The organism is Roseomonas genomospecies 6, assembly GCF_008365375.1.
Taxonomy (GTDB): Bacteria; Pseudomonadota; Alphaproteobacteria; order Azospirillales; family Azospirillaceae; genus Azospirillum.
On the sequence record NZ_QOKW01000007.1, the window covers coordinates 1 to 56,079 of the forward strand.

Annotated in this window: 49 protein-coding genes (1 of these 49 only partly in view); 11 read left to right on the forward strand and 38 right to left on the reverse strand. The window is 67.2% G+C overall.

Translation table 11 applies throughout. From position 1 onward, the window contains the following. Window positions 1-277: 277 nt before the first annotated feature. From DS843_RS10980 to DS843_RS10990, 3 genes are all read right to left on the reverse strand, one after another. On the reverse strand, window positions 278-5,173 hold the full coding sequence (locus tag DS843_RS10980) for a hypothetical protein (RefSeq protein ID WP_149468931.1): 4,896 nt from the start codon (window positions 5,171-5,173) through the stop codon (window positions 278-280). Window positions 5,174-5,461: 288 nt separating this feature from the next. Next, window positions 5,462-7,420: a methyl-accepting chemotaxis protein gene (locus DS843_RS10985; RefSeq protein WP_286192049.1), complete on the reverse strand. Its 1,959-nt coding sequence runs from the start codon at window positions 7,418-7,420 to the stop codon at window positions 5,462-5,464. Window positions 7,421-7,908: 488 nt separating this feature from the next. Then, on the reverse strand, window positions 7,909-10,083 hold the full coding sequence (locus DS843_RS10990; protein ID WP_149468932.1) for a malate synthase G: 2,175 nt from the start codon (window positions 10,081-10,083) through the stop codon (window positions 7,909-7,911). A 280-nt stretch (window positions 10,084-10,363) separates the two neighbouring features. On the opposite strand from DS843_RS10990, the gene recD2 reads away from it, so the two are divergent. Both recD2 and DS843_RS11000 read left to right on the forward strand, forming a co-directional pair. Beyond that, window positions 10,364-12,520: an SF1B family DNA helicase RecD2 gene (gene recD2 / locus DS843_RS10995; protein ID WP_408902073.1), complete on the forward strand. Its 2,157-nt coding sequence runs from the start codon at window positions 10,364-10,366 to the stop codon at window positions 12,518-12,520. Window positions 12,521-12,871: 351 nt separating this feature from the next. Then, window positions 12,872-13,486 (forward strand): cold-shock protein, encoded by a 615-nt coding sequence (locus tag DS843_RS11000; RefSeq protein WP_149468933.1) that lies wholly within the window; start codon window positions 12,872-12,874, stop codon window positions 13,484-13,486. 84 nt (window positions 13,487-13,570) lie between these two features. On the opposite strand, the gene hcp is transcribed toward DS843_RS11000, so the two are convergent. Then, window positions 13,571-15,202 (reverse strand): hydroxylamine reductase, encoded by a 1,632-nt coding sequence (gene hcp / locus DS843_RS11005; RefSeq protein ID WP_149468934.1) that lies wholly within the window; start codon window positions 15,200-15,202, stop codon window positions 13,571-13,573. A 199-nt stretch (window positions 15,203-15,401) separates the two neighbouring features. On the opposite strand from hcp, the gene DS843_RS11010 reads away from it, so the two are divergent. Together DS843_RS11010 and DS843_RS11015 are read left to right on the forward strand one after the other, a co-directional pair. Beyond that, entirely contained in the window at window positions 15,402-16,112 is a 711-nt protein-coding gene (locus tag DS843_RS11010) for a Crp/Fnr family transcriptional regulator (RefSeq protein WP_149468935.1), read from the forward strand. Between the two features lie 215 nt (window positions 16,113-16,327). Next, window positions 16,328-19,318: a DUF3369 domain-containing protein gene (locus DS843_RS11015; RefSeq protein WP_149468936.1), complete on the forward strand. Its 2,991-nt coding sequence runs from the start codon at window positions 16,328-16,330 to the stop codon at window positions 19,316-19,318. Window positions 19,319-19,345: 27 nt separating this feature from the next. Here DS843_RS11015 and DS843_RS11020 read toward each other — a convergent pair whose 3' ends face one another. From DS843_RS11020 to DS843_RS11045, 6 genes are all read right to left on the reverse strand, one after another. Continuing rightward, window positions 19,346-21,337: a methyl-accepting chemotaxis protein gene (locus tag DS843_RS11020; protein WP_149468937.1), complete on the reverse strand. Its 1,992-nt coding sequence runs from the start codon at window positions 21,335-21,337 to the stop codon at window positions 19,346-19,348. Between the two features lie 211 nt (window positions 21,338-21,548). Beyond that, on the reverse strand, window positions 21,549-21,848 hold the full coding sequence (locus tag DS843_RS11025) for a hypothetical protein (RefSeq protein ID WP_149468938.1): 300 nt from the start codon (window positions 21,846-21,848) through the stop codon (window positions 21,549-21,551). Window positions 21,849-22,073: 225 nt separating this feature from the next. Continuing rightward, on the reverse strand, window positions 22,074-22,367 hold the full coding sequence (locus DS843_RS11030) for a ferredoxin family protein (RefSeq protein WP_149468939.1): 294 nt from the start codon (window positions 22,365-22,367) through the stop codon (window positions 22,074-22,076). Further along, complete coding sequence (locus tag DS843_RS11035; protein ID WP_149468940.1) at window positions 22,364-23,665, reverse strand: FAD-dependent oxidoreductase; 1,302 nt, start codon at window positions 23,663-23,665, stop codon at window positions 22,364-22,366. Before DS843_RS11035 ends, DS843_RS11030 begins: the two co-directional genes overlap by 4 nt. A gap of 29 nt (window positions 23,666-23,694) precedes the next feature. Then, window positions 23,695-24,774: an electron transfer flavoprotein subunit alpha/FixB family protein gene (locus DS843_RS11040; protein WP_149468941.1), complete on the reverse strand. Its 1,080-nt coding sequence runs from the start codon at window positions 24,772-24,774 to the stop codon at window positions 23,695-23,697. Between the two features lie 53 nt (window positions 24,775-24,827). After that, the gene (locus DS843_RS11045) at window positions 24,828-25,676 is read right to left on the reverse strand and encodes an electron transfer flavoprotein subunit beta/FixA family protein (protein WP_149468942.1); all 849 of its coding nucleotides are present in this window, start codon (window positions 25,674-25,676) and stop codon (window positions 24,828-24,830) included. A 231-nt stretch (window positions 25,677-25,907) separates the two neighbouring features. Between DS843_RS11045 and DS843_RS11050 the strand changes: the two genes are divergently transcribed. Further along, window positions 25,908-27,629, forward strand: coding sequence for a tetratricopeptide repeat protein (locus tag DS843_RS11050; RefSeq protein WP_149468943.1), 1,722 nt, complete (start codon window positions 25,908-25,910; stop codon window positions 27,627-27,629). Between the two features lie 22 nt (window positions 27,630-27,651). Here the strand turns inward: DS843_RS11050 and nifW are convergent, their stop codons facing one another. The 6 genes from nifW to DS843_RS11085 all read right to left on the reverse strand — a co-directional run bounded on the left by nifW (window position 27,652) and on the right by DS843_RS11085 (window position 32,859). Then, the gene (gene nifW / locus DS843_RS11055) at window positions 27,652-27,975 is read right to left on the reverse strand and encodes a nitrogenase-stabilizing/protective protein NifW (protein WP_149468944.1); all 324 of its coding nucleotides are present in this window, start codon (window positions 27,973-27,975) and stop codon (window positions 27,652-27,654) included. A 34-nt stretch (window positions 27,976-28,009) separates the two neighbouring features. Then, window positions 28,010-28,891: a serine O-acetyltransferase gene (gene cysE / locus DS843_RS11060; RefSeq protein WP_149468945.1), complete on the reverse strand. Its 882-nt coding sequence runs from the start codon at window positions 28,889-28,891 to the stop codon at window positions 28,010-28,012. 13 nt (window positions 28,892-28,904) lie between these two features. After that, window positions 28,905-30,044 carry a homocitrate synthase gene (gene nifV / locus DS843_RS11065; protein ID WP_167525266.1) on the reverse strand — a complete coding sequence of 380 codons (1,140 nt, stop codon included), beginning with the start codon at window positions 30,042-30,044 and terminating at the stop codon, window positions 28,905-28,907. A gap of 252 nt (window positions 30,045-30,296) precedes the next feature. Beyond that, a complete protein-coding gene (nifS, locus tag DS843_RS11075; protein WP_149468948.1) occupies window positions 30,297-31,502 on the reverse strand; it encodes a cysteine desulfurase NifS in 1,206 nt (401 codons plus the stop codon). Window positions 31,503-31,505: 3 nt separating this feature from the next. Beyond that, on the reverse strand, window positions 31,506-32,429 hold the full coding sequence (nifU, locus tag DS843_RS11080; protein WP_149468949.1) for a Fe-S cluster assembly protein NifU: 924 nt from the start codon (window positions 32,427-32,429) through the stop codon (window positions 31,506-31,508). A gap of 49 nt (window positions 32,430-32,478) precedes the next feature. Beyond that, complete coding sequence (locus DS843_RS11085) at window positions 32,479-32,859, reverse strand: HesB/IscA family protein (protein ID WP_149468950.1); 381 nt, start codon at window positions 32,857-32,859, stop codon at window positions 32,479-32,481. Between the two features lie 293 nt (window positions 32,860-33,152). Here DS843_RS11085 and DS843_RS11090 point away from each other — a divergent pair, with 293 nt between their 5' ends. Then, on the forward strand, window positions 33,153-33,650 hold the full coding sequence (locus tag DS843_RS11090; protein ID WP_149468951.1) for a hypothetical protein: 498 nt from the start codon (window positions 33,153-33,155) through the stop codon (window positions 33,648-33,650). A gap of 7 nt (window positions 33,651-33,657) precedes the next feature. Here DS843_RS11090 and DS843_RS11095 read toward each other — a convergent pair whose 3' ends face one another. The 11 genes from DS843_RS11095 to DS843_RS11145 all read right to left on the reverse strand — a co-directional run bounded on the left by DS843_RS11095 (window position 33,658) and on the right by DS843_RS11145 (window position 44,498). Continuing rightward, window positions 33,658-34,248 (reverse strand): nitrogen fixation protein NifQ, encoded by a 591-nt coding sequence (locus DS843_RS11095; RefSeq protein ID WP_149468952.1) that lies wholly within the window; start codon window positions 34,246-34,248, stop codon window positions 33,658-33,660. A 57-nt stretch (window positions 34,249-34,305) separates the two neighbouring features. Further along, window positions 34,306-34,599 carry a ferredoxin III, nif-specific gene (fdxB, locus tag DS843_RS11100; RefSeq protein WP_149468953.1) on the reverse strand — a complete coding sequence of 98 codons (294 nt, stop codon included), beginning with the start codon at window positions 34,597-34,599 and terminating at the stop codon, window positions 34,306-34,308. 60 nt (window positions 34,600-34,659) lie between these two features. After that, entirely contained in the window at window positions 34,660-34,866 is a 207-nt protein-coding gene (locus tag DS843_RS11105; RefSeq protein ID WP_149468954.1) for a CCE_0567 family metalloprotein, read from the reverse strand. A 10-nt stretch (window positions 34,867-34,876) separates the two neighbouring features. Next, the gene (locus tag DS843_RS11110; protein ID WP_149468955.1) at window positions 34,877-35,341 is read right to left on the reverse strand and encodes a NifX-associated nitrogen fixation protein; all 465 of its coding nucleotides are present in this window, start codon (window positions 35,339-35,341) and stop codon (window positions 34,877-34,879) included. Between the two features lie 4 nt (window positions 35,342-35,345). Further along, window positions 35,346-35,762: a nitrogen fixation protein NifX gene (nifX, locus tag DS843_RS11115; protein ID WP_149468956.1), complete on the reverse strand. Its 417-nt coding sequence runs from the start codon at window positions 35,760-35,762 to the stop codon at window positions 35,346-35,348. A gap of 47 nt (window positions 35,763-35,809) precedes the next feature. Further along, a complete protein-coding gene (gene nifN / locus DS843_RS11120) occupies window positions 35,810-37,204 on the reverse strand; it encodes a nitrogenase iron-molybdenum cofactor biosynthesis protein NifN (RefSeq protein ID WP_149468957.1) in 1,395 nt (464 codons plus the stop codon). Between the two features lie 2 nt (window positions 37,205-37,206). Beyond that, window positions 37,207-38,610: a nitrogenase iron-molybdenum cofactor biosynthesis protein NifE gene (gene nifE, locus DS843_RS11125; RefSeq protein WP_149468958.1), complete on the reverse strand. Its 1,404-nt coding sequence runs from the start codon at window positions 38,608-38,610 to the stop codon at window positions 37,207-37,209. Between the two features lie 307 nt (window positions 38,611-38,917). Beyond that, the gene (gene nifK / locus DS843_RS11130; protein WP_149468959.1) at window positions 38,918-40,477 is read right to left on the reverse strand and encodes a nitrogenase molybdenum-iron protein subunit beta; all 1,560 of its coding nucleotides are present in this window, start codon (window positions 40,475-40,477) and stop codon (window positions 38,918-38,920) included. 30 nt (window positions 40,478-40,507) lie between these two features. Continuing rightward, window positions 40,508-41,947, reverse strand: a complete 1,440-nt coding sequence (gene nifD / locus DS843_RS11135; protein ID WP_149468960.1) for a nitrogenase molybdenum-iron protein alpha chain — start codon at window positions 41,945-41,947, stop codon at window positions 40,508-40,510. A 141-nt stretch (window positions 41,948-42,088) separates the two neighbouring features. After that, on the reverse strand, window positions 42,089-42,970 hold the full coding sequence (nifH, locus tag DS843_RS11140; protein WP_149468961.1) for a nitrogenase iron protein: 882 nt from the start codon (window positions 42,968-42,970) through the stop codon (window positions 42,089-42,091). 259 nt (window positions 42,971-43,229) lie between these two features. Beyond that, entirely contained in the window at window positions 43,230-44,498 is a 1,269-nt protein-coding gene (locus DS843_RS11145; protein ID WP_286192050.1) for a hypothetical protein, read from the reverse strand. Window positions 44,499-44,835: 337 nt separating this feature from the next. On the opposite strand from DS843_RS11145, the gene DS843_RS11150 reads away from it, so the two are divergent. The 5 genes from DS843_RS11150 (at window position 44,836) to DS843_RS11170 (ending at window position 48,692) form a co-directional block, all read left to right on the forward strand. Beyond that, window positions 44,836-45,723, forward strand: coding sequence for an NAD(+)--dinitrogen-reductase ADP-D-ribosyltransferase (locus tag DS843_RS11150; protein WP_149468963.1), 888 nt, complete (start codon window positions 44,836-44,838; stop codon window positions 45,721-45,723). A gap of 28 nt (window positions 45,724-45,751) precedes the next feature. Then, a complete protein-coding gene (gene draG / locus DS843_RS11155) occupies window positions 45,752-46,645 on the forward strand; it encodes an ADP-ribosyl-[dinitrogen reductase] hydrolase (RefSeq protein WP_149468964.1) in 894 nt (297 codons plus the stop codon). Window positions 46,646-46,653: 8 nt separating this feature from the next. Continuing rightward, a complete protein-coding gene (locus DS843_RS11160) occupies window positions 46,654-47,097 on the forward strand; it encodes an ArsC/Spx/MgsR family protein (RefSeq protein WP_149468965.1) in 444 nt (147 codons plus the stop codon). Between the two features lie 51 nt (window positions 47,098-47,148). Next, the gene (locus tag DS843_RS11165; RefSeq protein WP_149468966.1) at window positions 47,149-47,916 is read left to right on the forward strand and encodes a class II glutamine amidotransferase; all 768 of its coding nucleotides are present in this window, start codon (window positions 47,149-47,151) and stop codon (window positions 47,914-47,916) included. Window positions 47,917-48,065: 149 nt separating this feature from the next. Next, a complete protein-coding gene (locus DS843_RS11170) occupies window positions 48,066-48,692 on the forward strand; it encodes an FMN-dependent NADH-azoreductase (protein WP_149468967.1) in 627 nt (208 codons plus the stop codon). Window positions 48,693-48,854: 162 nt separating this feature from the next. Here the strand turns inward: DS843_RS11170 and DS843_RS11175 are convergent, their stop codons facing one another. From DS843_RS11175 to nifB, 11 genes are all read right to left on the reverse strand, one after another. Continuing rightward, window positions 48,855-49,742 carry an SIR2 family protein gene (locus tag DS843_RS11175; protein WP_149468968.1) on the reverse strand — a complete coding sequence of 296 codons (888 nt, stop codon included), beginning with the start codon at window positions 49,740-49,742 and terminating at the stop codon, window positions 48,855-48,857. Between the two features lie 159 nt (window positions 49,743-49,901). Next, window positions 49,902-51,083, reverse strand: a complete 1,182-nt coding sequence (locus DS843_RS11180) for a DegT/DnrJ/EryC1/StrS family aminotransferase (protein WP_149468969.1) — start codon at window positions 51,081-51,083, stop codon at window positions 49,902-49,904. Window positions 51,084-51,097: 14 nt separating this feature from the next. Further along, window positions 51,098-51,382, reverse strand: a complete 285-nt coding sequence (locus DS843_RS11185; protein WP_149468970.1) for a hypothetical protein — start codon at window positions 51,380-51,382, stop codon at window positions 51,098-51,100. Window positions 51,383-51,387: 5 nt separating this feature from the next. After that, window positions 51,388-51,597 (reverse strand): putative nitrogen fixation protein NifT, encoded by a 210-nt coding sequence (gene nifT, locus DS843_RS11190; protein WP_094307453.1) that lies wholly within the window; start codon window positions 51,595-51,597, stop codon window positions 51,388-51,390. A gap of 58 nt (window positions 51,598-51,655) precedes the next feature. Beyond that, a complete protein-coding gene (locus tag DS843_RS11195) occupies window positions 51,656-52,807 on the reverse strand; it encodes a cysteine desulfurase family protein (RefSeq protein ID WP_149468971.1) in 1,152 nt (383 codons plus the stop codon). A gap of 39 nt (window positions 52,808-52,846) precedes the next feature. After that, a complete protein-coding gene (locus DS843_RS11200) occupies window positions 52,847-53,158 on the reverse strand; it encodes a nitrogen fixation protein NifZ (RefSeq protein ID WP_149468972.1) in 312 nt (103 codons plus the stop codon). 25 nt (window positions 53,159-53,183) lie between these two features. Further along, window positions 53,184-53,480, reverse strand: a complete 297-nt coding sequence (locus DS843_RS11205; RefSeq protein WP_149468973.1) for a nitrogen fixation protein NifZ — start codon at window positions 53,478-53,480, stop codon at window positions 53,184-53,186. Window positions 53,481-53,515: 35 nt separating this feature from the next. Beyond that, complete coding sequence (locus DS843_RS11210) at window positions 53,516-54,289, reverse strand: 4Fe4S-binding leucine-rich repeat protein (protein WP_149468974.1); 774 nt, start codon at window positions 54,287-54,289, stop codon at window positions 53,516-53,518. Next, window positions 54,286-54,834, reverse strand: coding sequence for a hypothetical protein (locus tag DS843_RS11215; protein ID WP_149468975.1), 549 nt, complete (start codon window positions 54,832-54,834; stop codon window positions 54,286-54,288). Before DS843_RS11215 ends, DS843_RS11210 begins: the two co-directional genes overlap by 4 nt. A 44-nt stretch (window positions 54,835-54,878) precedes the next feature. Then, window positions 54,879-55,151 carry a 4Fe-4S dicluster domain-containing protein gene (locus DS843_RS11220; protein WP_149468976.1) on the reverse strand — a complete coding sequence of 91 codons (273 nt, stop codon included), beginning with the start codon at window positions 55,149-55,151 and terminating at the stop codon, window positions 54,879-54,881. A 13-nt stretch (window positions 55,152-55,164) separates the two neighbouring features. Further along, window positions 55,165-56,079, reverse strand: the 3' portion of a protein-coding gene (gene nifB / locus DS843_RS11225; RefSeq protein ID WP_149468977.1) for a nitrogenase cofactor biosynthesis protein NifB. Its footprint extends 642 nt past the window's final position; 915 of the gene's 1,557 nt are visible here — the last part of the coding sequence; its start codon lies beyond the right edge, outside the window; the stop codon is at window positions 55,165-55,167.

Genomic DNA, 56,079 nt, shown 5'->3' on the forward strand with positions numbered 1-56,079 from the left:
GCTGCCGCCGCTTGGTGCGCCATTACGAACTATACCTCCGCACCTCCGTCGCCTTCATCCGCCTCGCCATGATCCGTCTCATGCTCCGCCGCCTCGCTCGGAAATAATCTTTCTGGACAGACTCTTAGAAGAATACGCCATACCTCTGGCCACGATGTGACGGTTTGGTGCGTGGGTGGCCAGATGCTGGATCTTTTGTATCCAAGAGCTTCAATTAAGCCAATCATTTCACTGACCGCCAGGACATCATCATCAAAAATAAAGAATTTAGTCGACATTACGTCCTCTCCTCAAGGCTGATAAACTCTACTGGCAGCACCAGGTGGCATACAAAGAGATTCTCATTGATTTCCTGCGTGAAACTTCCGCCTGCAGCGTCGACAAGTCGGTTGATCTGGCTGTGGCCGGCACCGTTGCCCGGCACGCTTGGCTCTTTTGCCAGATTCTTCAATGTTAAGCTAACCTTCTGACCTTCGCCCAATTCGAGGAGTCGCACGGTGATGCTGCAAGGAAAATTGTGGTCTCCATGGTTCGAGATATTTCCTGCCATCAGCCGAAAGACTCTGCGTAATAGATTGATTTGCTTGTCCCATACCAGTGGCAGTCGATCCGCCTCCATCCAAATCTCACGGATCAGCATTCCTACGGAAACTGCCACAGACGATGAGACGAGGCGCAGTCGGTTGCTCCTCTTCAATCTTGGGTCGAGGTCAAGCTCAAGCTGGAACCGCTCTCCCAGTTCGGAAGTCAGTGTATGAAGCAGAAGGCCAACCGGTTCCTGCACTACTTCTGGCAACATCCGATCGATTATGCCCCCCTGTTCGGTGGCTTCGTTATCGCCGATGATCTTGCCGCGGTTGCTCGCAAACAACCATTCTACAGAACGGTTCATCGTGTTGCTCAGAACCTTTCCCCATTCGGCTACTCGTGCGGCATCGGTGGTTGCGATCCGAGCATAATGGAAGGCGTCCCTTGCTGCGCTCATGGCGGCGTGGGGTTCCTCGCGCCGGCTCGGGCCGCTCAGGATATGAATGGCTTCAAGGGCCTGAATGATGCTGCTTTCAAGAAAGTCCTGGGCCTTCCTCCAATCCGTGCTGGTAAAGGCCGGGAGTGGCGAGGCAACGGAAGGTAGTTGATTGAAGGCTCTGGTAAATCTGTTCCACACCGGAAAGCCGACTTCGTCGTGACGAGTGCGTGCCTCTCTCAGGAATGTCCGGATGCAGTGCTGAGCCTGTTGGTAATCCTGTGGCATCCTGCCGCTGATGCCCTCGTTCCATAAAGCGAGGAGATTGCCGCACCGGCTCAACATGCGCCGAACGTCATCCTGCGAGCCCTCATGCGCCATATAGAGGTCCGTTACTGCATCTTTGGCAGTCTTGGATAAAGCACCGCGACCCTTCGGATAGGTTTGGATCAGCGACAGCCACTGGCCGCGCAGATGTTCGTTGAGCACGCAGCGTTTGGCGATCCTGTCCTGCTGGTTCTCGAAGGGCTCCTCAAGCAGACGGAGCACCCAGAGGGCGCAACTGTGAAGAGGAGAGGAACGACGCGAGGCGGGGAGGTCGAGGGCACTCATCGCCAGATTGGCAATGTCGTCCCGGAACGAACCGCGCAGGATATCGTCTTTCAGCAGGTCCGGTTCGAGAGCCAGCACGACCAGAAGGGAATGGTCTTTTTCGACGATGGTGCATTTGCGAAGAAGGCTGACCAGCGGGCTGATCACAGCAATGCCTTCCTGATGCAAGCTCAGCAACTGCCGAATGAGCAGCGTGTCCTCTGTTACCCTGGTTTCGCGTTCGGGCGCATCGTCGTAAAGATCGACGTAAAGAGGGTAGGATTCGACTTGGGTGATGCGTTCCACCAGGGAGTCCAGATTTCCTTGAACGCCTGATTTCCATCGCCGCATGTCAGAATGCCACGTCTCGTCGATCCGGACGAGGAGGTCCTTGATTCGAAGCAGGCCGGGGACAAGGTCCGCATTCGCATACACAGGGGTCCTCAGTTGGAGGAGGGCTGCGAAATGCAGGGAAACTTCCGGCTGTTCGCTGGTTTCATCGGGATGCAGGTCGCCCCAACCGGTGCTCAGGCGGCGGGTGCGCAGCAGAATCTTCTCTTCCATGGCGGGAAGCCGGCTGACCAGGGGGCAAACGACCAGCTTGCTCGGACGAGGCTGTAGTTCTATGTCGACCATGGGCAGCAAGAAGTCGCGGATGGTGCGGCCGCTGGCGCACGCACTGTCGACGAACAAGGCCACATAGTTGTCGGCTACCTGGCGCTGCCGGAGTGCGAGTTCGGTCTGATCGCCCTTCGGAAGGGCTACGGCTTCCGCTTCCAGCGTCCGGGTTGCCGGATGGTGGCTGAGAATGGGGCGTGCCCCCTTGCGGGTGGCGGCCAGCGGCGCAAGCCACAGGATGCTCTTGAGTGGTTGGCCGATTTCCTCCAAAAGTTCCAGGGCTCTTTCCGCCAGGCTGCGCCGGCTTCGGAAAACGCCGCATTCGTCCCGGCAGAACAACACCACATCGTGTTCTTGCGCGGGGGCGATGGAGCCGATCACGGCGGCGAGCCAGCGCGCCACCTGCTCCCGGAAAACCGGGTCATTCAGGGCATGATCGTCCTGAAATCGGGCGACGTTCAGGCGTTCGTCCACATGCTGGAGTCCATAGGGAAGCAGATCGATCCGGTATCCGATCTGCTCCGGAGCGACCTGCAACCGGGTTAGCAGATCGGGCTTGGGAAAGGGAACGCATGGATTGCGCCAAGCGAAATCGCGATAATAGACATGCGATGATTTTTTTCCGTAATCCCCCCCGGCCGGCAGCATTTCATGGGTCAACGCGTCGATCGTGACCATGGTGTAGCCAGCGGTCTCCGTCTCGTCGGATTTCAGCGGCGGCAACAGGGGCCAGCGGATGACGGAGATCAGCGTAGGGAGTTCCGCGGGCCAAGCCGCCTCCGGTTTCCGCAAGTCCAGGCAGGCGAAGACGGAATGGGTTTCCAGACCCTCTTGGCTTTGCTTCTCGAGGCGGTTGCGGATGCGTTCCGACGTGTGGATCGCGTCGGTAAAGGCCAGAATGATATCGTTCGGCTTCGTGGAATGGTTAAGCTGATCGACGTGGATGACCTCCACACGCTGGCGTGCGTTCAGGCGAGACCGGAGTCGCTTGGCCAGGATGTAGGAGGATTCGCTGGTGTCATCCGGAACCATGATGACGCGGCCATCCTTTCCGGCCCGCATCTCGTCGATGTGGGCTTCCAGCATGGTGATCATGGTCATCTCGACGATGGGTTCGTTGAGGCACAGGGCGAAGGCCGTGACATAATGCTTCACGATCTTGCCGCTGCGCGTTTTTACCAGGGTTTTTTCGTCCTTGCCGGCCTCCCAGTACCAGGGCGCGCTGCGCGTAGGTGTTTCGGCCAATCGGCGCACCATTGTGCCCAGGACTTCGCTTTGAAAGGCTGCAGTCACGCGGTCGGGCAAGTTCAAGCGCAGCCGGAAGCCGCTGGCGGTCCGGTCGACCGACACCACGTTCCGGTAGGTCGCTTCAAGCATCCTTCCCCAATCGTCAGCCTTCTCGCCCTGGAACTCGCGCGTTAACGATAGCCTCAGCGATGCCCTCTCCTGGTCGGGAATGAATATGAACCAGTACAAGTGGCCGTCGCGAGGCGACTGCAACCCGCAAATAACTGGCATATCGAACGATTTTTGAGTGCAGACGCTCCAGAACGTTTCCTGGGCAAGCCTCAGGTCGTCTTGCGGGACATCGAAGAAGAAATGGACTGGAATGAAATTCGGATGCGTGTTCTCGGCCATCATGATGACCATTGCATTCCAACGTTCACGCTCATCGGTTCCTGGTGTGCATATCAGGCGAGGGCCAGGGTGGATGAGAGCGGTAAGGCGTGGACCTTGACCGGTGGGCTCCTTGAAGGTGCCGGCGGTCTCGCGACTGACGAAGTCTTCCTTTATGCCTAAGTTGAATTGGCGGACATAATCATCGACCGTCCGGCTGGATTGTTGCCAGAGCATGGGGTGAGCGGTGATGTGGGAGGCATCGTACTCGACCGTTCGGGTTCCCGATGCCTGCCGCGGCGGGTGGGCGCGCAAGGGCAGGGGAAGCGCGACGCACATGCTGAGGGTCGTTCCGGGCAGGGCGCTTGTGGGGTTGTAAGCCACTCTTCTTGGTCCGGTCGCACGCAGGTCGGTGGCGCGGATGGCAAAAGAGTCGGACTCAGCAAAGCCGTAGCCGTAGAGACCCAGGCCCGAACGGAGCAGAGTCTGCCCCGACAATGCCTGTGTGTGATGAAGAATACGATACAGGCCCCGGTACCCTTGCCGGAGGGTCTCGCTCGCATGGTCCTCATGGCTTTTGCGGGTGCCGAAAGGGCTCAGAGCGAATTCCAGAATGGTGTCGTGGAACTCTGTCGTATGCTCGTTCTTCCGGAATGCATCGCCCAGCATCTCAGGCACCCCGGCGCCGCTGTCCGCGATGGCCAACTCAAGAACCGACGTGGCGCCGGACGCGCATTGGCCGTGCCACCAATTCCAGCAGGAATCAGCAGGGTTCTCAGCAGGCCGGAGGGATGCCGCGACCCAGACTCTTCCCCCGCTCTCGGACAGGGCAAACCCATGTTCGTAAGCATTGAGAAGGCCTTCCTGAAGGAACTCAAGCGCCGTTTTGTGAAACAGGGAGTCCCCAACTTCCGGCAGAGTGCTTGCTACGTTATTTGCCAGTCTCCTCGCAATCTTCATCAAGCGATTACGGTGTTCCCAGCCAACGTCTGAGGTCGCAGGATGGAAATGGGGAATGTCAATGCGCTTGGGGATCAGAGGGAAGGCTGTAAGGGAGGTCGTCAGCGGCTTGAGTTGCTGATCCAGGCCCACATGGGAAAGACGCGGCGCTCGTTTAAGGGTGATAGGCAAGCTGCCGTTGACCTTCAGCCAGTCGAGCAAGCTCATCAGCTCGCAAACGCCGGTTGCGGTCCCCCGCTGTACCTTGTCGCAATCGACGACGATGCGTGTAAAGTGTGTCGGCGGGCTGAAGGAGAAGCCGAAATGCCGACTCTTGTTGCTATTGCTAAGGGATAAGAATGGCCGGACATCATAGCGCAACTGTTCGGGCGTCAGGTCTTCCGGAAGGGAAAGGATCAGGTCGGTTCTTGAGCGTGCGACCATAGGTGCCGGCTTCGTCCGTTGATTACGACCGCTCGGTTGTATGACGAACCGTCACCATGTCGCAAGAGAAGTGTACCGAAACGGGAAGACTCCATTTTGGACACGGACGAAGGGACGTCCTATGAAGGGTCTCCGGCCGACCGTCAGGCTCCACCCCGCCGTTCGGCGTGGGTGGGCTAACCTGGGCCTTGACCGGGGCCGGGCTGTGCGATTCGCATGAAAGACTTCCCCTCGCGACGGTGGGGCGAAGGGGAAGCAAAGGCCGTGGCCAGTCGAACCCTCCGCGCCTCAGGCCGCGCTGCGGTCCGGCCTCATGCCGCGCGTCAGGATCGCCAGATCGCGGTCCAACGCCGGCTGGTCGGCCTCCGGCAGGGTGAACCTGACGTGCAGTTGGCCATGCTCGCAGGACTTCACCGTGAAGGGCACGGGGCGGGACAGGCCGGGCGCGCGCAGCGTGCCGGGGGCGCCCGCGCTCATCGCCGGCGCGTTCCGGATCATCGCCCCGCCGGTCGACAGGTTGACGATCCGCGCCTCGCTTTCCGTTCCGGTTCCGGCGCCGTCGATGGTGCAGGGCAGGTCGACATGGAAACGCGGCTTGCGGCGGCGGTCCACGTCGCTGGTCGCGGTGCGGACGACGCGGACCAGGATGCTCTGCAGCTCGTCGATGCTCTGCGCCACCTCCCCGGCGGCGGCACGCATGCCGCCGGCCCGCCCGCCGGCCTGGTTGGCTTCTTCGGACACCAGGGCGATGCGGCTGGAGACCTCCTGCGCGGCGTGGCTGGTCTCGTTGACGGTGCGGGCGATCTCCTGGGTGGCGGCGTCCTGCTCCTCGACCGCGGCGGCGATGGAGGCGGAGATGTCGGAGACCTGATGGATGGTCGAGGCGACTTCACCCACCCGGTCCACGGCCTGTCTGGTGACCGACTGAACGTCGGTGATCAGCCCGGCGATCTCCTCGGTGGAGCGGGCGGTCTGGTTGGCGAGGCTCTTCACTTCCTGCGCCACCACGGCGAAGCCCTTCCCGGCTTCGCCCGCGCGCGCCGCCTCGATGGTCGCGTTCAGAGCCAGCAGGTTGGTCTGGCTGGCGATGTCGCCGATCAGGCGCGCGACGGCGCCGATGCGCTCCACCGCTTCGGAAAGGTGACCGATGATCGTGCTGGCGGAGCCGGCCTTCTCCACGGCCTGCCCGGTCACTGACACCGAAGCGGACACCTGGCGCCCGATCTCCCGGATCGAGGAGGACAGCTCGTTGGCCGCGGCGGCGACGGTCTGGGCGTTCGCCAGCGCCTGGCTGGCCGCGGCGGCGACGTTCTGCGAGTTGTCGCTGACCGTGCCGGCGGAGGCGGCCATCGTCTCGGCGTTGCCGGTCATCTGCTCGGCGTGCCGGGCCACCCGCTCCACGGCGGCGCGGGTTTCCCTCTCCACGGTGTCGGCCATGGCGGCCAAAGCCTGGCGCCGTTCCTCCTCGCCGGCCTCGCGGGCGCGTTCCTGCTCGGCGCGCAGGCGCTCGTTCTCCAGCCCGGCTTCGCGGAACACGCGCACGGCATCGGCCATCTGGCCGATCTCGTCCCCGCGCCCCTCGAACCCGACCTCCACCCGCAGGTTGCCGGCGGCCATGCTGTTCATGGTGAGGCGCATGCGGTCGATCGGCCCGATCACCGCCAGCCGCAGAAAGACGATGGAGGAGGCGATGAGCAGCAGCGTCACCGCCGCCGTCGCGATCAGCAACCGCTCCAGAGTGGTGGAGGAGACCTCGATGTCGCTCACCGCCGCGTCGAGGCCGTTCAGGCGCTGCTCGCGGACCTGCTCCATGACGGAGAGCAGCCGCTCCATCTCCTTGTCCATGCTTTCGGCCACGGCGTCGAACTGCCCCATCATGGCGTTGCCCGTCGCCGGGCCGCCCTCGACATAGGCGCGGGCCATGCGCTGGCCCAGCTCGTAGAAGGGCGGGAAGGCGGAGCGGGTGGCGTCGATCGCCTTCACCATGTCCGTCAGACCCAGCGAACGCGCGATGGCATCGGCTTCGGCGGCCTGCTTCCCGAACGCCGTCGCGTACTCGGCGGCCTTTTCCGGTCCGTCGTTCAGCCCGTCCAGCCCGCGGGTGGCGGATATGTCCGTCAGCCACTGCTGCACCTGCGCCACGTCGTACCGCATGTCGGCGATCAGGCCGCTCAGCGGCACCACCTTCCGGCTCACCTCGTCGGCGGTTTGGCGAACGTTGCCCAGGTTGGCTTTCTGCAGCGACATTTCTTTCCCAATGAAGAAAGTTGCTGTCGCCATGACGATGAAAACGAACAAAGCAGTCATCTTCGCTTTTCGTTTGATGGTCATGGCGTGCAGAAGATTCATAGCAGTGCTCCGTGTGACATATTGCCGCGGACTGTGCGCGGTCGTAAAGCGCTTCGCTCGGACAATTCCTTCAATCATCCGCTGGCGCAAGTTTATCATTGATCCTATTACGAAGTATTAATGAGCGTTCACTTGGCGACAGAGAGCTATCTCTGATTCAAGCTTGCTGCATATGAATTTCGGATTTCTGATTCTGGCGTTTCCGTTGGAGAAAGTTGCGTGAAGTATGGGTTGGTTTTGTCCTTCGTTGCTCGAGTGCATTCATTCGCAGGACAAGACGTCCGTTTCTTGGTGGCGGACATCTTCATGCTGCGGCGCAAAGAAAAAGGCCCTTCCCCGCGGACGGGGAAGGGCCTTCGATGGAAGCCGGGTGGGGCCGGGCTGGTTTAGCCCGCGGCCTTCGCCTTGGCCTCGATGCGGCGGCGGTGGAGCACCGGCTCGGTGTAGCCGTTCGGCTGCTCGCGGCCCTTGAAGACGAGGTCACAGGCGGCCTGGAAGGCGACGCTGCCGTCGAAGTCGGCGGCCATCGGGCGGTAGAGCGGGTCGCCGGCGTTCTGCTTGTCCACGACGGCGGCCATGCGCTTCATCGTCTCCATGACCTGCGCCTCGGTGGTGATGCCGTGGTGCAGCCAGTTGGCGATGTGCTGGCTGGAGATGCGGAGCGTGGCGCGGTCCTCCATCAGCCCGACGTTGTTGATGTCCGGCACCTTGGAGCAGCCGACGCCCTGGTCGATCCAGCGCACGACGTAGCCAAGGATGCCCTGGGCGTTGTTGTCCAGCTCCTGCTGGATCTCCTCCTCCGACCAGTTGGGGCGGTCGGCCATGGGGATGGTCAGGATGGCGTCCAGGCTGGCGCGCTCGCGCCGGGCCAGCTCCTCCTGCCGGGCGGCGACGTTGACCTGATGGTAGTGCAGGGCGTGCAGCGTGGCCGCGGTGGGCGAGGGCACCCAGGCGGTGTTGGCGCCGGCCTGCGGGTGGGCGATCTTGGCGGCCAGCATGTCGGCCATGCGGTCCGGCATCGCCCACATGCCCTTGCCGATCTGGGCGTGGCCCTTCAGCCCGCAGAGCAGGCCGGTGTCCACGTTCCAGTCCTCATAGGCCTTGATCCAGGCGGACGACTTCATGTCGTTCTTGCGGATCATCGGGCCGGCTTCCATGGCGGTGTGCATCTCGTCGCCGGTGCGGTCGAGGAAGCCGGTGTTGATGAACACCACGCGCGCCGCCGCGGCCCGGATGCACTCCTTGAGGTTCACCGTGGTGCGGCGCTCCTCGTCCATGATGCCCATCTTCAGCGTGTTGCGCGCCATGCCCAGCGCGTCCTCGACGCGGGCGAACAGCTCGTCCGCGAAGGCGACCTCCTCCGGCCCGTGCATCTTCGGCTTCACGATGTAGACGGACCCGGCGCGGCTGTTGAGGCGGGCGCCGTTGATGTCGTGCAGCGCGATCAGCGAGGTGATCATACCGTCGAGGATGCCTTCCGGCGCCTCGCTGCCGTCCTTCAGCAGAACGGCGCTGTTGGTCATCAGGTGGCCGACGTTGCGGACCAGCATCAGGCTGCGGCCCGGCAGGGTGATCGTCTCGCCGTTCCGGCTGGTGTAGCTGCGGTCGGGGTTCAGCCGGCGCTCCACCGTGCCGCTGCCCTTGGGGAAGCTGGCAGTCAGGGTGCCGGTCATCAGGCCCAGCCAGTTGCGGTAGGCCAGCACCTTGTCCTCCGCGTCCACGGCGGCGACGGAGTCCTCGCAGTCCTGGATGGTGGTCAGGGCGGATTCGAGCAGGAGGTCGGCGACGCCCGCCGCGTCGGTCTTGCCGATCGGGTGGCTGCGGTCGATTCGGATTTCCAGATGCAGGCCGTTGTTGACCAGCAGGATGCCCGTGGGGGCGGACGCCTCCCCGGCATAGCCGACCAGACGCTCCGGCTCGGCGAGGCCCGTGCTGCGGCCGTCCTTCAGCGCGACGACCAGACGGCCGTTGTCCACCGTGTAGCCGGCGGCGTCGGCGTGCGACCCGTCGGACAGCGGGGCGGCGCGGTCCAGAACGTCGCGGGCGAAGGCGATGACCTTCCCGCCGCGCTTCGGGTTGTAGCCGGCGCTGCGCTCCGCCCCGTCCGCGTCGGGGATCGCGTCGGTTCCGTAGAGCGCGTCGTACAGGCTGCCCCAGCGGGCGTTGGCGGCGTTCAGCGCGTAGCGGGCGTTCATCACCGGCACGACGAGCTGCGGGCCGGCGGTGGTGGAGATCTCCGGATCGACGTTCTCCGTCGTCACGGCGAAATCCGGGCCTTCCGGCAGGAGATAGCCGATCTCCTTGAGGAATTCGGTGTGGGCCGCGCGGTCCAGCGGCTGGCCGCGGCTGCTGCGGTACCACGCGTCGATCTGGGCCTGAAGCTCGTCCCGCTTGGCCAGCAGCGCGCGGTTGCGCGGCGCCAGATCGTGGAGGATCGCGTCAAGGCCCGACCAGAATTGCTCCGGCGTCACGCCGGTGCCCGGCAGGGCTTCGTTCTCGATGAAGCGGTGAAGCTCCGTGGCAACCTGCAAGCCGCCAACCTGAATGCGTTCCGTCACCATTGCTGCTCTTTCCTTCCGAAGTCGTAGTCACCGCGGTTTTTCGGTTTGTTGGTCGTTGGCTGACGTTTTGTTCACCGCTCGCCCGCTTGCGGGGCCGTCCGTTCGGTCCGGTCCCCGGCGCGGGCTTTGGGCGACAAGGTACACATTCGCGGCGCCGCGGTCTTCCTCCGAATTGATGCGATGCGGCGGTTGCTCGGGGAACTCCCCCAAAGGCCCGGCACTGCCTATGTTGGGTGGCATGAACATATCCGGTCATGCATCCCCCGCCGCGGGCGCGGCCATGCGGGAACCGTTGTCGGGGCTGGTGGAGCGGGTGACCTTCCACAGCCCGGAGACGGGATTCTGCGTGCTGCGGCTGAAGGTGCGCGGGCAGCGCGACCTCGTCACGCTGGTCGGCCACGCCGCCACGATCGGCGCGGGCGAATTCGTGCAGGCCCAGGGCGCCTGGGTGAACGACCGCAACCACGGGCTCCAGTTCAAGGCCGATTTCCTGAGGGCCACCCCGCCGACCACGGTGGAGGGGATCGAGAAGTATCTCGGTTCCGGCCTGATCCGGGGAATCGGGCCGGTCTACGCGAAGAAGATGGTCAAGGCGTTCGGCGAAGCCGTGTTCGACGTGATCGAGCAGGAACCGGACAAGCTGCGGCAGGTCACCGGCATCGGGCCGAAGCGGGCGCAGCGCATCATCGCCGGCTGGGCCGACCAGAAGGTGATCCGCGAGATCATGATCTTCCTGCACAGCCACGGGGTCGGCACGTCGCGCGCGGTGCGCATCTTCAAGACCTACGGGCCGGACGCCATCCGCCTCATCACCGAGAATCCCTACCGGCTGGCCCGCGACATCCGGGGCATCGGCTTCAAGACGGCGGACGCGGTGGCGGCAAGGCTGGGCATCGAGAAGACCGCGATGATCCGGGCGCGGGCCGGCATCGGCTATGCCCTGGCGGAGGCGACGGACCAGGGCCATTGCGGGGTGCCGGTGGCGGAGCTGATCCCCATGGCCGTGAAGCTGCTGGAGATCGACGCGTCCATCCTGGAGGATGCGGCGGAGCTGGAGCGGCAGGACGGCGCGGTGATCGCCGACAGTCTGGGCGGGGAGCCCTGCCTGTTCCTGGCCGGACTCCACCGGGCGGAGCTGGCCATCGCCGAGCGGCTGCGCCGGCTGGCCGGCGGCCCCGTGCCCTGGCCGGAGATCGACGCGGAGAAGGCCATCCCCTGGGTGGAGGCGAAGGCCGGAATCACCCTCGCCGAAGGGCAGCGGGAGGCGCTGCGCCGCGCGGTCGCGGCGAAGCTGCTGGTCATCACCGGCGGCCCCGGCGTGGGCAAGACGACCCTGGTGAACAGCATCCTGACCGTGCTGAAGGCCAAGGGCGTGTCCATCGCGCTGGCCGCCCCCACGGGCCGCGCGGCCAAGCGGCTGAGCGAGAGCACCGGCATGGAGGCGCGGACCATCCACCGGCTGCTGGAGACCGACCCGCAGGCCGGCGGCTTCAAGCGCGACGAGACCAACCCGCTGGATTGCGACCTGCTGGTGGTGGACGAGACCAGCATGGTGGACGTGCCGCTGATGAACGCCCTGCTGCGCGCCGTGCCGGGGCGGGCGGCGCTTCTGCTGGTCGGCGACGTGGACCAGTTGCCGTCGGTCGGGCCTGGGCAGGTGCTGGGCGACGTGATCGGGTCCGGCGCGGTGCCGGTGGTGCGGCTGACCGAGATCTTCCGGCAGGCGGCGACCAGCCGGATCATCGTCAACGCCCACCGGATCAACGCCGGCCAGATGCCCGAAACGCCGAAGGCCGGGGAGGACAGCGACTTCTACTTCGTCGAGGCGGCGACTCCGGAGGCCGGGGTGGGCAAGCTGATCGAGATGGTGCGGGACCGCATTCCCCGCCGATTCGGCGCCGACCCGGTGCGCGACGTGCAGATCCTCTGCCCGATGAACCGCGGCGGCCTGGGCGCGCGGTCTCTGAACATCGAATTGCAGAAGGTGCTGAACCCGCCGGGCGAGTCCCGAGTCGAGCGATTCGGCTGGACCTTCGGCCCCGGCGACAAGGTCATGCAGGTGGAGAACAACTACGACAAGGAGGTCTACAACGGCGACCTCGGCATCGTATCCGCCGTCGATATGGAAGAAGGGACGCTGACCGCGACCTTCGACGGACGCCCGGTGATCTATGATTTCGGAGAATTGGACGAGATCGTCCTGGCCTACGCCACGACGATCCACAAGAGCCAGGGGTCCGAATACCCGGTGGTCGTCATTCCCGTGGTGATGCAGCATTACACGATGCTCCAGCGGAATTTGATCTATACGGGCGTGACGCGGGGGAAGTCGCTCGTGGTGATGCTCGGCCAGCGCCGCGCGCTCGCCATGGCGGTGCGTGGGACGCAGGGGCGGCGGCGCTGGACGAAGCTGGGCGAATGGCTGTCGTCCGGGTGAGCCTTCGGTGTGGACAACCATGTCGGGTTTTTGTCACAGACGTATGCGCGCGGCGTTTGCGGCTCCTGCCCCGGTATGCGGTGAGAGTCCCGGGGCAGACGGTTCGATTGTCCCTAAGTCCTTGAAACCATTCCTGTGATGCCTTTCCTTCCGCAATCCGGAGAGGGGAGGGGACCGGTGCCCGGACGATGGCGGCACCGGGCGTCACCGGGGCCGGCACCTCTTCCGAACGGACGGTCCTCCCCTTGGCCGAATGTCGCAGGAAGGGGCGTCTGGCCTTTGGCGTGCTTGACGGACGGCCTCTACCCTGTGACAAAGATAATTCGGCACCCTTTATGAGCTTGAAGACACATGTTCGACCGCCCGCCCCGCCAGGGCTACCGCGCTCCCGAGATCACCAAGGCCAACGTCACCGCCACTGTGAAGTGGTTCAACCCCACCAAGGGGTTCGGCTTCGTGTCCCCCGAGGACGGTTCGCCCGACGCCTTCCTGCACGTTTCCGCGGTTCAGGCCGCCGGCTATGACGCGCTCGACGAAGGCACCACCATCGTTTGCGACCTCGCCCGTGGCCCGAAGGGTCCGCAGGTCGCTTCCATTCAATCCGTGGACACCTCCACAGCGTCCCGCGCGCCGGCCCGTCCGGCCCGCACGGGCGGCGGCGGCTTCGGCGGCGGCGGCTATGACCGTGGCGGCTACGGCGGCGGCGGTGGCGGCGGCGGTTACGACCGCGGCGGCTGGGGCAACGACGCCGGTGGCGGCGAAGAGGTCGACGGCACCGTCAAGTGGTTCAACGCCGACAAGGGCTTCGGCTTCATCACGCCGAGCACCGGTGGCAAGGACGTCTTCGTCCATGTGAACGTGCTGCGCCGCTCCGGCATGCAGACGCTCCAGGAAGGCGATCAGGTGCGCGTGACCGTCCGCCAGGGCCAGAAGGGCCCCGAGGCCGGCAAGGTCGAGTACCGCTAAGCCTTCTTCGGCATCTGAAGAAGACGGCCGGGGCGCTTCCGCGAGGAGGCGCCCCGGTTCGTTTTCCGGGGTACGGGGTGTTGGCTACGCGGCCAGACCCATGGCCTTCAAATCGTCCTCCACCGTGCCGATCGGCATGATGTTGTAAGCGTCCACCAGCACCTTCAGAACCGCGGGCGTGACGAAGGCCGGCAGCTTCGGGCCGAGGCGGATGTTCTTCACGCCCAGATGCAGAAGCGCCAGCAGGACGGCCACGGCCTTCTGCTCGTACCAGGAAATCACCAGCGACAGCGGCAGGTCGTTGACGCCCACGCCGAAGGCGTCGGCCAGCGCGAGCGCGACCTTCACGGCGGAATAGGCGTCGTTGCACTGGCCCATGTCGAGCAGGCGCGGCAATCCGGCGACGGTGCCCAGATCCTGGTCGATCACCCGGAACTTCCCGCAGCCCAAGGTCAGCACCACCGAATCGCGGGGCAGGGCCGCGGCCATGTCGGTGTAGTAGCTGCGCGCGCTCTCCGCCCCGTCGCAGCCGCCGATCAGGGTGAAGTGGCGGATGGCGCCGCTCTTCACCGCCTCGACCACCGGACCGGCGACCCCCAGCACGGCGTCGTGGTGGAAGCCCACGGTGTGGCGGCGGTCCGGCGACTCGTCGGTGAAGCCTTCGGCCTCGAGCGCCGCCGCGATGACGGGCGCGTAGTCGTGGCCGGCGATGTGGGTGACGCCCGGCCAGGCGACGAGGCCGGAGGTGAAGATGCGGTCGGCGTAGCCCGGCGCCGGCTGCTGGATGCAGTTGGTGGTCATCAGGATGGCGCCGGGGAAGGCGTCGAACTCGCCGCGCTGGCGCTGCCACGCGCCGCCGTAATGGCCCACCAGATGCGGGTATTTCCTCAGGGCCGGATAGCCGTGGGCGGGCAGCATCTCGCCGTGGGTGTAGACGTTGATGCCGGTGCCCTCGGTCTGCTTCAGCAGCTCTTCCAGATCCTTCAGGTCATGGCCGGACACCAGGATGGCCTTGCCCTTCACATGGCCCATCAGCACCGGGGTCGGCACCGGATGCCCATAGGCCCCCGTGTTGGCGCCGTCCAGCAGAGCCAGCACCGACACGCTCATGGCGCCGGTGCGCAGCGACAGCTCCAGCAGCCCCTCGACGGTCGGCGTGTCCTCGGCCAGCGCGGCCAGCGCCTCCTCCGTGAAGGCGTAGACCCCCTCGTCCTCCCGGCCCAGCAGGCGCGCGTGGCAGGCGTAGGCTGCGGCCCCCTTCAGCCCGTACATCACCAGCTCCTGCAACCCGGCAAGGTCGGCGCCGAGCGCGGCGATCCGGCGGTCGATGCTCACCGCGCGGCCCTGGGCGATCAGCCCGTCCAGATCCGCGGCGGGCACCCAGGCGGCGGGGCCGGTCAACGCCTCGGGACAGCGCTCCGCGAGGAGGGCGCGCAGATCGTCGCGCAGGGTCGCGGCGGTGCGCAGCAGGGTTTCCAGCCGGGCCGGGTCGAAATTGACGTTGGTGACCGTGGTGAACAGGGCGTCCAGCACGAAGACGTCCGCATCGTTACGGCGAATCCCCATCTTGCCCAAACGATGTGCATACTGCGAAATTGCCTGGGCGGCATGGACCAGCAGGTCCTGAAGAGCGGCGGTGTCGGGGGGCTTGCCGCAGGCCCCCTGGACGGTGCAGGCGGTGCCTCTCGTGGTCTGTTCGCACTGGTAGCAAAACATGGGGCTGTCTCCCGCTGGATGCGTGTTCCGTTTCGTTCCGCATCCTTGGGGCGTCGAAACGAAGGAGGGCTTGACCAAGGTCAAGCCGGACGGCACGGAACGGCAATCGCTGGTGCGGCGGAATGTCCCGTCCACGGGGCGTCCGCGCCGGGATTGTGGGGCCGGGCCTGTTGGGGGAGGTGAAGAGGTGAGGGAAGGGATGAAGAACGATCCGCCGGGTTTCCGGCCCCAGGACGCCGCGACGCTGCGGTCCAACGCGCTGTTCGGGCGCCTGCCCGACCGGTCGCTGGAGCTTCTGGTCAGCACCGCGCAGGTGCGCACGGTGCCGCGCGGCACCACCCTGTTCGTGCAGGACGAGGACGCCGACCGCTTCTTCGCGCTGCTCGACGGCTGGGTGAAGCTCTACCGCCTGACCCGCGACGGGGCGGAGGCGGTGGTGACCATCGTCGCCCCCGGCGAGACCTTCGCCGAGGCGGCCATGTTCGCCAGCGGCAAGTTCCCGGTCTGCGCCGAGGCGGTGGCCGATTCGCGCGTCATGACCCTGACGGCGGAGGGCTTCGCCCGCTGCCTGCGCGAGGACGACCAGATCGCCTTCGCCATGCTGGGGTCCCTGTCGGTGCGGCTGCGCCACCTCGTCCAGCAGATCGAGCAGTTGCAGGTCCAGCCGACGGCGCAGCGGGTCGGCAGCTTCCTGCTGCGCTTCTGCCCGGAAGGGTCGGGGGCGGCCAGCTTCGCCTTGCCCTTCGACAAGGCGCTGATCGCGCGGCGCCTCGGCATGCAGCCGGAAACCTTCTCCCGCGCGCTGGCGAAGCTGCGCGGCATGGGGGTGGAGACGCAGGGCGGAACGGTGTCCGTCGCCGACCTGGACGGGCTGCGCCGCTTCTGCAACGCCGACCTCGGCAAGGGCTGAGGGGCAAGGGCTGAGGGGCAAGGGCTGAGGGGCAAGGGCTGAGAGGACCGGCGCCGGGCGCGGCGGAACCAGGATGGGATGCATTCCGAGGTTGTCGTCGCTTCCGGCCGCTTGCCGATGAAGGGTTGTGCCGGGTCGCAGGAGCATGTTCACGCGCGGCGGCGCTGTGATATCGTCCCGCGACCGGAAGCTGCGGACGGCGCGGAGGGAGTTCGATGAGCGACGAGTTTCTTTTCGCCGACGACGAGCCGGGAGTGGAGTCCGAGCCGGCGAAGGAAGCGGCGCCGGAGCCTGCGGACCCCTGGATCATCCTGATCGTGGACGACGACCCGGCCATCCACGCCACCACCAAGATGGTGCTGCGCGGCTTCACCTTCGAAGGCCGCCCGGCGCAGTTCCTGTCCGCCGGCACCGCGGCGGAGGCGCGCAGCCTGCTGGAGCAGAACCCGGCCATCGCCGTGGTGCTTCTGGACGTGGTCATGGAATCGGACGACGCCGGCCTGCGGCTGGTGCGCATGATCCGCAACGAGCTGAACAACCGCCGTGTGCGCATCATCCTGCGCACCGGCCAGCCGGGGCAGGCGCCGGAACGCGACGTCATCCTGAGCTACGACATCAACGACTACAAATCGAAGACGGAGCTGACGGCGCAGAAGCTGTTCACCTCCGTCGTCGCCGCGCTGCGCGGCTATCAGGACATCACCGCCATCGAGGACCACCGCCGGGGGCTGGAGCGCATCCTGGACGCCTCCTCCGCCCTGCTGGACAAGCGGACCATGGCGGAGTTCGTCTGCGGCGCGGTGTCGAAGATCGCGGAGATCTGCCCGCCCTGCGACGGCATCGCCCTGTGCAGCCGCTGGACGGAGGAGGAGACCGGCACCGTCGCGCGCGAACCGCTGGTGCTGGGCGCCGGCGGCATCCACGCGGCGGCGGAAGGCAAGCCGGTGCGGGCCGCCCTGCCGGCGGAAGCGGCGGAGGCGGTGGCCCAGGCGCTGGCCGACGGGCGCAACCGCTACGAGCGGGAGCGCAGCCTTCTGGTCTTCCGTTCCACCTCGCGGCACCACGACACGGTGTTCCACATCAGCCACCGGCGCCCCCTGACGGAGGACGAGCGGAGGCTGCTGGAGGTCTTCTGCTCCAAGGTCGCGGTCGGCTTCGACAACGTGCATTTGTACGAGGAGCTGACCGCGCTGAACCGCAACCTGGAAAGCCAGGTGATCGACCGGACCCGCGAACTGGTCGCCGCGACCGAGGCGGCGGAGGCCGCGCGGTCCGAGGCGGAGGCCGCCAACCAGGCCAAGTCGCTGTTCCTGGCGACCATGAGCCACGAGATCCGCACCCCCATGAACGGCGTCCAGGGCATGCTGGAATTGCTGGAATACACGCCGCTGACCCCCGAACAGCGGGAGCTGGTCTCGGTCGTGCGCGATTCGGCGGGGGCGCTGCTGACCATCATCAACGACATCCTGGATTTCTCGAAGATCGAGGCCGGGCGGCTGGACCTGGAGCGCGCCCCGGTGTCGCTGTCCGCGGTGGTGGAGGGCGTGGCCGAGACGCTGGCCCCGGCGGCGCGGCAGAAGGATCTGGCGCTCGTCACCTACGTCGATCCCGACCTGCCGCCGCTGGTCATGGGCGATTCGGTGCGCATCCGGCAGGTGCTGTTCAACATCGCCGGCAACGCCGTGAAGTTCACCCCCTCCGGCTCGGTCCGCATCCGGGCGGAACTGGCGCGGTTCGAGGACGGGCGGGCGACCATCCGGATCGCCGTCACCGACACCGGCATCGGCATTACCAAGGAGGCGCAGGCCCACCTGTTCCGCCCCTTCACCCAGGCGGAGGCCTCGACCACCCGGCGCTTCGGCGGGACCGGCCTGGGGCTGTCGATCTGCCGCCGTCTGGCGGAGCTGATGGGCGGCGCGGTCGGCGTGACGAGCGAGCCGGGCCGCGGCTCCACCTTCTGGTTCACCTTCAACGCCGATCTCGCCCCGGACGGCGACGCGGGGGCCGTCGCCGCCCCGCCGCTGGCCGGCCTGTCGGTGCTGCTTCTGGCCGCCGACGCGGAGGAGCGCCAGTTCCTCGCCCGCTACCTGAACACCGACGGCGCCCTGCTGATGGACGCGCCGGACGCCGCGGCGGCGATGCGGGCTCTGCCGCCCGGCACGCCCTGCGACGTCGTGCTCACCACCGCGGAGGAGGATTTGCGGGCGCTGGACGCCGCGGCTCCGAGGCTGGGGCGCGGGCGGGTGCTGCTCGGCGGGAGCGGCGGCGCGGCGGACGCGGTCGCCATGGCCCGCCCGGTGCGCCGCGGTCATCTGGTGCGCGCCGTGCTGGCCGCCGCGGGCCGTGGGCCGGGGGTGGAGGCCGAGGCGGTCCACCCCTCACCCGCACCGGCCACGCCCTCCGCGCCGGAGGGGACGGCGACCCCGCCGCGCATTCTGGTGGCCGAGGACCATCCGACCAACCGGCAGGTGATCCAGCGGCAGCTCGCCCTGCTGGGGCAGACGGCGGACATGGCGGAAGACGGCGCCCAGGCGCTCGCCCTCTGGCGCAAGAGGGATTACGCGCTGCTGCTGAGCGATTGCCAGATGCCGGAGATGGACGGGTTCGAGCTGACCCGCCGCATCCGCGCGGAGGAGGAGTCCGGCGGACGCCCCCGCCTGCGGATCGTCGCGATCACCGCCAACGCCATGGCCGGCGAGGCCCAGCGCTGCCTGTCCGCCGGGATGGACGACGCCTTGTCGAAGCCGGTGGAGATCGGCCAGTTGCGCCGCCTGCTGGACCGCTATCTGCCGTCCGGTGCCGCGCCCGTACAGGAGGATGAAGTTCCCTCAGCGCCGGAGACGGCGGGGGATGCCGCTTCCTCCGCTGGCCCTCCCATTGATGTGGGCGTTCTGGCGACGCTGTTCGATGGGGACATGGAGTTCGTCGCGCAACTGCTGCAGGAGTTCATCGTCTCCAACAGCGCCAGCCGCGACCGACTGGTCGCCGCCCACGAGTCTGGGGATTGGGACGCCGTGCGGCAGGCCGCCCACAAGCTGGCCGGGTCCTCCCGCACGGTGGGAGCGCGCGATCTGGCCGAGGTGAGCGACGCCATCGAGCTGGCCTGCATGGACCGGCGGCTGGACGGGATCGGCGCGCTGGTCGCCCGCGCCGACCGGGAACTGGGCCGCGCCGCCGCCTTCATCCGCGGCATGGCGCCGGTTTAGCGAACCGGCGCCCACCTTACCCTTCCGTCAGGCGGCCATCGGCTGCAGGCCGCGGTCGCGGACCAGCGCGTCGAACCGCCGCCGGAAGCCGGCCTTCGCGTCGTCCGGCAGTTCGAACCGGACGTGGCAATTGTGGGCGTCCACCATCACCACGCTGAAGGGCAGGGGGATGCCGATGCTCTCGATGTGCAGCGTGCCGCGCGTGCCGTTCGCGGCGCCGTCCCAGACATGCAGCGCGGCGCCGCTGGGCGACAGGTTCTGCAGACGGCAGGTCCGGCTGCCGGCGGGCGTTTCCGCACGGACGGGCAGGTCCAGCGCATAGCGCGCCTCGCGCCGCCGGTCCACCTCGGTCATGGAGGTGCGGACGACGCGGACCAGGATGCTGCGCAGATCGTCGATGCTGCCCGCCACCTCTTCCGCGAAACTGCGCACGTCGGTGGCGCGGTCGCCGGTTGCCTTGGCCTCGCCCGACACCTCGGCGATCCGGTGCGACACCTCCCGCGCGGCATCGGCGGTCTGGTTGACGTTGCGGCTGATTTCCTGGGTGGCGGCCCCTTGCTCCTCCATCGCGGCGGCGATGGCGGCGGCCACCTGATCCACCTCGGCGATGCTGCCGATGATGGTGGAGACGGCGCCCACGGCGTTCCCGGTCGCCGCCTGGATGCTGGCGATCTGGGTGGCGATGTCCTCCGTGGCCTTGGCGGTCTGGCTGGCCAGGTTCTTCACCTCGCCCGCCACCACGGCGAATCCCTTGCCGGCCTCGCCCGCGCGGGCGGCCTCGATGGTCGCGTTCAGAGCCAGAAGGTTGGTCTGGCTGGCGATGTTCTGGATCAGTTGGGCGACGTCGCCGATCTTCTGGACGGTGTTGGAAAGGGATTGGATGGTGTCGCGCGCCTGATCGCCCTTCTCCACGGCGCTGCGGGTGATGCTGCTGGCCTGGGCGACCTGGGTGCCGATCTCCTGGATGGAGGCGGCCAGCTCCTCCGACGCGGCGGCGACGGTCTGGGCGTTGCGCAGGGCCTGCTCCGCGGCGGCGGCCACGGACTGGCTGTTCACCCCGACGGCACCCGCCGACCGGGCCATCGCCTCGGCGTTGGAGCCCATGTGCCCGGTCTGCTCGGCCACGCGGTCCACGGCGTTGCGGGTCTCGCGCTCCACCGTCTGGGCCATGTTTTCCAGCGCGTCGCGTTTGGCGGCCTCGGCCTCCTCGCGCTGGCGTTCCTGCTCCTGGCGCATGCGCAGGTTCTCCAGCCCGTTGGCCTTGAAGACCTCCACCGCGCGGGCCATCTCGCCGATCTCGTCGCGCCCGCCGGTCGCCGGGACGGCGGTGCCGTAGTCGCCTGCGGCGATGCGCCGCATCGTCTCGGTCAGGCGGTCCACCGGCCGCACGACGCGCAGCAGCACCGCCGCCATGCCCAGCGCCATCATCGCGGCGCCGATCGCCAACAGCACCTGGGAGGTCGTGCTGGCGGCGGCGTGGGTGGCCTGAGCCTCCGCATAGCGCTCGCCGGCGACCCGCACCTGAAGGTCGATGAGCTGGCTGATGCGGTCGGTGACGGGGTCGATGGTCTGGTACAGCTCGCTCTTCACGAAGGCATCGAGCGCGGCGGCGTCCCGGCCCGACAGAATGCGGATCAGCCGTTCCACCGCGGCGTCGGCCTTGGCCATCTCCGGCTTGATACCGGTCACCAGAGCCGCCTCTTCCGGGTTGAGATAGGTGCCCAGATAAGCGTTCCAGCGCTCCCGGATGTCGTCCTTGGCCTTGCGGACGGAGGACAGGCTCTCGTCCCAGGTGAAGTTGCCGTTGCGGGCCTTGTGCGAGGCGTCGACGACGAAGACCGCGTAGGCGTCGGAGATGACCTTCAGGTCGCGCAGGGGCAGAACGCGGTCGTCATGGACGGTGCGGAGATTCTCGTTCGCGACGTCGAGCGCGCGCAGCCCGACCAGATCGCTGATTCCCAGCAGTGCACCCAGCAGGCCGAAGACCGAAAGCAGGACGAATTTGATAGTGAGTCGCATGCAATGCTCCCCGCGGGGTGCTTCTTCCCCGCCTGTTTTTTGAACGCTTGGGAGCGGAAACCTAGGTCTGAAACTGTAAATAAAAAGAAAAGACCGCTATCGGCATTTCGCGATACGATGTCATAGATGCGGGAGTGCATAGCGGTCTTTGGCATTCTGCCTATTTTCTAGTCATTCATTTCGGCTGGCTTTGCCGCTGTGTTGCAGGGTTTTAATGAACCTTCACCTCATTGCCATGATCGCGGCGATAGATGTGCACATGGTAGGCGGCCATCGGATTGCCCCGGACATAGTCCACGAGACGGCGTTCCATCTCCGGCGTGGCGTTGCGGATCAGCATCTGCCAGACCGGTTCCATCGTGGCGCGCCGGGTCTCGTCGTGGGGCAGCATGATGAAACCCGCCCATTCCGGCCGGAAATCGGACAGATAGCTTTCGGCGTAATGCCGCATCATGGACGGATCGTTGACGTTGACCGTTTCCATGTTCTCGAAGCAGACACGAAGCTGCATGTCCCGTCTCCCTCGTTCCACAGGTCCCGATACAACGGATATGAGCAGCCTCCGGCCCTTCCGCATCGGATCGGTGGCCGAAAAACACGGCGCGGGCAGGGAGAGGTCCTTGCGACGAAGAAACCCCTCCCCGCGGAAGCGGGAAGGGGTTCTAGTCATGGCGGATAGGAGAGGGAGACGACCGGCGGACCAGCGGCGAAGGCCGTAAGTCCGGCGGTGCGTTCCTCAACCGAACTTATAACTGATGCCGTAACCGCCCCGCGGGTAGTCCCACTGAATATTTTCCTTGTCCTGGCAGACCACGCGGCAGGTGCCGCATTCCAGGCAGCCATCGGTGGCCAGCGTCACGCTGCCCGTCTCGTTCTTGGTGTAGCAGGCCGCCGGGCAGCAGACGGTGCAGGCCTGGGACGCGCAGGACTTGCAGACCGCGTCGTTGCGGATCTGGATGTGCGGACGGCTCTCGTCCACGATGTAGCGGTTCTGGTACAGCTTCTCTTCGATCTTGACCATGATGCTCATCGCACGGCCCTCACCAGCTTGATTGCGTCGCCGACCAGCCCCATGATCGAGCGCTTCCTGACGAAGGACTTCATGATTTCCTTTTCCTTCGTCTTCTTGTCCACGCTGTCCACGGTGAACCAGTTGTGGGCGGCGGCGGTCAGCGTGTCGGGATAGGCGCCGAAGAACTGCTTGTTCTCGTGCATGATGCCCGGCAGGTTCCGGTACTTCTTCAGGTCCTTCATGATGAAGCTGTCGTCCAGCTTCTTCTTGTAGGCGGCGAGGTTGGCGGCGTTGAAGGGCTTGCCGGCCTGCTTCAGCGCGATCACCGTCTCCGCCGCCATGCGGCCGGACGCCATGGCGAGGTTGGAGCCCTCGCGGTGGGCGGCGTTGTTGAAGTGGGCGGCGTCGCCGACCACCATCCAACCGTCGCCATAGAGCTGCGGAACCGCCTTGTAGCCGCCCTCGGGGATCATGTGGGCGGCGTATTCCTTCATCTCCGCCCCTTCGATCAGCGGCTTGATGACGGGGTGGTTCTTCAGGTCCTCCAGCATCTTGTAGGGCGGGATGGCGCCCTGCTTGAAGTCGGAGATCAGGCAGCCGATGCCGATCGTCAGCGATTCCTTGTTGGTGTAGAGGAACGCCGTGCCGACCATGCCCTTGGTCACCTTGCCCATGATCTCGATGACCACGCCCTCCTCGTCCTTCAGGCCGAAGCGCTGCTGGATCAGTTCGGGATCGATGAACAGGATCTCCTTGACCGCCAGCGCGACGTTCTGCGGCGCCAGCTCCTGCTGGAAGCCGGAGCGGCGGGCCAGCAGGGCGTTCACGCCGTCGGCCATGATGACCACGTCGGCGTGGATCTCCCCGCCCTCGCGGTCGGTGCGCACGCCGATGACCTTGCCCGACGCGTCGCGGATCAGCTCCGTCACCGTGGTCTCGCAGATCTGCAGGCCGCCAGCCTCGCGGATCTTCTCCGAGAACCACTTGTCGATGTTGGCGCGGATGATCGTGTAGCGGTTCGGCTTGTCGGTGTTGAAGGCGTCCGACCGGTAGTTGGTGCCGATGTAGTTGTCGTCGCCGAGCAGCCAGATGCGCTGTTCGATGATGTGGCGCTCGGTCGGGCAATCCTCGCGGAAGTCCGGGATGATCTTCTCCAGCTCGGCGGCGTACATGATGCCGCCCTGGACGTTCTTGGCGCCGGGATACTCCCCGCGCTCGAGTTGAAGGACGCTGAGGCCCTGCTTGGCCAGCGTGTAGGCCGCCGCGTTGCCGGACGGGCCGGCACCGATGACGATGGCGTCGAACTTTTCGACCATGTCCTGTTGGCTCCTGTTCGTCCGGTTGCTTAGCCGGCCAGCCGGTTGACCGAGAGGCGCTTGCCGAAAGCGTCGGTCAGGGCCGGCAGGATGGTCAGCGCGTCGCCGACCAGCCCGAGATGGGCGAAGTCGAAGATCGGCGCGTTGGGGTCGGTGTTGATGGCCAGGATCAGGTCGGACTTCTCCATGCCGACCCGGTGCTGGATGGCGCCGGAGATACCGGCGGCGATGTAGAGCTTCGGGCGCACCGTCTTGCCGGTCTGCCCGACCTGCCGGTCGAAGCCGGTCCAGCCGGCCTGGACCAGCGGACGGGTCACACCGACCTCGCCGCCCAGGACCTTGGCGAGGTCGAAGGCCAGCTTCAGGTTCTCCGGCTTGCCCAGCCCCTTGCCCCCCGCGACGATGATGTCGGCGAAGGCGAGCTGCGCCTCGTTCTGCTCGCGGTCGGCGATGAAGCTCAGCACCTTGGTGACGACGTCGTCCTCGCGCAGCACCGGGAACACCTCGACCACGCGGCCGGTGCGGCTGTCGTCGCGGTCGGGCATCGACATCACGCGCGGGCGCACCGTGGCCATCTGCGGGCGGTAGGCCAGCGTCTGGATGGTGCACAGCAGGGTGCCGCCGAAAGTCGGGCGGGTGGCCGCCAGCGACCGGTTGTCCATGTAGATGTCCAGCTCGGTGCAGTCGGCGGTCAGGCCGGTGGCGAGCGTGGTGGCGATGGCCCCGGCCAGGTCGCGGCCCAGCGTGGTGGCGCCCAGCAGCACGATTTCCGGCTTGTAGGTGTTGACCACCTCGGTCATCACCCGCGTGTAGGGATCGGTGCGGTAGTCGGCCAGGACCGGGTCGGTCACCTTGTAGACGACGTCGGCGCCGTAGGTGAAGGCGTCGCCGCAGATGGCGTTCAGTTCCGGGCTGTCGGCGCCCAGCACCACGGCCCCCACCTCGACCCCCAGCTTGTCGGCGAGCTTGCGGGCCTCGCCCACCAGCTCCCACGACACGGAATGGACGGAGCCGCGCTCCTGCTCCACGATCACCCAGATGCCCTTGTATTCCTTCAGGTGCTCGGGCAGTTGGAACTTGCGTCCCTGCGGCTTGCTTGGTTCGCTCATCGGGATGTCTCCGGCGGAGGATTCGTCAGGAACGGCGCGTCAAGGCCAGCGCGTCACAGGCCGGCGGCGCGGGCGAGCAGCTCGTCGGCGAGTTTCGGCTGGGCGCCGAGGATGGCCTCCACCGCGGCGGCGGCCTGTGCGTCCGGCGTGGCGGCCTCGGCTTCGATCATCGTCGCCTTCTGGGCGCGCGGCTTCGGCACGAAGACCTTCGACACGACGGTGGGCGAGCCCTTCAGCCCGACCTTCGTCTCCTCGGCGCCGGTGGTGTCCTTGCTCCAGGTCTTCAGGCCGTAGCGGGCGGCGCGGAACAGGTCGTCCATCTTGCCGAAGCGGATGGTGTTCGTGCCTTCCAGCATGGTGATCATGCAGGGCAGGGCGGTCTTCAGCACCTGCACGCCGCCTTCGGAGCGGCGGTGCACGACGATCTCCCGCGCGCTCTCGTCGATCGATTCGATCTTGGAGATGTAGGTGAGCTGCTGGAAGCCCAGCCGCGTGGCGATGCCCGGCCCCACCTGCGCGGTGTCGCCGTCCACGGTCTGCTTGCCGCAGAAGACCAGATCGACCGGCTCCTCCTCCGACAGCTTCCGGATGGCGGAGGTCAGGGCGTAGGAGGTCGCCAGCGTGTCCGATCCGGCGAACTTGCGGTCGGTCAGCAGCACCGCGTCGTCGGCGCCCAGCGACAGCGCCTTGCGAAGCGAGGTTTCGGCCATCGGCGGCCCCATGGTCAGGACGGTGACGCGGGCGCCCACCTTGTCCTTGATCCGCAGCGCCTCCTCCAGCGAGAAGAGGTCGAAGGGGTTGATGATGGCCGGGACGCCCTGACGCATGATCGTGTTCGTCACGGGGTGGATGCGGATCTGGGCGCTGTCGGGCACCTGTTTGATACAGACAACGATGTGCATCCCGGTCTCCTTGGCGTTCCGCCGCCTGTCGCGCGGCGTGGCTATGGTGCTACCAGCAATCGGCGTGCCAGTCTTGTGCGGGTGCGGTAATGTATTGAATTATATGAATAATCCTGTTGTTGCGAGATTGTCGCAAAAACGACAAAGGAAACGGGTGTCGGTTTCTCAACAGGGTGCGGCCCCGGCGGCGCTGGCGGACGGGCCGGGGCGGGGTGTAAGCTGCGGGGCATCATGACGGCCTCCGCGTCCCTTCCCGAAATCCTGTCCGACGCCGTCCGCCGGCACCAGTCCGGCCAATTGGACGAAGCCGCGGCGGCCTATGCCCGCATCCTGGAGGCGCAGCCGCTGCACCCCGACGCCCTGCATCTGCTGGGGGTGGTGCGCGCCCAGACCGGGCGTCCGGGAGAGGCGGTCGTTCTGATCGCCCAGGCCGCGGCGTTGAATCCGGCCTCTGTCGCCTACCGGACAAACCTGACAAAAGCCGCGCGCGCCGACGCGGGCATCGTTGGAGCGGCCTTTCTGAGGGCGGGCGACGGCCTGTTCGACCATGGGCGTCCCGACGCGGCGGCGGTCTGCTACCGCGTGGCGCTGGCCTTCTGCCCGGACGACGCCGTGGTGTTGGGCAACCTCGCCCAGGCGCTGCGCAACGCGGGCCGCGCGGCGGAGGCGGTGGCGCCGATGGGCCGGGCCGCCCGGCTGGACCCCGAAGACCGGCAGGTCGCGGCGTTGCGGGCGGGTCTGCATGCCGCGCTCGGCGATCATCTGACCGCGGAAGCTGTCTTCCGGGCGCTGGTGGACAGCCGGCCCGAAGACCCCGCCGCCCGGCTGGGGTTGGCCGACGCCGTGAAGTGCTCGGGGCGCTTCGCGGAGGCGATGGCGCTGTACCGGCGGACGCTGGCTTTGGAGCCTGCGAACGCGACGGCTCACTTCAACCTGGGGGTCACCGCCAGCGACTGCGCCCTCGGTCAGGCGGCGATCGATGGCTTCCGGCGCGCCGTCCGGCTGGCGCCCGATCATGTGGACGCGCGGTTCAACCTGGGCTGCCAGCGGCTCGCCGCCGGGGACTGGGACGAGGGATGGCGGGCGTTCGAGTGGCGGCTCCGGCGCGGCGTTCCGGTTCCCGACCGGGGGCAGCCGCGCTGGACCGGGGAACCGCTGGAGGGGCGGAGCGTCCGGCTCTACGCGGAGCAGGGGCACGGCGACGGCATCCAGTTCATCCGCTACGCGCCTCTGGTCGCCGCGCGCGGCGGACGGGTGGTGGTGGAATGCCCGGCGCCGCTGGTGACGCTGTTCGAAACGGTGGCGGGGGTGGCGAGCGTCCATCCGCTGGGCGAGGCGCCGGACACCGACCTTCAGTGCCCGCTGATGAGCCTTCCCTTCGTCTTCGGCACGCGGCTGGAGACCCTGCCGGCGCGCGTTCCCTATGTGACGGCCGATCCGGCGCGGGCGGCGCGCTGGCGGGCGCGGATGGGCGACGGGGCGGGGCTGCGGGTCGGGCTGGTCTGGGCGGGCAACGCGCAGTTCCGGGGGGACCATCTGCGTTCACCCGGTCTGGCCGCCCTGCGCCCGCTGCTGGAGGTGCCGGGGGTGCGCTTCGTCGGGCTTCAGGTGGGGGAGGGGCGGGCCGACCTCGCCCGCGTTCCGGTGCCGGACACCCTGTGCGATCTGGGCGGCGAAGTGATGGACTTCGCGGACACCGCCGCCGTCATGGCGAACCTGGACCTGGTCATCGCGTCCTGCACCGGGTCGGCCCATCTGGCCGGCGCGCTGGGCGTGCCGGTGTGGGTGCTGCTGGCCCACGCGCCGGACTGGCGCTGGATGCACGGGCGGGAGGACAGCCCATGGTACCCCACCGCCCGCCTGTTCCGGCAGCGCCGTCCCGGCGATTGGGCGGAACTGGCGGCGCGCGTCGCCACGGCCCTGAGGGAGCGGGCGGCGGCCCGCCCCTTCTGACTCCGTCAGCCCGGCAGCAGGGTCAGCCCGGCAGCAGGGCGTCCAGCGGGACGAAGCGGTCGGCCATCCGGCGGGCCTCCTCCTTGTGGACCTTGAAGGTCTTTTCCGCGATGGCGTTGGACACCACGAAATCCTGGTAGGCGCGCTCCAGATGGGCTTGGTAGCGGGCGGCCATGCCCTCGTCGTCCAGGGCGTCCAGGCCGTTGTCGGCGGCCAGATAGTCGTGGAAGCGCTGGAGGATGTGCAGGCGGTTCACGTTGACCACGCGCTGCTCGTAGGTGACGCCGAGAAAGCGCAGGAAATCCTCCGCGGTTTCCAGATCCTCCAGATCGTCCTTGAAGCTCATGGCGGGCGTCCTTTCCCTTGGGATGCGGTGTTGGTCAGATGACGTAATGATCGGCGTGGTTGCGGGCGTCGTGGTTGCCGCAGGAATCCTGGTCGCAGAGGTTGCCGCAGCTCCGGCAGACAATGCCGTCGAGCGGCGGATCGTCCAGCCGGATGGCGCCCAGCGGGGCAAGGTTCGCGGCGTCTTCCGCCGCGTGGGCTTCCAGCCGGGCCTCGATGCGGTTGATGTGGTCGATCAGGCAGGCGATGGCCTTGCCGACCGGGTCGGGCATCAGATGGTGGTCGAGGTCGATGCCGTGGGCGGCCAGCCGGTCCTGGGTGTCGGTTCGGCGCTGGGTGTCGGTTTGGCGCTTGGTGTCCGGGCGGACGACGCGGCCCGGGATGCCGACCACCGTCATGCCGTCCGGGACGTCCTTGGTCACCACGGAGTTCGCACCGACGCGGCCGTTGGCGCCGATGGTGATCGGCCCCAGGATCTTGGCCCCGGACCCGACCAGCACCCCGTCGCCCAGCGTCGGGTGGCGCTTGCCCTTGGTCCAGGAGGTGCCGCCCAGCGTGACGCCGTGATAGATCGTCACGTCGTCGCCGACCTCCGCCGTTTCGCCGATGACGACGCCGGCCCCGTGGTCGATGAAGAAGCGTCGGCCGATGGTGGCGCCGGGGTGGATGTCGATGTTGGTCAGCGCGCGGGCCAGATAGGACAGGAAACGCGCCGGCCAGCGCAGCCCCCGCCTCCAGGCGGCGTTGGCCAGCCGGTGGATCGCCAGGGCGTGGATGCCGGGGTAGCAGGTCAGCACGTCGAAGAGGTTGCGCGCCGCCGGATCGCGGTCGAAGACGCAGGCGACGTCCTCGCGCATGAGGCGCCACAGACCGGGCTCCTTCATGTCCAGGCTCGAATGGGCGTCGATGGCGGCCATGGGGTCCTCCGGATCACGAGGAGACGCAGCTCCAGCGCCGGGCGTCGTCGTGGAAGGCGACCAGCTCCTCCGCCGTCGGGGCGCGCTTGGCGCGGGTGGCGAGCGCACGCACCCGCGGCAGCACCGCCTGGGCGGTGGCGTCGTCGCAGGCGATGCCGAGCTGGCCGTAGGCCATCTTCACCGCCGCCGTACCGGAATGCTTGCCCAGCACGATGCGGTGCTCGCGCCCCACCTCGGCGGGGTCGAAATTCTGGTAGGTGGCGCGGTCGCGCAGCAGCCCGTCCACATGGATGCCGGCCTCGTGCGTGAAGACGGCATCGCCGACGATGGATTTGTTGACCGCCACGGGCCGGTTGGAGGCGCGCTCCACGAGGTCGGAAATCGCGCTCAGCGCGCGGGTGTCCACGCCGGTGTGCAGCCCGTAGAGCACCTTCAGCGACACCACCACCTCCTCCAGCGGGGCGTTGCCGGCGCGCTCGCCCAGGCCGTTGACGGTGGTGTTGACGTGGGTCGCCCCGCCCAGCACGGCAGCCAGCGAGTTGGCGTTGGCGAGGCCGAGATCGTCATGGGAGTGGATCTCGATCTCCAGATCGGTGGCCCGGCGCAGCCGCTCGATGCAGGCGCGCGTCTGGAAGGGATCGAGCACGCCCAGCGTGTCGGCGAAGCGGAAGCGGCGGGCGCCGGCCTCCTGGGCCACGGTCGCGGCGGCGATCAGGAAATCCATGTCGGCGCGCGAGGAGTCCTCGCCGCCCAGGCTGACCTCCAGCCCATGGTCGCGGGCCGTCTTGACCTTGCGTTCGATTTCCGACAAGGCCCAGGCACGGCTGCGCTTGAGCTTCTTGGTGATGTGGATGTCGGAGACGGGCATCGACAGGTTGACGAAGCCGACCGCGCAATCCAGCGCCGCCTTCAGGTCGGCGTCGTGCATGCGGCACCAGACCATCAGCCGGGCCTTCAGCCCTAGAGCGGCGACGGCGCGGATGCCTTCGCGCTCCTCCGGACCCATGGCGGGGATGCCGATCTCAAGCTCCGGCACGCCGGCCTCGTCGAGCGCGCGGGCGATGGCGATCTTCTCGTCGAGCGTGAAGGCGACCCCCGCCGTCTGCTCCCCGTCGCGCAGCGTCGTGTCGTTGATGATGGTGGAACCGGCCATCGGCATAGGGTGAGCCTCTGCGAATGTGTCGCGGTGATTGCCCCCTCCCTAGCTCTCCCCCGCTTCGCGGGAGAGGGGACTGCCGCCGCTCCGCCCCCTCCACCGCGACAGCGGGGGAGGGATGGGGAGGGGGCAGGAGGGTGTTGGTCGCAGACCGGGCCGGGGAACCGCGTCCCGGAGGGTGTCGTCGGGCGGGTTGCCGGGGCGCGGGCCCGGCCCGGCCTGCGATCTCGGTGTTGCGAATAGATATTTTTACGAATAGACCGGCGCGAACTCCTTCGGCGCGCCCGCCTGTGACCAGTAGGGCGACAGCGAGCGCAGCTTCGCGATGATGCCGGGGACCACCGCGATCACCCGCTCGATCTCCTCCTCGGTCGTCTCGCGCGACAGGGAGAAGCGGGTGGCGCCGTGGGCGGCGGTGTAGGGAACGCCCATCGCCCGCATCACATGGCTCGGCTCCAGCGACCCGGAGGTGCAGGCCGACCCCGACGAGGCGGCGATTCCGGCCTCGTTCAGCAGCAGCAGGATCGCCTCGCCTTCGATGTACTCGAAGGCGACGTTGCAGGTGTTGGGCAGCCGGTTGGCCGGGTTGCCGGTGACGAAGCAGTTCGGGACGGCAGCCAGGATGGCCTGCTCCAGCTTGTCGCGCAGGGCCTTCACCCGCGTGTTCTCGTCCGTCATGTGCAGGAGCGCGAGCTGTGCGGCCGCCCCCAGCCCGACGATGCCCGGCGCGTTCTCCGTGCCGGCGCGGCGCGAGCGCTCCTGGTGGCCGCCGCGCAGCATCGGGCGGAAGCGCAGGCCGCGCTTGACGTAGAGCGCGCCGATGCCCTTGGGGGCGTGCAGCTTGTGGCCGGACAGCGACAGCATGTCGACCGCGCTGTTGGCGAGCGTCATCGGGATCTTGCCGACCGCCTGCACCGCGTCGGTGTGGAACACCGCCCCAACGGCCTTGGCGAGCTGGGCCAGCTCCTCGATCGGGAAGATCGTCCCGGTCTCGTTGTTCGCCCACATGATGGAGACGATGGCGACGTCCGGCGACAGCGCCGCCTTGTAGGCGTCCAAGTCCAGGTTGCCCTGGGCGTCCACGCCGATGCGGTGGACGGTGTAGCCGCGCTTCTTCTCCAAATAGTCGCACAGCGCCAGGACGGCGGGATGCTCGACCACGCTGGTGACGATGCTCGTCTTCTTCGGGTAGGCCTCAAGCGCCGACAGGATGGCGGTGTTGTCGCTCTCCGTGCCGCCGGAGGTGAAGACGATCTCGCTGTCGTGGGCGGCGCCGAGAAGCGCCTGCACCTGCTTGCGCGCCCATTCGATCTTGCCGCCCACCGCGGCGCCGAAGCCGTGCATGGAGGAGGGGTTGCCGAACTGCTCGGTGAACAGGGGCAGCATCTCCGCCAGAACGTCCGGATCGACGCGGGTGGTGGCGTTGTTGTCGAGGTAAATGCCCTGTGCGGTCATGGCTCAGGCCCCCGCCGGCAGGAGGGAGGCGGGCTTGACGCGGACGAATTCGCCCAGCGCCTCGACCAGCTTGGCCTGCACGCCCATCATGGTGCCGGCGGACTGCGAACAGCCGGAGCAGGCGCCGGTCAGGCGGACGTAGATGTCCTTGCCGTCGATGTCCACCAGTTCCACGTCGCCGCCGTCGCGCTGGATTTGCGGGCGCAGCTCCTCGATGGCGACCATGATCTTCTGCATGCGCTGCACGTTCGTGAGTTTCGCCGGAGCTGCCGGGGCCTCGGCCTTCGGGGCCAGCGGCTTGATGGCGTCCAGACCGACCGTGCCGGGGGCGTGGGCCTTGGGCGGGGCCAGCGCGCCGGTCTTGGCGAGCACGGCCTCCAGAACCTCCTCGATCTTCTCGTGGCAGGTCTGGCAGGAGCCGCCGGCCTTGGTGTAGTGGGTGACCTCCTCCAGCGTGGTCAGGCTGTTGACGGTCACCGCGCGCTCGATCATCGCCGCGTCGATGCCGAAGCACTTGCAGACCAGTTCGCCTTCCTCGTGGTCGTCCACCCACTCCTCGCCCTTGAAGTTGGCGATGGCGGCGCGGAGCGCCTCGGCGCCCATGACCGAACAGTGCATCTTCTCCGGCGGCAGGCCGCCCAGATACTCGGCGATGTCGCGGTTGGTGACGGCCAGCGCCTCGTCCACCGTCTTGCCGATGATCATCTCCGTCAGCGCCGACGAGGATGCGATGGCCGAGCCGCAGCCGAAGGTCTGGAACTTCGCTTCCTCGATGATCTGGCTGTCGGGGTTGACCTTCATCATCAGCTTCAGGGCATCGCCGCAGGTGATCGACCCGACCTCGCCCACGGCGTTCGCCTCATCCAGCGCGCCGGCGTTCTTCGGGTTGAAGAAGTGTTCCTTGACCTTGTCGGTGTAGTTCCACATGACGCCTTGCCTTTCCCGACGTTATCGGGTGGGGGGAGAATGTTCGGAGTTAGTGCGTGGTGCCGCAGCCGCCCGACGCCGGCGCGGAGGAGCAGCTTCCCCCCGGACCCGCCGAGAAGGACTTGCCGCAGCCGCAGGTGCTGCCCGCGTTGGGGTTGTCGAACTTGAAGCCCGCGCCTTCGACCCCTTCGACGAAATCGACCACCACGCCGGTCAGGAAGGGCTGGCTGGTCGGATCGACGAAGATCGTCACCGGGCCGAAGGTCAGCACGGCGTCGTCGTCGCCCGCCGCGGCCTCCAGCCCCATCTGGTACTTCATGCCGGCGCAGCCGCCGTCGGCCACCGCGATGCGCAGGCCGGCCGCGGCGCCGCCGGACTTCGCCAGCACGCGCTCCAGGGTGTTCACCGCCGCATCCGTCAGGGTCACCATGTCTGCCGCCTCCAAATGCTCCGTCGGGCATGCCGACCGATCCTGGCTCTGAAAAAGCAAGCAGCGTGCCAATTGCTAAGATATTGATTTTCCCGGATTGTCAGGTGGGTGGGCTGGCGCGTTCCCGACAATTGTCGGATCGGTCTCATGTCGGGTTTGCGACACCTGCGACGAAAGGACGCACAATTTGTTTATGGGCTTTCGGGAAATCCGCAGTCGGCCCATACAGGATCGTCGGTCGGGCGCACAGTGTCGGAAAACAGCGGCCTGACAACCAAAGATGGGGACGGGCGATGGACCGGCCGGTCGAACTGCGGATGTCCAACGGGCGCATGGCCTTCGGCGACGTGCCGGAACACATCGACGAGAAACTGCAGGAGGCGGTGAAGGCCCGCCCCGACCCCGCGGCTTGCGAGGCGCTGCTGTGGGAAGCGCACCGGATGGGGCCGCGCGTGCTGCCGGTCTTCTACGCGCTCTACAAATTCTACTTCAACAGCAAGCGCTTCGCGGACGCGGAGCGGGTGGCGACGATCGGGCTGGACGCGGCGGCGCGCGAAGGCGGCTATCCCGGCGACTGGCGGAGCCTGCGCGCGGACAGCGCGGACTGGGCAAAGGAAGGGCCGCCGCGCTTTACCCTCTTCACCCTGAAGGCGCTGGCCTTCATCACTCTGCGCAGCGGGCGGGTGGCGGAGGCGGGCGCGATCCTCGCCAAGCTGGCGGAAATCGATCCGCGGGATCAGGTGGGCTACGGCGTCATCGCCGCGTTGGCGAAGGGGCTGGACGGCGACTGACGGTCGATTAGTCCCCGGCCCCGAAGCACACGGCTTCCGCGCCGCAATCGCGGCAGACCGGGGCGCCGCAGGGGATCAGCCCATCCCGCGCGCAGAGGAAGCGGTAGAGAAAGACCTTCCAGCGGGTGCCGGTGGCGTTCAGCCGGGCCAGCGGGTCGAAATGGCGCTCCATCAGCGCCGCGAGATGGCTCGGGCCGGCAAGTCCCAGATCCCGCCACAGTTCGCCGCTGTCCAGCATGGCCCGCGCGATGATCGCGGCGAGCCATTCCTCCTCCTCGATGCCCAGCGAACGGTGGGCGCGCAGGAGGGAGGCGATGTCATCCGCCTCGGCCTGCAGAGCCGGGGGCAGGGGGGTGGGAGAGCGGTCGGCGACCGGCACGCTGCCGACCAGGGCATCCGGGAAATATTTGTCGAGAAGTTGGGTCAGCGCCGCCTCGTCGAGGCCCAGCGCGCCCGGACCCGCCGGCCAGCGGCGGGCCAGGATGCAGGCGAACAAATGGGCGTCGAAGACGTTGCAGCGTCCCTGGCGGTCGGTCAGCCAGCGGTACAGCGGCGTGGTGTCGCCCGCCCCCGGTGGGGCGGTGTCGAGGATGCCCATGGTGTCCGTCCTCCGGGGGCGGGCGGCCGTCAGGCCGCCTCAGGCAGGGGGCAGCCGTCAGGCCGCCTTGGGCAAGTGGGTGATGCAGCTCTTGGAGCAGACCTTGCCGCAGCTCTCGCAGCCGATGCAGTTGCCGGCGTTCTTGACGCTCATGACCTTCTTCTCGGCCTCGTCGTCGAAGGCGTCCACGATGTCGCCGTCTTCGGTGATGCCGATCAGTTCCAGCACGTCGCGGCCGCAGACCTTGAAGCAGCGGCCACAGCCGATGCACATCTTCTGGTCGATGCTTTCCACGAATTTCGGCGTCCAGGCGCCGCCGCCGCGGGTGGTGCCGGTCACGAACTCAGCCATCGTCTGCTCCTCAATCGGGCTTGTTGTCGGGTTGTTTGTCGGGGTGGGGGCAAAGGCCGCTCAGGCGGACGCCTTCTCCAGCGCCTTCAGTTCGGCGCGCTTCTCGGTCAGGGTCCTGTAGGCGTCGTAGGTCTCCTGGGCGACCTGGAGGATGGACTGCCAGTTCTGGGGCAGCTCCTCCGACAGGTCGTGCAGGTCCATCTTCTTCTGGGTCGCGCGGGCGTTCAGCTTCTTGACCTCGTCCTTCAGGGCGTCGATGTCGGACATGGCGGGACCCTCACAGATCGGCGACGTCGGGATACTTGCGGATCAGCGCCACGGCCTCCTCCACGACCTTGGCGCCGTCGGCGGCCAGCTTCTCCAGCGACGGGAAGCCGAAGCGGTGGACGTCGCGCAGGTGCTTCGACACGACGACCAGCCGGCCCGTGGTCAGCACCATGCGGCCGAAGCCCTCGTGGCTCATCTTCATGATGGGGGAGGCGATGTGGCCGGTCTGCTTCTCGACCGTGATGCCGACGGCCTTGTAGAAAAGCTCCAGCCGCCACAGCGTGTCGGGGTCCGGGTCGCCCATGATCGGGATGGCGGCGCGGGCCTCCTTGTCCAGGATGAAGGGGGCGAGGATGGTCTCGTCGCTCTTGCCTTCCCAGGCGCCGTAGCTGTCTTCGGCGCGGAACAGCATGACCAGCGTCTTCAGGAAAACCTCGGTGAGATCGCTCCCGGAGGCCACGGCGGTGTCGGTCATGCTCTCAATCCTCCTCGTCGAACGCGAATTCACCGAATCTCTCTTCGGCGGGCTGGCCGGCGTTCAGCGCCTTGCGCAGCCAGGGCGGCGGGTTGCCGTTGATGGTTTCGACCAGACGGTCGAGCAGGGTGGTGATGCTGTCTGTGGCTTCCACCTTCACGGGGTGGATCTTCTTCGCCACCACGCGCGCGGCGGCGGAGGCGCCGATGGCCGACAGATAGATGATGGCGACGTCGGCCAGCGCCTCCAGCTTCGGGACCAGCTTGTCCTCGTTGCCGTCCTCGAACATCGAACCGCCGAACTGACAGGTCTCGACCATTTTGTAGCCGGCCTTGTCGACCTCATAGATCACGATGTTCTTGGCCCAGCCGAAATGCGCATCGACGTGCTGCATGTCCTGGGTGCAGAAAGCGACCTTCATGGAACCTCCTTTGCGGGGCCGGCCCTCTTCGGCCTGACCCACCACACTCAGCCGGCGCTGCATCCGCATGATCCGCTCCCGCAGTGCTGGCCGTGTTCATGCCCATCCCCGTCCCCATGACCATGGCCATGCGCGTCGTGGTCCATCTCGCGGGACAGGAACAGGTTGCCGATCTCGAACAGAAGCTCGCGGGTTCCGCGGTAGCCGACATGGACCTTCAGCCCGGCGCCCAGACGGTCGAACATCGGAAGCCCCATGCGGTGGAGCGGCACGCCGATGCGCGCGGCCCCCTGCCGTCCGTGGGAGTTCGACACGATCAGGTCGGCGTCGCGGGCCAGGGTCTCGACGTCGGAATGGTCGCCGATCATGACGGTCGCGGCCTTCAGCTTCTCCAGAACGGCGGTCTGGGTGGGGGAGACGGCGGCGATCACCTCCGCCCCCATGTCCGACAGGAAGCCGGTGACGGCGTAGAGCAGGTCCGGCTCCAGCGCCACGGCGATCCGCTTGCGGCTGTAGAAGAAGTGTCCGTCCAGCATGGCGTCCACCAGCGTCTCGCGCTGGCGGCGCAGCTTCGCCGGCACCGGGCGGCCCGACAGCTCCGACAGGGTTCGGACGAGGCGGTCCGATGCCTCAAGCCCGGTCAGCCGGTCGAAGAAGACGCTGCGCACGTCGGTTTTCAATTCCAGAGCGGCGGCGGCGACGCGCATGTGCTCGCCGATCACCAGCGTGGCTTCCGACGCGCCCATGGAGGCGATCCGCTCCACCGTCACGCCGCCCAGCGAGGTCGCCGTGAAGTCGTCCGGCTGGCGGCCCGACATGGACAGCGACAGGTCGGGCAGGAAGATGGGCGACAGGCCGAAGCTCTCGATGATGTCGCGCAGTTCCTCCACGTCGCCGGGCGACAGGTGGCAGCCGGCCAGAATGTTGACCTGACCCTTCACCGTCGCTTCCGACGGCTGGACCACCTCCTCGACGATGCCGGTCACCGCGGCGGAGAAGCCGTCCTCGAACCCGCCGGAGAAGTCCGGTGTGTTGGCGAAGACCAGCTTCAGGCCGGACAGGGCCGGGTTGCGCTGGCGGAACAGCGAATACTGCCCGGCCATGTCCTCACCCTTCGTCTCGGTCACGCCGGTGGTGGCGACGCCGATCAGGGCGGGCGCGTTGCGCTCGTGGATGGTGCGGACGGCCTGTTCGAGATTCTCGTAGCCGCCGAGGATGGTGGACACCTGATCCATGGCGGTGGTCTGGAGCGGGATGGCCTCGCGGAAATGGCGGACCAGAAGGACCAGCCCGAAGGCGGTGCAGCCCTGGCTCCCGTGGAACAGCGGCATGCAGCGGTCCACGCCGAGGAAGGCGAGCGCCGCGCCCAGCGGCTGGCTCATCTTCAGCGGGTTGGTGGAGGCCGCCTTGGCGGAATGGGGGAAGCGCTGGATGGTGCCCATGGTCACGCCTCCACCGGCTTGGCATCCGGCTTGGATTCCCATGGAGCGGCGAGCCGCACCTGCCGCCAGATCGGGTTGGACAGGGTCTTGTCGATTTCCTCACACAGGTTGACGATGCCGTCATAGCCCGCGTAGGGGGTGTGGCGCTCCTGGTTCAGGTCCAGCCACGGAACCTTGGCCTTCAGCGCGATGAACTGCGACCGTCCGCCGGACATCATGATGTCGGCCTCGCTGTCGCGCAGCATCTTGTAGATGTCGCGGGGCTTCAGGTCGTCCCACTGGTGGAACTCCTCGCCCTTCATCTTCTTGATGCGCTCCTTGTCCTCCTTGGTGGACTTCTTGGTGGAGGTGCCGACGATGGTCAGCCCGGCGCCTTCCAGCGCGGTGACCATCGACCAGCTCTTCACGCCGCCGGTGAACAGCAGGACGCGCTTGCCGTCGAAGCGCGGCTTGTAGGGTTCCAGACGCCGCCAGACGCGGCTTTCCTCGCGGGCGATGACGCCTTCGGTTCGGTCGATGAGGGCCTTGTCGGCGCCGCGCTCCACCAGCATGCGGGCCATGGTGCGCAGCGTGTCCGACATGTCCGACACGCCGTAGAAGGAGCCTTCGAAATAGGGAATGCCCCAGCGCTCCTGCATCTTGCGCCCGACATTCACCAGCGCCTGGGAGCAGACGACCATGGTCAGCCGCGCCCGGTGCGCCTGCGCCACCTCGTGGTAGCGCCCGTCGCCGGAGATGCAGGACAGGATGCGGATGCCGATCTCGTCGAGCAGCGGCTTCACCAGCCACAGTTCGCCGGCCAGATTGTATTCGCCGACGATGCAGATGTCGGTGGGGGTCGTCACCTCCGGCTCCACCGTGCCGATGACATGGTCGAGCAGAGTCTCGCCGGCCAGCTTGTTGCCCAGGTTCTTCGACCCCACGAAGCCCGGCGCCATCACCGGGATCACCGGCTTGCCCAGCTTCTTCGCGGCGAATTTGCAGACCGCCTCGATGTCGTCGCCGATCATGGCGGGAACGCAGGTTTGGTAGACGAAGACCGCCGGCGGATCGTACTGCTGCACGATCTCCTTGATGGCCTTGTAGAGCTTCTTCTCGCCGCCGTGGATGATGTCGAGTTCCGACATGTCCGTGGTGAAGCCCGTCCGATAGAGCTGCGATCCCGACGATTTGGTGCCGCGGTTGTCCCAGGAGTTGCCGAGGCAGGCGATCGGCCCATGCACGAGGTGGGCGGCGTCGGCGATCGGCTGGAGCGCGATCATCGCGCCGTCATAGGCGCAGCCACCCGCCGCGGCCCCCGGCTTCAGAGCCTTGGAGCAGCCCTTCTTGCGCTCCTTCTCCGACTTGGCCTGGTTGGTGGAGCAACCCGGCTCGTTGAAGACGTCCTGGAGCTTTTCCTGGAGCATGACCCTCTCCCGCCCATGGCCGACATCGGCATTCGGGAAGGCATATGCAGGGGGCGTGCCAGACGGTAAGGGGTTGTTTTCCAAGGATTGTCGCTTCGGAAGGAGCTGTGCGATAGCTGACAATGCAGGGATTTTGTCGGGTGTCGGACAGGCGCCCCGCATCCCTCTCCCGCCTCGGGAGAGGGACGCTTCTCCGTACCCGGACGGAAAAGCCGGAGCCCGCCTTGCAGCAAGCTCCGGCTTTCCGGGGAAGTGGCCGGCGCGGGGGGATGGAGGCCCCGCGCCGGCCAGGGAGGAACCGGACCGATCAGCGGACCAGATCGAACGAGTAGTCGGTCTCGCCAACGATGTTGGTGTTCGCGTCCATGTCCTCGAAGATCCGATCCAGGATGCGCACCAGCACGTTCAGAGCGCCCTGGTAGCCCCAGGTCGGGTAACGGTGATGGTGGTGGCGGTCGAAGATCGGGTAGGTCAGGCGGATGAGCGGGATCTTGGTGTCGCGCTCCAGATACTTGCCGTAGCTGTTGCCGATGATGTAATCGACCGTGTCGGTGAACAGCAGCGAGCGCAGGTGCCAGAGGTCCTTGCCGCCGTAGGCCTTGCCGGACTTGCCGAACGGCGAGGAGTCGAGCAGCTTCTGAACCTGCTTCTCCCACTTCTTGGAGCCGGAGGTGGACAGGATGTGCACCGGCTCGGCACCCAGCTCCATCAGGAACTTCGACATGCCCAGGCAGAAGTCCGGGTCGCCGTACACGGCGAAGCGCTTGCCGTGCAGGTGGGTGTGGCTGTCGGCGATGGCGTCGACCAGACGGCCGCGCTCCAGCTTCAGCTCCGCCGGGACGGCCTTGCCCGTCAGCTCCGCCAGCTTCATCAGAAGCTCGTCGGTGGCCGCGACGCCCAGCGGGTAGTTGAACTTGGCGACCTGCTGGCCCTTCTCCTTGATGAACTGCAGGGACTGCGGGGTGCAGTATTCCTGCATGGAGATGGTGGCCTTGGCGTGGACGGCCTGCTTCGTGGCCTCCAGCGGGGTGCCGCCGTCATACATGCGGTACTCGCCGTCCGCCGGGGTGTCGAAGTTGTCCGACACGTCCGACAGGATGGTCATCTCGATGCCGAACAGGCCGGCGATGCGCTTCAACTCGCGGTTGTTGCCGACCGCATAGCCGTCGAAGCCCGGGATCAGGTTGATCGTCTCGTTCTTCGGGGTGTCGAAATTCTCCGACGTGCCCCAGAAGTAGGTCAGGACGCCCTTGATCATGTTGTCGTAGCCGACGATGTGGCTGCCGACGAAGGCCGGGGTGTGGGCGAAGGGAACCGGGAAATCCGCCGGGACGCTTTCCTTGTTCTTCGCGTTGGCGATGAAGCCCTGCAGGTCGTCGCCGATGACTTCGGCCATGCAGGTGGTCAGAACGGCGATCATCTTCGGCTTGTACAGCGAATAGGCGTTCGCCAGGCCGTCGATCATGTTGTTCAGGCCGCCGAACACCGCCGCGTCTTCCGTCATCGACGAGGACACCGCGGAGTTCGGCTCCTTGAAGTGGCGGGTGAGGTGCGTGCGGTAGTAGGCGACGCAGCCCTGCGAACCATGGACGAAGGGCAGGGTGCCCTCGAAGCCCTGGGCCGCGAACATCGCGCCGATCGGCTGGCAGGCCTTCGTCGGGTTGATGACGATCGCCTCACGGGCGAAGTTCTTTTCCTTGTACTCTTCCGTCTTGGTCCACGCGGAAACCCGGGCGACCTCTTCGTCGGAGTGGCCGTACTCGAACTCCGTCTTCTTGCGCTCGAACAGCTCCTTGTATTCGGGCTGCCGGAAGAGCGTGAAGTGGTCGATGACCTTGTCGGCGCTCTGGGAAACGGGGTGGGACATGCTCAATACTCCTATCTTCCAGAAGCCGCTTTAGAACGGGGCCTTCATGATGCCCCAGACGGGGTTGTTGATGGCCAGATCCATGTCGCGGGCGAAGATGGCGAAGCCGTCATAGCCGTGATACGGACCCGAGTAATCCCAGGAGTGCATCTGGCGGAAGGGCAGGCCCATCTTCTGGAAGACGTACTTTTCCTTGATGCCCGACGCGACGAGGTCCGGACGGATCGCCTCGACGAACTTCTCCAGTTCGAACGCGGTGACGTCGTCGTAGATCAGCGTGCCTTCCTTCACATAGTGCGGGGTGCGCTGATAGTCGTCGTTGTGGGCGAATTCGTAACCCGTGCCGACGATCTCCATGCCCAGGTCATGGTAGGCGTCGACGACGTGGCGCGGACGCAGGCCGCCGACGTAGATCATCACCTTCTTGCCTTCAAGCCGCGGCTTGTACTTGGCAATGACGGCGTCGACCATCGGCTGGTACTTGGCGATGACCTTCTCCGCGTTCTCCTTGATCTTGTCGTCGAAGAGAGCGGCGATCTTGCGCAGGGACTCGGCGATCTGCGACGGGCCGAAGAAGTTGTACTCCATCCACGGAATACCGAACTTCTCTTCCATGTGGCGCGCGATGTAGTTCATCGAGCGGTAGCAGTGGATGAGGTTCACCTTCGCCTTCGGCGTGTTCTCCAGCTCGGCGAGCGTGCCGTCGCCCGACCACTGGGCGATCACGCGCAGGCCGATCTCTTCCAGCAGGATGCGGCTGGCCCAGGCGTCGCCACCGATGTTGTAGTCACCGATGATGGTGACGTCGTACGGGGTGGAGACGAAGCCTTCCTTCGGCTCGGTCTTCTCGAAGATCCAGTCGCGGATGACGTCGTTGGCGATGTGGTGGCCCAGCGACTGGGAGACACCGCGGAACCCTTCGCAGCGGACCGGCACCACCGGCTTGCCCAGCTCTTCCGCCTTGGCGCGGGCGACCGCCTCGATGTCGTCGCCGATCAGGCCGATCGGGCATTCCGACTGGATCGAGATGCCGTTGACGAGCGGGAACAGGTCGTTGATCTCGGCGATCGCCTGGTGCAGCTTCTTGTCGCCGCCGAAGACGATGTCCTTCTCCTGGAAGTCGGTGGTGAAGTGCATCGTGCCCCAGCTATCCACGCCGGTGTCGCCGACGTAGTAGTTGCGGCGGCCGGACCAGGAGTAGTAGCCGCAGCCGACCGGGCCGTGGGAGATGTGGATCATGTCCTTGATCGGACCCCACACCACGCCCTTCGAACCGGCGTAGGCGCAGCCACGGATGGTCATCACACCCGGGATCGACTTGATGTTCGACTTGACGCCGCAGTCCTTGGCCTCGGCCTCCAGCACGTTCAGGTGCTTGGCGCGGCGCTTGCGCGACTTGTCGGGATAGGCTTCGAGAACCTTGTCGACGAGACCCTTGACGTCGACGCCTTCGTTCACGGACAGGCTCATGGTGCCAGTCTCCTGCATGCTCTCATTGTCCGCGCTACTGCAGCGCGGGACCGAGCCCCCTCTCTCCCACCCCGCGCACAGGGGCGGGGTGGGCTGGGGAGGGGGCCAGTTCAGACCCGTGCCCCGTCAGGGACCCAGGTATCAGGCCTTGGCGGCTTCCTTGGCCTGGAGTTCGGCGAGCTGCTGCTCCTCCGACTTCATGATGCCGAAGTCCATCAGCATCTCTTCCAGCTCTTCCATGGTGATCGGGGTCGGGATGGTGCCCTTGCCCTTGTTCGCGTGGACCTTGGAGGCGAGCTGGCGGTACTCCTGAGCCTGCTGGCTGTCCGGCGCGTACTCGATGACCGTCATGCGGCGCAGCTCGGCGTGCTGCACGATGTTGTCGCGCGGCACGAAGTGGATGAGCTGGGTGCCGAGGCGGCCGGCCAGGGCCGTGGCCAGGTCCAGCTCCTTGTCGGTCTGGCGCTCGTTGCAGATCAGGCCGCCGAGGCGCACGCCGCCGCTGTGGGCGTACTTCAGAATGCCCTTGGCGATGTTGTTGGCGGCGTAGAGCGCCATCATCTCACCGGACATGACGATGTAGATTTCCTGGGCCTTGTTCTCGCGGATGGGCATGGCGAAGCCGCCGCACACCACGTCGCCCAGCACGTCGTAGGAGACGTAGTCCACGTCGTCGTACGCGCCGTTCTCTTCCAGGAAGTTGATCGAGGTGATGACGCCGCGGCCGGCGCAGCCGACCCCCGGCTCCGGACCGCCGGACTCGACGCACTTGATGCCCTTGTAGCCGATCTTCAGAACGTCCTCGAGCTCCAGATCCTCGACCGAGCCGGCTTCGGCGGCGAGGTGCAGCACGGTGTCCTGCGCCTTGGCGTGCAGGATCAGACGGGTCGAGTCGGCCTTCGGATCGCAGCCGACGATCAGGATCTTCTGATCCAGCTCGACCAGCGCGGCCAGGGTGTTCTGGGAGGTGGTCGACTTGCCGATACCGCCCTTACCGTAGAACGCAATCTGGCGCAAAGACATGGGAGATTACTCCTTTGCTTGGGTCTACAGGGTGTCTTCAATTCCGGGGCGGCCAGCCCAGCGGCCGCTTCGACCCTCTCTCTGCATCCCCCGTGCCAGTTCGCGGAAAATTTTCAAGTCACTGATAAATATGAAGAAATCAGAATACGGACGAGCGCGGTCCGCTTTGTCGGGCCTGTGACATACCCGACAAAGCCCGACATTTTGTCGGGTCTCTCGCAATGCATGGGATGGAATGGAGGGCTATCGCCCGAACGGCTCAGCCGGCGGCGTGGTTCAGCGCGTCGCGGGCGACGACGAGGCGCAGCGCCAGCGCCTCCAACTCGTCCCCGTCCTGGCCCATGTCGTAGAGAAGCTGCGCCAGCGCCTGACCGCGGGCGAGCAGGCGGCGCGCCTTGGCCGGGTCGGCGGGGCGGGCCAGGATGGTGCCGACCAGCCGCTCCCCGGCGATGCCCGCCAGCGCGCGGCTGCGTTCGGCCAGACGCCGCTCCAGCGTGTCGAGCGCCGCCGGACGCCCGGCATGGTCCAGGTCCGTGCAGAACTGGTGCAGGGAACGGAGCTGGCGCAGCAGCGCCTCGAACAGCAGCTCGTCCAGATCGCCGCCGTTGGCGGCCTTCCCGACAAGATCGAACACCGTGTCGGAAAGCCGCCACGCCGCCGACAGACAATCGCTCATCGCCTTGCGGTCGGCGGGCTCGACGAAGGCGTTGGCCTCTTCCCGGTGCTCCTCCTGGTCGTCCAGGTTCCGCAGGGCGACGACGAGCAGCCCGTCCACCGAGGCGAGCGCGGCGAGGCTGGCGTGCAGCGCCTTAATGCCGCGGTCGGCGCCGAAGCCGTCCATGGCCTCCGCCGCGCGGCGCAGGGCGTGGCGGGTGAGGCGGCGGGACTGGTAGACGACGTCGCGCAGGGCCACGGTGGCGCCCAGCGTCTCCAGCATCAGCCGCCGCGCCTCGAAGCGCAGCAGGGCGTAGGCGAGGTTGTCCATCGCGTTGGCCATCGTGTTGGCTATCGCGTTGGCCATGCCGCCGGCCGGATCGTCCTCCGCGCCGGTGTTCGGCGCTTCGCCGCGGATCAGCCGGTCGGCATCGGTTCGGGCGTCCGCCTCGATGGCCGACACCACGGACAGCACGGCGCCGCGTCCGGCCCCGCGCAGCAGCGACACCAGGGAGCGCATGGCCGCGGCCACCTCCAGCGCGCCGGGCAGCCCGTCATCGGCGGTGCCCTTGCCGTGGACGATGCGGTCGATCAGATGATCGCGCAGGCGGGGAAGCAGCACGTCGAGGATGATCGGCGCGGTGGGGCGCAGCAGCGCCTCCAGCAGGCGACCCTGGGGCTGGCCGATCATGGCGGCCAACGGGTTCAGCGGTTTGGGCACCAGGCGCGGGCGGTGGGGCTCCAGCAGAGCCAGAATCTCGTCCCCGCGCAGGGGGGTGATCGTCCCGCGCAGCAGCCGGGCGAGCGTCACCGCGTCGCGGGCCTCCCTCGCGCCGCGCAACGGAGCGGGCATCCCGCCGGAGCGCATCGGCATCTTTTCCGAGACGGCGGAAGGAAGAAGGACGCGCGGGGGCTGTGCCGCCCGGTTGCGCGTCTCCTTCTCCTTTCGCTTCATCGGCCACATGGCCTTGCCTCGTCTTGCGATGCACTCGATCCTGGTCGATCAACTATGGTGTCGCCCCGTTACCCGTTCAAACGGATATTTTTCGGATATTTGGAGTAAGCCGAAAGTTGTTTCGACGGTTGATGCAAATTGTTCGGGAATTCGAAATGTCGGGCGGTCGGGCGGAGTTCCCCCTGCGGTGACGCGGACCCTTGGCGGACGCGCCGGTTCGCTGTATCCATGAAATAATTGTGGATTTGGGGACGCGATGGCGGACGGCTCGGCGAGCGGTGGTTTGAGGGATGCGCGGGGGCGGCCGATCGATCCGGATTCGCCGCTCGCGCTCAAGGCGCACCGCACCAACCTGTTGAACGTGCCGGCGGAAACGCTGAGCGCGGAGTCGTTCAACGACGAGCCGAGGCGCCTGCGCATCGGCGCCACGCGCAGCGAACACGCGGTGCTGTTCGAAGCGCTGGACGAAAGCCCGGACAGCGTGACCGCCGCCGACATCTTCCAGCACTACATGGCCTTCACCTTCGGGCTGAACCCGGATTTCTCGGGGGCCGAGGGGGCGGACGGGCGGCGGCGCTACCGCGCCAGCTATCTGCGCCTCCTGAAAGGGTGGATGTTCGACAGCAACAACGCCGAGGGGGCGGTGCTGAAGGGCTGGGTGGAGAGCCGCTTCGGGCTGCTGCCCACCTATCACAAGGAGCCGATCCTCCGCTTCGCCTCCGACGCGTGGCGGCTCTATGGGGAGGAGAAGGTTTCCTCCCGCTTCCACAACAACAACATCAACCTCCAGCTCGACCTGATGTACGAGTATTGCCAGTGGTGGATGCGCCGCGGCTGGCCGGACGCGCCGATGCCGTCCCGCGCCAGCCACATCCGGCTCTACCGCGGCGTCAACGACTTCGAGGAGCACCACATCGTCGCGCGCCCCGACAAGCGCACGGCGGTCCTGCGCCTCAACAACCTCAGCTCCTTTTCCATCGAGCGCGACATCGCCGGCCAGTTCGGGGACTACATCCTCGAAACCTGGGTGCCGCTCACCAAGGTGGTCTTCTTCCGCGACATCCTGCCCCGCTACCCTTTCAAGGGCGAGGGGGAATATCTGGTGGTCGGCGGGGACTACAGGGTGGGTGTGTCGCTTCTCTGACAACCGAAGCACGGGACAGATCCGGCCCATGACCCATCATTCCATCCGCTCGCGCGCGCTGGGGGCCTATCTCGGGCTTGCCTGCGGCGACGCGCTGGGCGCCACCGTCGAATTCCTGACAAAGGGCGAGATCGCCCACCAGCACGGCGTCCACAAGCACATCAAGGGCGGCGGCTGGCTGAGGCTGCCCGCCGGCCAAGTGACCGACGACACCGAGATGTCCATTCATCTCGGCCGCGCCATTTTGGCCGCCCCGGAGTGGGACGCCCGCCGCGCGGCGGAGGAGTTCGCCATCTGGCTGAAGGGCGTTCCCGTCGATGTCGGGGACACGACACGGCGCGGCATCCGCCGCTTCATCATGCACGGCACCCTGTCGGAGCCGGAGAGCGAGTACCACGCCGGCAACGGGGCGGCGATGCGCAACCTGCCGGTCGCCCTGGCGACGCTGGGCGACGACGCGGCCTTCGAGCAATGGACGCTGGAGCAGGCGCACATCACCCACTGCAACATCATGTCCGACGCGGCGACCCTGACGCTGGGCCGCATGGTGCAGCGTCTGGTGCTGGGCGGCGGCGTGCGCGACGTGCGTGACGAATCGAACAAGCTCATCGAGAAGCACCGGCAGTTCAAGTTCCAGCCCTACCGGGGCCTGTCCACCGCCTACGTCGTCGATACGATGCAGACGGTGATGCACTATTATTTCCAGACCGATTCCGTGGAATCCTGCGTCGTCGAAACCGTCAACCAGGGCGGCGACGCGGACACCACCGGCGCCATCGCCGGCATGCTGGCCGGGGCCACCTATGGGGTGGAGACCATTCCACCGCGCTGGCTGCGCAAGCTCGACCGCGCCGTCTACGACGAAATCTGCGCCCAGGTGGACGGGCTGCTCGCCCGTGCCCCGGCGCTCAAGCAGGGATGACCGCGACCATGGCCGACGTGATCTTCTTCGAAAAGCCCGGCTGCGCCGGCAACAACCGCCAGAAGGCGCTGCTGGCGGAGGCCGGGCACACCGTCCACGCCCGCGACCTGCTCTCCGAACCCTGGACGGCGGACAGCCTGCGTCCCTTCTTCGGCGGCCGCCCGGTGGCCGAGTGGTTCAACCGCGCCGCCCCCGCGGTGAAGAACGGAGAGGTCGATCCGGACGCGCTGGACGAATCCGCCGCCCTGGCGCTGATGCTGAAGACGCCGCTGCTGATCCGCCGCCCGCTGATGCAGGTGGGCGACCGCCGCGACTGCGGGTTCGAGGCGGAGCGGGTGGATGCCTGGATCGGGCTGGCCGCCGGTGCGCCGGATGGCAAGCTGGAAGGCTGCGCCCGCGCCGGCATGCCCACCACCCGCAAAGGGGTGACGGAACAACCCCGGCTGTCGTAGGTTGGCCCCAGCCTGTAGGAAACACGACACGTCTTCGATGGGGGCCGATCCATGTGCGAACTCCTGGGCATGAGCGCCAACGTGCCCACGGACATCTGCTTCAGCTTTCGCGGCCTGATGCGCCGCGGGGGGCAGACCGGTCCGCACCGCGACGGCTGGGGCATCGCCTTCTACGAGGGAAAGGGCTGCCGCGCCTTCCACGACCCCGCGCCGAGCTGCGAGTCGGAGATCGCGCGGCTGGTCAGCAGCTATTCCATCAAGTCCTGCGTGGTGATCTCCCACATCCGCCGGGCCAACCGCGGGCGGGTGGCGCTGGAGAACACGCACCCCTTCACGCGGGAGCTGTGGGGGCGGGTGTGGACCTTCGCCCACAACGGCCAGCTCAAGGGCATCAAGGAGCGGACGCTGACCTTCTACGAGCCGGTCGGCACCACCGACAGCGAGCACGCCTTCTGCTGGCTGCTCGACCAGATCCGCATGCAGTATCCGGAGCCGCCCAAGAGCAGCGGCGCCCTGATGCGGCTGATCCGCGACCTCGCCACCGACTTGGGCAAGCTGGGCGTCTTCAACATGCTGCTCAGCGACGGGCGGTATCTGTGGTGCCATTGCGCGACCAACCTCGCCTGGTTGACCCGCAAGGCGCCCTTCGGCCCGGCCACCCTGGTCGATGAGGACATGAGCGTCGATTTCGCCAAGGAGACGACGCCCGACGACGTGGTGACCGTCGTCGCCACCCGCCCCCTGACCCGCGACGAGAACTGGACCGTCATGAAGAGCGGCGAGATGGTCGTTTTCCGCGGGGGCAATCAGGTTCGCTGACGGACGATTGTTTCCTTATGCGCAACGAAGATTGACGAAATCGGGGCTCAATCGATCGGCGTAACCGGGCTTATGGTCTCCCCCGAGACACACCGAAGCGGTGACGGCGCCGAACCGGCGCCCCGCTTCCCGGACCGGGAGACAGGACCATGAAGCTTCTTCACATCGATTCCAGCCCGCTGGGCGACGCCTCCGTTTCGCGCCAGCTTACCGCCTCCATCGTCGAGGCGCTTCGCCAGGCGACGCCGGACGCCGAGCTGTCCTACCGCGACCTGACCGTCGCCCCGCCGGACCACCTGACGGGCGAGCTTCTCCAGGTCGTGAAGTTCCGCAATCTGGAGGGCCTGTCCGCCCGCCAGCAGGAGGAACTGGCCCTGACCGACGCTCTGGTCGACGAGTTCCTGGCCGCTGACGTCGTGGTGATCGGCGCCCCGATGTACAATTTCTCGGTCCCGACCCAGCTCAAGGCCTGGATCGACCGCATCGCCCAGGCGGGCCGCACCTTCCGCTACACAGAGACGGGCCCGGTCGGTCTGGCCGGCGGCAAGAAGGTCTACATCGCCTCGACGCGCGGCGGCGTCTACTCCACCAACGCCGCGATGAGCGCGCTCGACCATCAGGAAGCCTTCCTGCGCACGGTCCTGGGCTTCATGGGCGTCACCGACGTGACGGTGATCCGCGCCGAGGGCATCGGCATGGGTCCGGACGCCCGCGCCAAGGCGCTGGCCGCCGCCCAGCAGGAGATCGACGCCCTCGCGGTTCCGGTCGCGGCGTAAGGGGTCGGATGGTCCCTCTCCCGCCCCGGGAGAGGGAAGGGGCCCGCGCCGAAGGCGTGGGAAGGGTGAGGGTGCCGCCGAGGATCAGCGCCACGATCCTCGTGCGACCCTCACCCGCCCGCTTCGCGGGCACCCTCTCCCCAGAGGGGAGAGGGTTTGGTGTCACACCCCCATCGCGGCCTCAATCCGCCGGATCGCCTCGTCCAGAGGCAGGTCGAGGCGGGTGATGTTCTGCAGTTCCAGGAAGCGGGCTTCGTTCTTGGAAAGCTCGCCCTGGATCACCGCCCAGTGCTTGTCCGACGACCGCTTGGCGATCTGGCGGGCGAAGGTGCGCTGGATTTCCTGGTCGAAGCGGCAGCCGAGATAGAGGAAGCTCCGACCCGCCCGGCGCTCCTGCACGACGGCGGGGATCGGCGTCTGGATGTCGATCTCCGTCAGGATCTCGACGAAGTCGCTGTCGGAGATCAGGTAATTCCCCGCCGGGGCGGCGCTCCCCGACGGCTTGTAGAGCAGGGTCTCCCAGCCGGACGCGGCGGCGGCTTCGACCTCCGCACCGTTGGGGGCGTAGTATTTCACCCACTCACCGACGCCCTGCGGGTGGGACAGGCCCTGGATCTGGCCCCAGCTCCGCCCCGCGTCGGCGGTCAGCAGGCTTTCCAGCGTGGTGTCGTACCAGACATCGACGATCATCGGCGGGGCGGGCAGGGTGGCCAGCCACTGGTGGACCGGCGTTGCCGGGACCTCGCGCTTGAAGATCTCGTTCAGGATGCCGTCGAGCGTCTTGCGGTGGCGCCGCGATTCGATGAACTGGGCGACCGCGGTCAACTGGCTGCGGATGCGGCCCGGAGCCGCGACCTTGGCGTTCAGCCGCTGGGCCAGTTCCAGCGAGTTGCGCGGGATCGGGCAATCGGCCTCCGGCAGCAGCGCGAAGGCGCCCGGTCCGAGATAGGGCACCACGCCCCGCGCCTTCAGCGCCGAGGCGATCTCCGCGATGATGGTGCCGGTGTCCGTGCTGGTGTCCGTGCTGTCGATGACGGCGGTGTCGGTCATGCTAACCCCGTTCGGCTGGGTGGCGTGGTGGCTGTGCCGGCCCTTGCCCCCTCCCTGACCCTCCCCCGCTCTCGGCGGACCGAAGGTCCGCCTGCCGCGTCAGCGCAAACCAAAGGTTTGCGCGAGAGCTTCGCAGGGGAGGGGAAGAAGAAAGGCGTTTCACAAATAGATCGCCGCGCCCGCTCCCGTGTTGACGGTGGCGTCCTTCAGCGTGTCCACGATGAACTGCACCTGATCGGCGGTGACCCTGTGGTGCAGAGGCAGGGCCAGAACGCGGTCCACCGTCTTCTGGCAGACCGGGCAGTCGGCCCGGCTGGCGCCGCGCTCCTGGTAATGTTGCTGGGTGTAGAGCGCCTGCCCGTAGTCGGACGCCTCCACGCCCTGGGTGGACAAATCCTCCAGGACCGCCTTGCGCCCCGACGCGGTGAAGCGGGTGCCGAGATGGACGGCGTAGACCATCGGATGCACGTCGTCGGCACCCGGCCCCTTGTAGGGCGGCTTGATGCCTTCGAAGCTGGCCATGGCCGCCTCGTAGTAGCCGACCACGGTCCGGCGCTTCGCCAGGATTTCCGGCAGGCGCTTCAACTGGACGAGGCCCAGGGCGGCGGTCAGGTTGCTCATGCCCGCCTGGAAGGGGATGGTGCGGGTGATGACCACCGTGTTGCGGTGCTCCATCTCGCGGCGGCGAAGGTAGCGGAGCTGGTGAGCGAGGTTGCGGTCGTCGGTGACGATCATCCCGCCTTCGCCGGTCACCAGCACGCCGGGTTCGGAAAAGTCGAAGACCGCGCAGTCGCCGAAGGTCCCGACCAGCTTCCCCTTGTAGGAGGAGCCGATGGCCTCCGTCGAATCCTCGATCAGGATCAGCCCCTTGTCCCTGGCGAGCGCGCGCAGCTCGTCCCAATGGGCGGGGTGGCCGTTGACGTTGCCGGCCAGGATGGCCTTGGTCCGCTCCGTCACCTTCGCCTCGGCCTTCGCCGGGTTGATGGTGTGCTGCCAGTAGTCGATGTCCACGAAGACCGGCTCGGCGCCGGCCAGCGTGATGGCATGCTGCACCTGGTGCCAGCCGAAGGGGGAGCAGAGAACCTCGTCCCCCGGACCGATGCCGTAGGCTTTCAAAGCCAGCAGCGTGGCGATGGTGCCGCTGGACACCGCGACCGCGTGGGCGCGGCCGAGCCAGGCGGCGAAGGCGTCCTCGAACGCCTCCGTCATCCGCCCGTCGCCGAGGCTGCCGGAGGTGAGGATGCGGCCGATGACCGCCACTTCCGCTTCCGAAATATCGGGGTCGATCAGCGGGATGTAATCGCCAAGCTCGGCGTCCGCGTCGTCTTCGGAGATCGTCATGCCGCGATCCTCATTCAGTCGTCCTCGTCCCGTTGCGCGATCACCACGCCGGTCGCCGTCTCCGGCTTGTTCGTGATGAGCCAGCAATGGTTGGCGCCGTCCACGAGGTAGAGGTTGAAGCCGGGCTCCTCCCGGAAGGCGTCCTCCGCCATCACCGCGGCGTGCGCCCCGGTGACGTTGGACAGGTCCGGGTTCGCCTCGCGCACGGCGCGGACCACGGCGTCGAGCCGGGTCCCGTCCGCGAAGAGCTTTCCGGCCAGGGCGGCGATGGAGTCGATCCGTTCCGGGGTCAGGGCCATGGCCGTCACTCCGCGCCGCGCTTCTTGGCCTCGACGGTGATGGGCAGGCGGGTGTCCGCCGGCATCTCGGGCATGTCCAGCGTCCAGCCGTTGGCGACCTTGACCCAGCCGCCCCACACGCCCGGCTTCTCCATCTCCACGATGGGCTCCTCCAGGTCCTTCTTGGCGACGTAGATCGTGTATTGCTCACCGGCCTTGCGCAGCATCACCTTCATGTCACTCTCCAGTCGTCGTTCGTTTTGGCCAGTCGTCGTGTGTTTGGCTGTCGTCGTGTCAGGCCGCGATCCGCGCGTAGAGCGCAGGAAACTCGTTCAGGACCGATTCCACCTCCTCCGCCGTGCTGTAGCGGCTGAGGGAGAAGCGCAGGCTGGCCGCGGCCTCCGCCGGGGACAGGCCCATGGCGGTCAGGACGTGGCTCGGCGCGCTGCCCCCGGAGGCGCAGGCCGCCCCCATGGAGACGGCGATGCCCGCGCGGTCGAGCCGCATCAGAAGCTCCTCGGCGTCCAGCGGGCGGCCCTGCGGGTCGGCGAAGCGGATGTTGCTGGTGTTGGACAGGCGGACCGCCCCCTCGCCGTTGACCCGGCTTCCCGGACAGGCGGCGAGCACGCCGCGCTCCAGCCGGTCGCGCAGGATCGCCATGCCGCCGGCCTCCGCCACCGTCGCGGCGGCGCGGTCGGCGGCGGCGCCGAAGCCGACGATGGCCGGCACATTTTCCGTCCCGCCGCGCCGCCGCCGCTCCTGATGGCCGTGGATCAGCGGGGCGAAGGGAACGCCCCTGCGGATGTAGAGGGCGCCGATGCCTTTCGGCCCGTGCATCTTGTGGGCGGACAGGGTCAGCAGGTCGGCGTTCACCGCGTCCACCCTGATGGGCAGCCGCCCGGCGGCCTGCACCGCGTCGGTGTGGAACAGGGCGCCGCGCGCCTGGGCGACGTCTGCGGCGGCGCCGACCGGCTGGATCGCCCCAGTCTCGTTGTTCGCCCACTGGATCGACACCAGCGCCGTGTCCGCCGTCACCGCGTCGCGCAGGTCGGAGAGCGCGATGGTGCCGGTCCCGTCCACCGGCAGGACGGTGACCCGCCAGCCCTGCCGCTCCAGATCCTCGGCCAGCATCAGGGTGGAGGGATGCTCCACCGCCGTGGTGACGAGGTGGCGGCGCTCCGGACGCTCCGCCGCGACGGCGCGCAGCGTGCCCAGAAGGGCCGTGTGGTTGGCCTCCGTCGCGCCGGCGGTGAACAGGATCTCCGCCGCCTTCGCGCCGACCAGCGCCGCCACCTGTGCGCGCGCCTCGCCCACCGCCCGTTTGGCGGTCATGCCGGCGGCGTGCGGGCTGGAGGGGTTGCCGAACTCCCCGAACAGGTGCGGCAGCATCGCCTCCCGCACCTCGGGCGCCGGTTGGGTCGTCGCGTTGTTGTCGAGGTAGATCATGGGTCCATCGGGAGCCGTGGCGCGGAGGGGCGGAGCCGGTCAGTCCATCACGCCGGGCACGCCGCGGCGGCGGCCGTCGGCGGGAACGATCTCCTCCTCCAGGCAGCCGACGACGACGCCCGCGGGGAACTCCACCAGATAGACGGGGATCTGCGTGCCTTCGGCGTGGCCGATGCGCACGATGGTGCCGGGCGTCCCTTTCGGGACCAGAAGGGCGCCCTCCTCGGCGTTGGGGTGGCTGCCGTCGTTGAACAGATCCTCCGCGGCGGTCACCGCCAGACCCCAGTCGTAGAGCGGTTCGCGCGGCGGGATGAAGCCGGGCTTCTTCGCTTCGGTAACGGCGTCGCTCATCGCGTGCTCCTTGGAAAAGGGAGAGTCACTGGGGGTCGTTGCAGCGGGCGTCGACCAGTTCGAGTTCCTTGGCGCGCATCCCGATGATGATGCGCTTCTCGTAGAAATCGATACCGTATATGTAATACATCTGCAGGTAGGTCCCGATCGACTTCACGTAGCCGATGTCGCCGGTGCGGATCAGGAAGTCGCCCATCGGGCGTCCGGGATAGGTGCCGTCGTTGCGCACATCCTTCAGCGCGCGGACCTTCTGGCCTTCCTCGAAGGCGGGGCGGTCTTCCAGTTCGATCGGTTCGTTCGGATCGCGGGCGCGCTCGCGCATTCGGTGCTCCTTTGTCCGGTCAGTTTGGGGTCCGGTCAGTCGGGGATGAGGTCGCCGGTGGCGGGCAGTCCGGCGCGGCGCTTCTGCGCCACGGTGCGGACGTCGTCCACCGGGTCCTCGGTCAGCGGGGTCAGGTCTTCGGGCGGGAGGCGGCTTGCGACGACGAAGCGCACGCACCAGTCGGCGTCGCCGATCAGGGCGGACAGCTTTTCCGGAGGCAGGCGCCGGGCCACGACCATGCGCACGCGGGCGCTATCGTCCCAGGCCATGCTCATCAGCCATTCCAGCCCGATGCGGTTGGCGACCTCCAGCCGAATTTCCGGGTCCTCGTCGTGCATCATGGCCGGCAGCATGCCCTCGGGCACGCGGCGGGCGACGCGCAGGCGGACGGAATAGTCGGGATCGCGCATCAGTGGGGCGAGATCGGCGTCCTCCAGCCGGGAGGCGACGGCGATGCGCACCTCGCGGTCGGGGTCGCCGCGCATCTTCAGCAGCAGGCGGCGGGGCAGGCGGCGGGCGACGGCGGCGCGCACCGTCTCGTCCGGGTCCTCCATCAGCCGAGGCACGATGAAGATCGGCGCGAAGCGGGCGGCGTTGGCGCGGACCTCGAAATAGGGATGGTCGAGATGCTCGCCGGCCAGATCGTCGTTCCATTGGAAGAAGCGCTGGATGCGCTTGGCGTAGCGGTCGTGGACGCAGGCTCGCAGCGGTTCGCAGCGCCCTTCCGCCTTGCGCCCCTGATAGGAGCACTCGTTGCAATCGACCGGATTGCCCAGCCAGTCCAGCGCGCTGTCGATGTCGTCGCTCATGCGTCGTCCTCCGGGCCGGCTTCGTGGCGGCCAGCTTCATGACGGTCCACGACAGCGAGCAGGCGGGTGGTGCCGAAGCGGTCCAGCGGGTCCAGTTCCCGGACCTTGTTCAGGGCTTCGCGCCCTTCGTCCAGACGGTCCAGGCGCAGCAGCAGGTAGCCGACCGCGGTCAGAGCGAACAGGAACAGGCGTGGGGCCGGCTCCAGACCCGCGAAGTCACCGTGATCCTTGCCGACCATGCGCCAGTCGGTGTGGTTCAGGCCGATGGCCGCCATGGCGTGGCCGAGCATCCGCTCGCCGTAGAGCAGGGCGGTGTCCAGGTTCGCCTTGTAGAAATGAAACTTGTAATGGCCGAGATCGACCAGCCGGTGCCCCGGCGCCAGCTCGGCGGCGCGGGCGAGGTGACGCTGCGCCGCCTCGGCGTCGGCGTAGCTGGCGGCGGCCAGATGCAGGAACCGCTCCGCCTCGGGCGGCAGGTCGCCGCCGTAGTAACGGCGGTTGAGCCAGCCTTCATCCACCTCGTCCAGCATGGCGGTGCGCTCCATGGACGCCCTCTCCCGTCCCAGGACGGGAGAGGTGAGTCGGGCGATCAGGCCGGGACGCAGCAGTCGGCCGGGCAGACCGAGGCGCACTGCGGGCTGGAGAACTGGCCCTTGCACTCGGTGCACAGGTCCGCGTTGATGGCGTAGGCGCCCTTCTTGAAGCTGATGGCGTTGTTCGGGCACTCGGCCTCGCAGGCGCCGCAGGCGGTGCAGTCGGAAGCCTTGATCTTGTAAGCCATGACACTCTCCTTGCGTGTGGTGGCGGCAGTTGCGGTGGGCCGCCGGGTAAGTCCGTGGGGTGATGGGCCGTTCGGGTGGATCGGGTGTCGGGCGTCAGGCGCGCAGCGCGGTGAAGGCGCCGGTGCGGATCACCGCGTCCTGCCCCTCGCGCGCGTTGACCGCACCTTGGCCGACGCGCTCGGCGTAGTCCTTGAAGTAGGTCAATGCCGACTCTTCGATGTATTCGAAGGCGAAACGGTCAACCGGCTCGATGCCCGCGTCCGTGAGGCTCTTCGACGGGCAGCCGCCGATCTTGGCGACCAGAACCGCGGTGCAGTCGTTGATCGCCGACAGCACGCCGCCGAGCGCGTCCTCGTCGCCCGATCCGCCTTCGCAATACTGGTCCACGCGGCGGTGGCCGACGAACTTGGCGCCCTTCGGGCCGACCTCGTAGATCTGGAATTCCTTGGCGTGGCCGAAATGCTCGTTGATGCGCTCCCCGCCCTTGGTGGCGACGGCGATCAGGATCGGCCGCATCCCGGTGCCGACCGTCTCGACCACATCGGCCTGGGCGGCGGCCTTGGCGGCGTGGCGCCCGGCGCGTTCGCCCTCGACATGCTCACGGTAGGTGCGGGCGGCCTCCTGGTCGTACTCCACCTCGCCCATCGCCTCGATCCGGTCGATGGTGAATTCGGAACCGCGGTCCTCGCCCAGCAGGCCGACCGCGTCGGCGCGGCACTGGCGGCAGTGGCGCATCAGCTTGGCCCCGCCCTCGCACTGGTCCTGCACCACCTTCAGCTCCTGCGCGGTCGGGCCGCGCTGGCCGGTCAGGCCGAAATGGGTGCCGTGCGCCGGGTCGGAGATCAGCGGCATGATGTTGTGCAGGAAGGCGCCGCGCGACTTCACGGCCTTGTTCACCTCCAGCAGGTGCTCGTCGTTGATCCCCGGGATCATGACCGAGTTCACCTTCACCAGGATGCCGCGCGAGGTCAGCATCTCCAGCCCGAGCATCTGGCGCTCGTGCAGGAT

Bases quoted from the DNA above. Each gene is read 5' to 3' on its own strand.
- DS843_RS10980 (WP_149468931.1), bottom strand. From the start codon at position 5,173: ATGGTCGCACGCTCAAGAACCGACCTGATCCTTTCCCTTCCGGAAGAC.
- nifU (WP_149468949.1), bottom strand. From the start codon at position 32,429: ATGTGGAACTACACCGACAAGGTCAAGGAACACTTCTTCAACCCGAAG.
- DS843_RS11000 (WP_149468933.1), top strand. From the start codon at position 12,872: ATGTTCGACCGCCCGCCCCGCCAGGGCTACCGCGCTCCCGAGATCACC.
- nifH (WP_149468961.1), bottom strand. From the start codon at position 42,970: ATGTCTTTGCGCCAGATTGCGTTCTACGGTAAGGGCGGTATCGGCAAG.
- DS843_RS11200 (WP_149468972.1), bottom strand. From the start codon at position 53,158: ATGAGCGACGCCGTTACCGAAGCGAAGAAGCCCGGCTTCATCCCGCCG.
- DS843_RS11015 (WP_149468936.1), top strand. From the start codon at position 16,328: ATGAGCGACGAGTTTCTTTTCGCCGACGACGAGCCGGGAGTGGAGTCC.
- DS843_RS11165 (WP_149468966.1), top strand. From the start codon at position 47,149: ATGTGCGAACTCCTGGGCATGAGCGCCAACGTGCCCACGGACATCTGC.
- DS843_RS11085 (WP_149468950.1), bottom strand. From the start codon at position 32,859: ATGGTGACCCTGACGGATGCGGCGGTGAACACCCTGGAGCGCGTGCTG.
- DS843_RS11095 (WP_149468952.1), bottom strand. From the start codon at position 34,248: ATGGGCATCCTCGACACCGCCCCACCGGGGGCGGGCGACACCACGCCG.
- DS843_RS11025 (WP_149468938.1), bottom strand. From the start codon at position 21,848: ATGCAGCTTCGTGTCTGCTTCGAGAACATGGAAACGGTCAACGTCAAC.
- DS843_RS11045 (WP_149468942.1), bottom strand. From the start codon at position 25,676: ATGCACATCGTTGTCTGTATCAAACAGGTGCCCGACAGCGCCCAGATC.
- DS843_RS11090 (WP_149468951.1), top strand. From the start codon at position 33,153: ATGGACCGGCCGGTCGAACTGCGGATGTCCAACGGGCGCATGGCCTTC.
- nifT (WP_094307453.1), bottom strand. From the start codon at position 51,597: ATGAAGGTGATGCTGCGCAAGGCCGGTGAGCAATACACGATCTACGTC.
- DS843_RS11105 (WP_149468954.1), bottom strand. From the start codon at position 34,866: ATGTCCGACATCGACGCCCTGAAGGACGAGGTCAAGAAGCTGAACGCC.
- cysE (WP_149468945.1), bottom strand. From the start codon at position 28,891: ATGGCCGCCATCGACGCCCATTCGAGCCTGGACATGAAGGAGCCCGGT.
- DS843_RS11185 (WP_149468970.1), bottom strand. From the start codon at position 51,382: ATGGCCCTGACCCCGGAACGGATCGACTCCATCGCCGCCCTGGCCGGA.
- DS843_RS11180 (WP_149468969.1), bottom strand. From the start codon at position 51,083: ATGACGATCTCCGAAGACGACGCGGACGCCGAGCTTGGCGATTACATC.
- nifX (WP_149468956.1), bottom strand. From the start codon at position 35,762: ATGAAGGTCGCTTTCTGCACCCAGGACATGCAGCACGTCGATGCGCAT.
- DS843_RS11030 (WP_149468939.1), bottom strand. From the start codon at position 22,367: ATGAGCATCATGGTCAAGATCGAAGAGAAGCTGTACCAGAACCGCTAC.
- DS843_RS11205 (WP_149468973.1), bottom strand. From the start codon at position 53,480: ATGCGCGAGCGCGCCCGCGATCCGAACGAACCGATCGAACTGGAAGAC.
- DS843_RS11175 (WP_149468968.1), bottom strand. From the start codon at position 49,742: ATGACCGACACCGCCGTCATCGACAGCACGGACACCAGCACGGACACC.
- DS843_RS10990 (WP_149468932.1), bottom strand. From the start codon at position 10,083: ATGGTGACGGAACGCATTCAGGTTGGCGGCTTGCAGGTTGCCACGGAG.
- fdxB (WP_149468953.1), bottom strand. From the start codon at position 34,599: ATGGCTGAGTTCGTGACCGGCACCACCCGCGGCGGCGGCGCCTGGACG.
- DS843_RS11145 (WP_286192050.1), bottom strand. From the start codon at position 44,498: ATGCCGATGCGCTCCGGCGGGATGCCCGCTCCGTTGCGCGGCGCGAGG.
- nifS (WP_149468948.1), bottom strand. From the start codon at position 31,502: ATGACCGCACAGGGCATTTACCTCGACAACAACGCCACCACCCGCGTC.
- DS843_RS11035 (WP_149468940.1), bottom strand. From the start codon at position 23,665: ATGGTCGAAAAGTTCGACGCCATCGTCATCGGTGCCGGCCCGTCCGGC.
- DS843_RS11150 (WP_149468963.1), top strand. From the start codon at position 44,836: ATGGCGGACGGCTCGGCGAGCGGTGGTTTGAGGGATGCGCGGGGGCGG.
- DS843_RS11020 (WP_149468937.1), bottom strand. From the start codon at position 21,337: ATGCGACTCACTATCAAATTCGTCCTGCTTTCGGTCTTCGGCCTGCTG.
- nifW (WP_149468944.1), bottom strand. From the start codon at position 27,975: ATGAGCTTCAAGGACGATCTGGAGGATCTGGAAACCGCGGAGGATTTC.
- DS843_RS11215 (WP_149468975.1), bottom strand. From the start codon at position 54,834: ATGGAGCGCACCGCCATGCTGGACGAGGTGGATGAAGGCTGGCTCAAC.
- DS843_RS10985 (WP_286192049.1), bottom strand. From the start codon at position 7,420: ATGTCGCTGCAGAAAGCCAACCTGGGCAACGTTCGCCAAACCGCCGAC.
- nifV (WP_167525266.1), bottom strand. From the start codon at position 30,044: ATGGCCGGTTCCACCATCATCAACGACACGACGCTGCGCGACGGGGAG.
- DS843_RS11160 (WP_149468965.1), top strand. From the start codon at position 46,654: ATGGCCGACGTGATCTTCTTCGAAAAGCCCGGCTGCGCCGGCAACAAC.
- DS843_RS11040 (WP_149468941.1), bottom strand. From the start codon at position 24,774: ATGAGCGAACCAAGCAAGCCGCAGGGACGCAAGTTCCAACTGCCCGAG.
- DS843_RS11170 (WP_149468967.1), top strand. From the start codon at position 48,066: ATGAAGCTTCTTCACATCGATTCCAGCCCGCTGGGCGACGCCTCCGTT.
- nifK (WP_149468959.1), bottom strand. From the start codon at position 40,477: ATGTCCCACCCCGTTTCCCAGAGCGCCGACAAGGTCATCGACCACTTC.
- DS843_RS11210 (WP_149468974.1), bottom strand. From the start codon at position 54,289: ATGAGCGACGACATCGACAGCGCGCTGGACTGGCTGGGCAATCCGGTC.
- hcp (WP_149468934.1), bottom strand. From the start codon at position 15,202: ATGTTTTGCTACCAGTGCGAACAGACCACGAGAGGCACCGCCTGCACC.
- DS843_RS11195 (WP_149468971.1), bottom strand. From the start codon at position 52,807: ATGATCTACCTCGACAACAACGCGACGACCCAACCGGCGCCCGAGGTG.
- DS843_RS11050 (WP_149468943.1), top strand. From the start codon at position 25,908: ATGACGGCCTCCGCGTCCCTTCCCGAAATCCTGTCCGACGCCGTCCGC.
- DS843_RS11110 (WP_149468955.1), bottom strand. From the start codon at position 35,341: ATGACCGACACCGCCGTGGCCTCCGGGAGCGATCTCACCGAGGTTTTC.
- DS843_RS11010 (WP_149468935.1), top strand. From the start codon at position 15,402: ATGAAGAACGATCCGCCGGGTTTCCGGCCCCAGGACGCCGCGACGCTG.
- draG (WP_149468964.1), top strand. From the start codon at position 45,752: ATGACCCATCATTCCATCCGCTCGCGCGCGCTGGGGGCCTATCTCGGG.
- nifN (WP_149468957.1), bottom strand. From the start codon at position 37,204: ATGGGCACCATCCAGCGCTTCCCCCATTCCGCCAAGGCGGCCTCCACC.
- nifE (WP_149468958.1), bottom strand. From the start codon at position 38,610: ATGCTCCAGGAAAAGCTCCAGGACGTCTTCAACGAGCCGGGTTGCTCC.
- recD2 (WP_408902073.1), top strand. From the start codon at position 10,364: ATGCGGGAACCGTTGTCGGGGCTGGTGGAGCGGGTGACCTTCCACAGC.
- nifD (WP_149468960.1), bottom strand. From the start codon at position 41,947: ATGAGCCTGTCCGTGAACGAAGGCGTCGACGTCAAGGGTCTCGTCGAC.